This window comes from Flavobacterium sp. (assembly GCF_025352015.1).
In the GTDB taxonomy this organism is placed as follows: domain Bacteria; phylum Bacteroidota; class Bacteroidia; order Flavobacteriales; family Flavobacteriaceae; genus Flavobacterium.
Window position 1 is genome coordinate 1 of record NZ_JANXUG010000041.1, and the last position, 53,787, is coordinate 53,787.

A 53,787-nucleotide genomic window follows, 5' to 3' on the forward strand; every position below is an offset into this window, starting at 1 on the left:
CATGTTAGTATTCTTTTAAATAAATCTTTAATGATAGTTACTCCGCTTCTATTCGTGGCTAAAGTAATTATTAAAGAGTAATTTTGATTAATTATTTAAAATCTTGAGATTTAAAATACAATTAAAAAAAATTAACAATCATAACTGTTCGATAAATAATTAATGTATTAAGTTTGTATGCTAATAAATCAAATACAATGAAATCAACATTTTACATTTTATTTTTAACCGTAATTTTTTTAAATATTTTTTCTGCTGTTGCACAAAATAATAAAATTCTTTTTGATGCTACTAAAGCCGAAATGGCAAGTAATGCCGACTGGGTGATTGATGCAGACATACACAACATTTTTTTTAGCAGTACCACTCATTTGCCATACGCTAGCAGTGGATCAGGACAGTCCAATCCTCAAAGGATTCCTACTCCTGCTCAATCAGGCATTACATCTTCTACTGCAGAAACCTATTGGGAAGGTTCTCTATCTGCAATGGCTGTTGATTGTGCTAAACGCGGTTACATTGTGGAAACATTACCTTTTAACGCACAAATTACTTATGGAAATTCTACAAATGTTCAGGATTTAAGTAATTACAAAGTTTTTGTTGTTGACGAACCGAACATGTCATTTAGTGTTAATGAAAAAGCAGCAATTGTAAATTTTGTTAAAAACGGTGGAGGATTAATGATGATTTCTGATCATACCATTTCCGATAGAAATTTTGATGGTGTAGATTCTCCTGTAATATGGAATGATTTAATGACCAATAACACAGTTCAAAGCAATCCTTTTGGAATTGCTTTCGATTTACAAAACTTTTCGGGAACCTACGCCAATATGGCTCCTTCTACTAATCCTTATTATAGCAGCATTTTAAATGGCCCTTTTGGTATGGTCAATCAAATAAAATTCACCAACGGAACATCAATGTCTTTAAATACTACCGCAAATAGTTCTGTTAGAGGTTTAGTTTACAAAACATCTGCAACTACTGCAACTACAAATGTTTTAATTGCTGCCGCTACTTATCAAGCAGGTAAAGTTTTTGCAATAGGGGATAGTTCTATTCCTGATGACGGAACAGGAGATCCGGGAGATACATTATACAATGGTTATACAGGTGATGCTGGCGGTAATCACCAACGATTATTAATGAACGGCATGATTTGGTTAATAACGACAACTTTATCAACAAATGATTTTGTATCGAATAGTAATCATTTTAGTATTGCACCAAATCCTACTCAAGACAAACAAATTCATTTCACCTTTTCACTTGAGGAAATTCAAAAAACTAAAGTTTCTTTACTTGATACACTCGGAAGAACTGTAAAAGAAGTAGTGTTTCAAAATGAATTAACTACGGGTATGAACTATCAAGCTATTGATGCCTCTGATTTACAAACTGGAATATACATTTGTAAATTTACTACACCAACCAATACAAAATCTTTACAAGTAATTGTAAAATAAAGAATAAAGTAATAATTAAAAATGGAGCTTAAAAGCTCCTTTTTTATGCGTTTTGCTGAACTTACAGTAGGATTGCTCAAAAACAAAAAAGCTTGAAATTATTTTATCACTTCTAATTATGAAATTAGTTTTTGCTTCTAACAATTTGAATAAGATAAAAGAAATGCAACTCTTGCTTCCGTCATCTATTCAAATTTTGAGTTTAGAATCTATTGGATGCAATGAAGAAATTCCTGAAACCGCAACTTCTATTGAAGGAAATGCCATTTTGAAAGCCAATTATGTTACTTCCAACTATGGTTACAATTGTTTTGCTGACGACACTGGATTAGAAGTTGAAGCTTTAAATGGTGAACCCGGTGTTTATTCGGCACGTTATGCAGGTGAAAATAGCACTGCTAATGAAAATATGCATAAATTATTGAGTAAACTTAAGTATGAAACCAACAGAAAAGCCAATTTTAAAACTGTAATTTGTTTAAATCTAAAAGGAAAACAGTATCTTTTTCCAGGCATTATCAATGGAAAAATTACAAAAGAAAAATTTGGAACCAATGGTTTTGGTTACGACCCAATTTTCGTTGCTGATAGTTTTGATAAAACTTTTGCCGAGCTAACTATAGAAGAAAAATCAAGCATTAGTCATCGTGGATTGTCAGTGAAACAATTGGTTGAGTTTTGCACTAATTTATAATTAGTTGCAGTAGGATTTCATTAACCAACAACTAAAAACCAGCAACTATCTAATTATCAGTAAATAACAAATTAGTTTTTATGGTATTTAAAGTTTATCTTTGCACCAAATTTTAAAATACAATATGAATAAATTTGAACAATTAGGTCTGAATGAATCGTTACTGCTGGCGATCAAAGATCTAGGATTTGAGAATCCGTCAGAAGTGCAACAAAAAGCGATTCCAGCACTATTGGAACAAAACACCGATTTAGTAGCTTTAGCACAAACAGGTACAGGGAAAACAGCAGCATTTGGTTTTCCGCTAATACAAAAAATTGATGCTGAAGACAGAAGCACGCAAGCATTAATTTTATCCCCAACGCGTGAGCTTTGTTTACAAATCACTAATGAGATTAAACAATACTCAAAATATGTAAAAGGTTTGAATACCGTTGCGGTTTATGGTGGTGCTAGCATTACAGAACAAGCCCGAGAAATTAAACGTGGAGCCCAAATTATTGTGGCAACACCAGGAAGAATGCAAGACATGATTAATCGTGGTTTGGTTAACATCAAAAACATAAATTTCTGTATTCTTGACGAAGCCGATGAGATGTTGAACATGGGATTCTATGAAGATATCGTTTCAATATTATCAGACACTCCAGACGAGAAAAACACTTGGTTATTTTCGGCAACTATGCCTGCAGAAGTAGCGCGCATAGCCAAAAAATTTATGAACAATCCTGCCGAAGTTACTGTGGGAAGTAAAAATTCAGGTACGGCTACCGTTTCTCATGAATTTTATTGTGTGAATGCACGAGATCGTTACGAAGCTTTGAAAAGATTGGCAGATGCTAATCCGGATATTTTCTCGGTAGTTTTTTGTAGAACCAAACGCGATACGCAAGCCGTTGCTGAAAAATTAATCGAAGATGGATACAATGCAGCAGCGTTGCATGGTGATTTATCGCAAGCACAACGTGATGGCGTTATGAAATCGTTTCGTGGTCGTCAAATTCAAATGCTTGTCGCCACAGATGTTGCCGCACGTGGCATAGACGTTGATAACATTACACATGTTGTAAACTATCAGTTACCCGATGAAATAGAAACTTATACGCACCGTTCTGGACGTACAGGTCGTGCTGGGAAACTAGGAACTTCTATCGTAATTATTACCAAAAGTGAATTGCGCAAGATTTCGTCTATCGAAAGAATTATTCAACAAAAATTTCAAGAAAAAACGATTCCATCTGGAATTGAAATCTGCGAAATCCAATTATTACATTTAGCCAATAAAATTAAAGATACCGAAGTTGACCATGAGATAGACAATTATCTCCCGGCAATCAATGAAGTTTTGGATGGTTTATCGAAAGAAGAATTAATTAAGAAAATGGTTTCGGTTGAATTTAACCGATTCATCAACTACTATAAAAAGAAACGTGATTTATCAGGCGAAAAAGGCAGTGAAAGAAGCGAACGTAGTTCTGAACCAAGAGAAATCAGAGCCGGAGATCCTGTTCGTTATTTCGTAAACATCGGTTCAAGAGATGATTTTGATTGGATGCAATTAAAAGATTTCTTGAAAGACACGCTTGATTTAGGTCGCGATGATGTCTTTAAAGTAGATGTAAAAGAAGGTTTTTCATTTTTTAATACCGATGGGGAACATGCAGAAAAAGTAATGTCAGTCCTTAACGGATTTGATATGAATGGAAGAAGAATCAACGTTGAAATCTCTAAAAATGATGGTGGAAGTCGTGAAAGACGTGACCATAACGGTCGAAGTGGCGGCGGATTTGGTGGCGGTAGAAGTTCAGGTGGTTTTAGAGGAGAACGTAGCGCAGGTGGAGACAGAAGAAATTCAGGTGGCGGAAGTTTTGGACCCAGAAAAGAAACTGGTTTTAAAAGCGATAGAAATGCTGCACCAAGAGAAAATACAGACAGACCAAGAAGAGAAAGTGGTTTTAATCGTGACAGCGCTCCAAGAAGAGAGCCAGGTTCAGCACAAAGAGAAGGCCTTGCTCCAAGACGATCAGAAGGCAGCGATAGACCAGCTGGACGTTCTTTTGATGACGCTAAAACGAGAAGACCAAGAAAAAGTTAACGCTTTTAAATTATAAAAACAAAAGTTCAAAATTCAATAATTTGGGATTTCATAAAAACTCTGATTTCTTAACAAAATCAGAGTTTTTTTATTTGTTCAATAACAGGAGTTATACGATTTATAATTTTTGGATTTTGTTAATTTTGTTCTAATTCTAAAGCCAAACTGCAAAATATCTTAAAAGAGTTTCATACTTTTAAACCGTTAAAAATGGCTATGAGATATTTCACGCTTTTCTATTTATTTATTTTTTATATTGGTGCATCGGCACAAAACAATTCAATAACTCAAAAAGTTAACGGAACCATTATCAACGACAATACTTTATTACTAATACCCAACGCAAATGTAATCAACATTAATAAAGTAAAAGGAGTTATAACTGATGTTAGAGGTTTTTTTGAATTAGAAGTTAGTGTAAATGACACCTTGCATATTTCGTTGTTAGGCTACCAATCATTGCGTGTGAGAGTGACTAATGACTGGCTCAAAAACGGCACTGCCAAAATACAACTGACCGAAAAAGCAATTGCTTTAGAAGAAGTAATTGTAAAAAAATATGACTTAACAGGCTACCTCGAAATTGATTCCAAATTGATTCCTGACAAAGATAATTTTCGTTACAGTATTTCAGGTTTATCGCAAGGATATGAAACAGGCGAAACCTCTCCGGGCGCATTCTCAAGAGTTTTAGGCTCAATTTTTAATCCATCAGATATGCTATATAATTTCTTTGGCAACAAATCCAGTGAGCTTAAGAAACTTAAGAAGATGAAAAAGGATGATACGGTTAGGCATCTCTTGGAATCTAAATTTGATAGGGAAACCTTGGGTGTATTGCTGGGTGTTGACAAAAAAGAAATAGCTGAAATTCTTACCCGTTGTAGTTATTCTGAAGAGTTTATCAAAACTGCAAACGATTTACAAATCATGGATGCTATTAGTGAGTGCTACGAGCAGTACAAGGTCTTGAAGAAGAAATAATCATTATTTCGTTGCATAATACCGTTCTTCAACTTGTTTAATATCCTTAATGGTGTTTTTAGCCCATTGAATGCGCTTTTCTAACAACTCTTCTTCCGTAAGTTGCCATTTGATGTTTGTTTGACGTAACCGCGTTGTGATGTCCTGAATAATAATTGCTGCCGAAACTGATATATTCAAACTTTCAGTAAAACCAACCATCGGAATTTTCAAGAAACCATCCGCTTGACTCATAACTTCTTCTGAAAGACCTTCTTTTTCGGTGCCAAAAAACAAAGCACTTTTATTAGTTATATCAAAATCTTGTAACAAACAGGAATCATTGTGAGGCGTGGTGGCAATAATTTGATAGCCTTTGTTTTTGAGGCTTTTCATGCAATGGGAAATAGTTGAAAATTTATTAATATCAACCCATTTTTGAGCACCCATAGCTATTTCTTTGTCAATGTTTTTACCAAAACGTTGCTCTATGATATTAATTTCCTGAATTCCAAAAACCTCACAACTGCGCATGACCGCACTCGTATTATGAAACTGAAAGAGATCTTCCACCACTATCGTAAAATGATTGGTTCTATTTGCCAATATGGTTTTAAAGCGTTCTTTGCGATTGTCGGTTATGAATTCTTCTAGGTAAGTAAGAAAATCGAGGTCAATCATGATATGAGTTTTGTCAAAAATAACAAAAATGTATAATTTTACTTTAAATTTATAAAATGAAAAAGAAACTAGTTGTTTTAACAGGAGCTGGAATTTCTGCGGAAAGCGGAATTAAAACCTTTCGCGATGCTGATGGATTATGGGAAGGTCATAATGTTATGGATGTTGCGTCGCCTGAAGGTTGGCAAAGGAACACAGCATTGGTTTTGGATTTTTATAACCAACGCCGCAGACAGTTACTTCAAGTAAAACCAAATCTTGGGCATACTACTTTGGCTGAACTCGAAAATGATTTTCATGTGCATATTATCACTCAAAATGTAGACAATTTGCATGAGCAGGCGGGTAGCATTAATGTTTTGCATTTGCATGGCGAGCTATTAAAAGTACGAAGCACTAAAAACGAAGATTATATTTTAGACTGGCAGTACGATTTAATCCTTGGAGATGCTGATGATGAAGGCAATCAGTTGCGCCCACATATTGTTTGGTTTGGTGAAATGGTTCCAGCTTTAGAAGAAGCAATAAGCATCATAGAACAAGCAGACTATGTAGCTGTTATTGGTACATCACTTCAGGTTTACCCGGCCGCAAGTTTGATGCATTATGCGAATCCAAAGACTAAAGTTTTTTACATCGATCCAAGACCGGCAAGCATTAATAATTTGCAAAATCCGCTGGAAGTTATTCCGATGAACGCTACTGAAGGAGTACCATTATTACGAGCGAAGTTGTTGAAAAGATAATAGAGGACAAAAAGACAAGAGACAGTCTGTTCTCTCTTCATCGATTATTATTTTCTATCTTCTATTCTCTATATTCTAAATAGGAATACCTAAATTTGCATCCTTCAACAACACAACCACTACATATGTCATTAACACCACTAAACGCCGTTTCACCCATTGACGGAAGATATAGAAGCAAAACCAAAACGCTTTCTAACTATTTCTCCGAAGAAGCACTAATCAAATACCGAGTTTTGGTGGAAGTTGAGTATTTCATTGCGCTATGTGAGGCCGATTTGCCGCAACTAAAAGGAGTTGATTCTGCTGTTTTTGGCAGCTTGCGTAATCTATATAAAAACTTTACAACCGAAGATGCTCATTGGATAAAAGACACCGAAAAAACGACCAATCACGATGTAAAGGCAGTTGAATATTTTATCAAGGAAAAGTTTGAAGGGTTAGGATTATCAACTTACAAAGAGTTTATTCATTTTGGTTTAACCTCACAAGACATCAATAATACCGCTATTCCGCTATCAACAAAGGAAGCGTTTCAGGAAGTATATTTAAAAGCATTAATCGGATTAGTCGCAAAACTAAAGGAATTGGCAATGGAATGGAAAGACATTCCGATGTTAGCTAGAACACACGGACAACCAGCGTCGCCAACACGGTTAGGGAAAGAGATTTTAGTTTTTGTAGAACGTCTGGAAGAACAAATGCGTTTGTTGTTTAACATTCCGTTTGCGGCTAAGTTTGGTGGAGCCACAGGGAATTTCAATGCGCACCATGTTGCATATCCAAATGTAGACTGGAAACAGTTTGGTACCACTTTCGTGGAAAACACTCTCGGTTTACAACATTCATTTCCAACGACTCAAATAGAACATTATGATCATTTTGCAGCATTTTTTGATGCGCTGAAAAGAATCAACAATATCGTCATCGATTTGGATAGAGATATCTGGACGTATGTTTCGATGGAATATTTTAAACAAAAAATTAAAGAGGGCGAAATAGGTTCCTCGGCGATGCCTCACAAAGTAAACCCAATTGATTTTGAAAACTCGGAAGGTAATTTGGGAATTGCCAATTCAATATTCGAGCATCTTTCAGCAAAATTGCCCATTTCAAGATTGCAACGTGATTTGACTGACAGCACAGTGTTGCGGAATATTGGAGTTCCAATCGGACATACCTTAATTGCTTTCGATGCAACATTAAATGGGTTGAACAAATTAGTCTTAAACGAATATAAATTTGCGGAGGATTTAGAGAAAAACTGGGCTGTAGTTGCCGAAGCTATTCAAACCATTTTACGTCGCGAAAGATATCCAAATCCGTATGAAGCATTGAAAAGTCTAACCAGAACCAATTCTGTCATCGATAAAAACGCAATTCATGATTTTATAAAATCATTAGATGTTACTGATGTAATCAAAGCTGAATTAATGCTGATTACGCCTAGTAATTATACTGGAATTTAGTTTACAAGTATTCCCCATGCTGCGTAATATCCAATCCTAACGCTTCTTTATCCTCACTAACTCGTAACGGCGTAATTTTATTAACAATGTAAAAAAGCGCATAGGATGCCACAAAAGGAAACACAGAAATACAAACTAAAGCTATTAATTGGTTTGTGAACAATTTAGTTTCTCCAAATAACAATCCTTAATCTACAACAGCTGCATTTATTGCTTTTGAAGCAAATACACCTGTCAGAATCATTCCTGTCATTCCCCAAACGCCGTGACAGGCAAAAACATCAAGCGCGTCATCAATTTTTCCTTTCGGGAATTGGCTGACGGTAAAATTACTAACCACGCTAGAAATGATTCCGATGGTTATAGCGTGAGCAATACTAACATAAACTGCAGCCGGAGTTATCGCAACCAAACCCAGGACAGCTCCTATGCAAGCTCCCATTGCAGAGAGTTTGTGCCCAAGTATTTTATCCATAAATACCCAAGCCATAGATGCCGATGCAGCCGCCATAGTTGTAGTTCCTAAAGCTTGTACAGCCAAACTATTTGCTCCCATAGCTGATCCCGCATTAAAACCGAACCATCCGAACCATAGCAATCCTGTACCCAATAAAACATACGTAATTCGAGCCGGATTTGCTTTCTGAACTTTTCTTTTTCCTAAAAAAATCGCTCCAGCCAATGCTGCCCAACCTGCACTCATGTGAACTACAGTTCCACCTGCAAAATCCAGAACGCCCAATTTAAATAAAATCCCATCGGGATGCCATGTGCAATGGGCGAGAGGTGCGTATACAAACAAAATGAATAAAACCATAAACAGCATATAGGCCCAAAACCGAATCCGTTCCACAAAAGCACCAGTAATAAGAGCTGGGGTAATAATCGCAAACTTAACCTGAAAAAGGGCAAATAAGAGTAAAGGAACTGTTGGTGCCAATGACCAAGAAGAAGTCACGCCTACATTATTAAAAAATAAATTTGGAATTGGATTTCCTATAAAACCACCTAAAGATGGACCAAAGCATAAACCATAGGCAACCACAACCCATAATACACTTACGATTACCATCGCCATAAAGCTTTGAAGCATGGTACTAATTACGTTTTTATTTCCGACCTTCCGCCATAAAAAAAACTAAACCTGGCGTCATTAAGAGTATTAATGCAGTGGCAACAATCATCCAGGCAGTGTCTCCCGTGTCAAATTTTGTAATTTCTGTTGGACTGGCTTGATTTTGAAAAATAACATTTGAGAAAAAGGTTAAAATCAAAATGGTGATGAGTATAACACTTAAAACAATTTTTCTGGGTTTCATTATTATTAAATTGAATTTTGTGTAAAAATATTAAATTTATGTGCACTAACTCTAAAAAATTAAATAAACAGAATGATTTTTATTTAATAATAGATTTTACCCCCCCATTTTATTTAAGGGTACTAATATACTTAATGATAATTTACTTACGACTGTACAAATAAAAAAGGCACAAGATTCAACTTATGCCTTCTCACTTTTGTCTAATGACTAATAATTATCTCGAATAATTCGGCGACTCTTTAGTAATGGTTACATTATGAGGATGACTTTCACCAATGCCACTTTGCGTAATCCTAACAAAACTCCCTGTTTCCTGAAGTGTTGGAATATCTTTGGCGCCACAGTAACCCATTCCAGCGCGAAGTCCGCCAACAAATTGCTGCATACTTTCGTTTAATTCGCCTTTGTAAGGAACGCGCCCCACAATTCCTTCGGGAACTAATTTTTTGATATCATCTTCCACATCCTGAAAGTAGCGGTCTTTCGAACCATCTTCCATGGCTTCAATAGAACCCATTCCGCGGTAGGATTTGAATTTTCTTCCTTCAAAGATTATCGTTTCTCCTGGAGATTCTTTTGTCCCAGCTAATAATGAACCTAACATTACACTATCGGCACCAGCCGCAATCGCTTTAGGAATATCTCCTGTATAACGAATTCCGCCATCGGCAATTACTGGAACTCCCGTTCCTTTTAAAGCTGCAGCGACTTCCAAAACCGCAGAAAATTGTGGAAATCCTACCCCAGCGACAACTCGTGTTGTACAAATCGAACCCGGTCCAATACCTACTTTCACAGCATCAGCGCCATTTTGAACTAAATAAAGTGCTGCTTCGGGAGTTGCAATATTTCCAACCACCACATCAAGATTTGGGAATTTAGCTTTTACTTCTTTTAAAACTGTAACAACCCCTTGCGTATGTCCGTGTGCTGTGTCAATAATTACGGCATCAACTCCTGCATTTACCAAAGCGGTTGCTCTTTCTAATGCATCAGCGGTAACGCCGATAGCCGCAGCCACACGCAAACGTCCGAATGTGTCCTTGTTCGCAATTGGTTTTTGGGTCAACTTGGTGATATCTCTAAAAGTGATTAATCCTATCAGTTTGAAGTTATCGTCAACAACCGGAAGTTTTTCAATTTTGTTTTTCTGTAAAATACCTTCGGCTTCCTGCAAAGTTGTTCCTTCTGCAGCGGTTACCAGGTTTTCAGAAGTCATAACTTCTATTATCGAACGGGAATTTATTTTTTCGAAACGTAAATCTCTGTTAGTGGCAATTCCCTTCAATATGCCGTTTTGATCCACGACTGGAATTCCACCAATACCATATTCCTTCATCGCCATTTTAGCATCGCCAACAGTTGCGGTTAAGGGCAACGTTACAGGATCGATAATCATTCCGGCTTCTGCACGCTTTACTTTTCTCACTTTTGCTGCCTGTTGTTCAATCGACATGTTTTTGTGCAATACGCCAATGCCGCCTTCCTGTGCCATGGCAATCGCCATTGAACTTTCGGTAACGGTATCCATTGCTGCAGAAACAATAGGAACATTCAAAGTAATATTTCTCGAAAACTTCGATTGGATGCTAACTTCGCGCGGCAAAACTTCGGAATAATTTGGGATGAGCAATACATCGTCGTAAGTAAGACCTTCTCCAACGATTTTAGTTGTGTGTGCTTTCATTGCAATTTGTAGTTTATGCTGAACTTGGTTCAGTGTTGTAGTTAAATTGCATGCAAATATAAGTAAAAAGTACGATGTACGAAGTTGGAAGTACGAAATATTGGGACAAAGAGAAAGTAAAAAATTGAGAAGTCAGTAAAACTAAATGCAAACTTCGTATTTCGTACCTTGTACTTCGTATTTTCACTAATGATAGGCAGTAAAGATTTTTGTTGCTTCATTGTATGCGCTTTCAAAACTCATTGGGCTCGTGTTGGTATCCGCTTTTTGCGTAGTGAAATAGGAGAGGAGTTTTTCGGTTGGCATATTACCAGTTAAATCATCTTTTGCCATGGGGCAGCCGCCAAAACCTTGAATGGCACCATCAAACCGAATACATCCAGCTTTGTAGGCAGCATCAATCTTTTCGTGCCATTTATCTGGAGTAGTATGCAGGTGCGCACCGAATTCGATTTGAGTATATTTTGAAATTAAATTGGAAAACAAGTATGTAATTACATCTGGAGTTGAACTTCCAACAGTATCAGAAAGCGAAAGGATTTTAACGCCCATATTCGCAAGTTTTTCTGTCCATTCGCCAACAATCTCTACATTCCACGGATCTCCATATGGATTCCCGAATCCCATAGAAATATAGGTTACGACTTCTTTGTTGGAAGCATCAGCAATGTCTAAAATTTCCTGAAGTGTGACTAAACTTTCGATTATCGTTTTATGTGTATTACGCATTTGAAAATTCTCTGAAATAGAAAACGGAAAACCTAAATATTGAATCTCTTTATGAATAGAAGCTATTTGAGCACCTTGTGTGTTGGCAATAATGGCTAATAATTTACTTTGCGTTTGCGATAAATCCAATTGAGCCAAAACTTCGGCTGTGTCTTGCATTTGCGGAATTGCTTTGTGTGATACAAAACTTCCGAAATCAATCGTATCAAATCCAACACGAAGCAAAGACTGAATATAATCGACTTTCTTTTGGGTAGGAATAAAATCTTTGATCCCTTGCATGGCATCACGTGGACATTCTATGATTTTTATTTTTGGATTCAAAGACTTAATTTATTGTAATGGTGCCAAGTTACAAAGAATTTTCAAGAATTTTTCTATTGATTTCTTTCACCAACTTCGGACCTTCATAAATAAACCCAGTGTACAATTGGACTAAACTTGCCCCAGCATTCAGTTTTTCTATGGCATCTTCTGCCGAATGAATTCCGCCAACACCAATGATTGGAAACGCTTTGTTGCTTTTTTCAAAGAGAAAACGAATGACTTCAGTGGAACGTTTTGCCAAAGGTTTTCCAGATAAACCGCCGGTTTGTAACTTATTTTCTGAAATTAAATTATCTTTTGAGATTGTCGTATTTGTTGCAATTACACCTGCGATTTTGGTTTCGTTAACAATATCGATAATGTCCAACAATTGTTCGTCGGTCAAATCGGGAGCGATTTTTAAAAGAATTGGTTTTGGTTTCGGCTTTGCCAAATTTTCATTCTGAAGGGTTTGCAACAGAGCAGTCAAGGGTTCTTTATCTTGTAAAGCTCTTAAATTTGGCGTGTTAGGAGAACTTACATTCACAACAAAGTAATTAACATAATCGAATAATGTTTCAAAACAAATAAGGTAATCTGAAGTTGCATTTTCGTTTTCGGTGATTTTGTTTTTTCCAATATTTCCGCCAATGAGAATACTTTTATTTTTCTTTAATCGGATAACTGCTTCATCAACTCCTGCGTTATTGAAGCCCATTCGGTTGATGATTGCACTATCTTTTTTCAGTCGAAACAAACGTTTTTTTGGGTTTCCATCTTGTGGTTTTGGTGTCAAAGTTCCAATTTCGATAAACCCGAAACCAAAGTTGGACAGTTCCTTGTAGCATTTAGCATCTTTATCAAATCCAGCTGCTAATCCAACAGGGTTTTTAAATTTTAATCCAAAAACTTCTCTTTCTAAACGAACATCTTTTACTTCATAAATCGATTTAAAAATGCTTGGAAAAAAAGGAATTTTGCAGATAAATTTGATAAAACTAAACGAAAAGTGATGCACTTCTTCGGGATCAAACCAAAATAAAATCGGGCGAATTAGTAGTTTGTACATGAGTTGTTGTGATGTGTCGCAAATGTAATCTTTAATTTGAAAATTTGGAAATTTGAAAATGATAGTAGAATAAAACTGTAAAGCTTTAAAAATAGCAACGCAATTGATTTTATAAAATGTTAATTTCGTAACAGATTGATAAAATTTAAATTAATGTTATTATTTTCATTTCCAAATTTCCAAATTTTAAAATTTTCAAATTACTTTAGCCAATCAATAGTTGCCCAATGATTACAGAACAACAATTTCAAAATGAGCTTACTATAATTATTCAAAATGGTATTCGTGAGGATATTGGCTCGGGTGATTACAGCTCATTGGCTTGTATTCCTGCAGATGCCCGAGGAAAAGCTAAACTTTTAGTAAAAGATACCGGAATAATAGCGGGAGTGGCATTTGCAAAAATGATTTTTGAAAAAGTTGATGCCACTTTGCAAATTGAAACCTTTATAAATGATGGAGCGGAAGTCAAGTATGGGGATATTGTTTTTAATGTTTCGGGAAGTTCTCAATCTATTTTGAAAGCCGAGCGATTGGTATTGAATTCGATGCAAAGAATGTCAGCAATTGCGACCAAAACCAATCAATATGTCAAGCTTTTAGAAGGCACCAAAACCAAGATATTAGATACTCGAAAAACTACTCCGGGATTCAGAGCCTGTGAAAAATGGGCGGTCAAAATTGGTGGTGGCGAAAATCATCGTTTTGCGTTGTACGATATGATTATGTTAAAAGATAATCATAATGATTTTGCCGTAGGAATTACCAATGCCATCAACAAAACCAAAGAATTTTTGAAAATCAATCACCTTGATTTAAAAATTATTGTTGAAGCCAGGAACCTTGACGAAATCAAAGAGATTTTAGAAAATGACGGCGTTTTCCGAGTTTTAATTGACAATTTTAATTTTGAAGATACACGTAAAGCCGTGACACTTATTGGCACTAAATGTTTAACAGAAAGCTCTGGAAATATAAACGAAAAAACGATTCGACAGTACGCAGAATGCGGCGTAGATTATATTTCATCTGGAGCTTTAACGCATTCTGTTCATAATATGGATTTAAGTTTAAAAGCATTTTAAATGACTGAACTACAGACCGAAAAAAAATTCATAAAATTTCCAATCATAAAGCAAATTGTGTTTTTATTGCAAAAAATAAAATTACCTTGGCTTCATGGGATGTCTTTGTATAATTTACTTGATTTATACTTTTATGGAATTATTGAAGGTGATATTTCGTACCGGGCAACAGCCATTGCTTTTAGCTTTTTTATGGCGTTGTTTCCGTTTGCTCTTTTTATTCTGAATCTCATTCCATATATCCCAATTCAAGGTTTTCAGGAAGATTTTCTCGGATTTGTTCAGCAAAGTGTTCCACCAACAACCTACGATGCTATTTATAAAATCATCAATGATATATTGCACAACAGTCACAGCGGATTACTTTCAACAGGTTTTGTGATGGCTATTTTTTTGATGACCAACGGTGTAAATGCCATACTTGGTGGATTTGAAAGTTCGCATCATATTCATGTTTCCTTAAAACGGAAATTTTTAAAACAATATCTTGTAGCATTGGTTTTATCCATTTTACTCTCTTTTTTATTACTAATTACAGTGTCAGCAATTATAATTTTTGAGGTTTTTATTCAAAAAACAAAAATTCAGGATGTTCTGTCAGATAAAATTCATTTGATAGAAATGGGAAGATATGGATTCGTAATCCTTATGATATTAATGGCAACTTCAATACTATTTCGGTTTGGAATAAAAGGCGCTAGAAAAAGATCTTTTATATCTATAGGTTCAGTGGTAACAACCAGTTTGATAATTATCTCGTCTTACTTTTTTGGAATTTGGGTATTAAAATTTTCAAAATACAACGAGCTTTATGGCTCAATAGGAACATTGCTCATAGTAATGTTTTATATTTGGATAAATTCAATGGTTTTGCTTTTAGGCTTTGATCTGAATGCTGCTATAAATCATATTAAACGTGAAAAACAAAAAGAATTAGATACTTTATGAACCTAAAAATACACCTTATTTTCGTTTTATTTTTTTTCCAAATGAGTTTTTCACAAACCGTTTTTGGGAAGTGGAAAACCATTGACGACGAGACGGGTAAAGAAAAAGGCATTGTTGATATTTTTGAACATAAAGGAAAAGTTTACGGAAAAATAATCGAAATTTTTGAAGCAGATAAAAAGCATCTTAAATGCGAAAAGTGCGAAGGCGAAGCTAAAAGTAAGCCCATTTTAGGAATGGTTATTATCAAAGGATTAAAAAACAAAGGTGATTTTTACGATGGAGGAAAAATTGTCGATCCAAAAAATGGGAAAAGTTACCATTGCAAAATCACATTAGAAGCAAAAGATAAACTTGTCGTTCGCGGGTACATTGGCATTCCGCTTTTTGGAAGATCGCAAACTTGGATAAGAATAAAATAACGATACAAAAAATGTTTTACTTCATTGAAGTTATTATTCCGCTTTCCTTATCTAAAACTTTCACTTACAAGGTTTCAAAATTAGAGTATGCTTTTATTAAAAAAGGAATGAGAATAGCAGTTCCTTTTGGTAAAAACAAAATTTATACTGCACTTGTAATCGATGTACATCAAAACAAACCAACATTATACGAAGCCAAAGAAATCCATCAAATCCTTGATGAAAAGCCTATTGTAAACGAATTTCAAATCAATCATTGGTTTTGGATTGCGTCTTATTATATGTGTAACATTGGCGATGTGTATCGTGGAGCTTTGCCATCAGCACTATTATTAGAAAGTGAAACAATAATTTCTCGACAATCAACCACTTTTGTTGATGAGAAAGAATTATCAGATGATGAGTTTCTCATTTTTGAAGCGTTACAAAGACAATCATCGCTGAATATTCAGAATATAATTGATATTTTGGATAAAAAAACCGTTTTGCCAGTTATTCAAAAACTGATTAGTAAAAATATCATTTCGCTTCAAGAGGAAATTCAAGAGGTATACAAACCCAAACTCATTAAGTATATTCGTTTAAACGAAGATTATCTATCAGAAAAAAAACTGTTGGAACTTTTGGACAGTTTGAAATCTGAAAAGAGAAAAAATTTGGTGCTTCAATATTTTCAATTACAAGGGCAAGAAAGGAAACCAATTTCGGTAAAACAATTAACAGAAACTGCAAATTCATCAGCAACTATTTTAAAAGCTTTGGTGGATAAACAAATATTTGAAGAATATTTCATTCAGGAAGACCGTGTGAATTTTGATAAAAATAAGATTGATAATGAATTGATTTTAAGTCAGCCACAACAACAAGCCTTTAATGAAATTGAAAAATCTTTTAAAGAAAAAGAAGTTTCACTTTTGCACGGAGTAACATCAAGCGGTAAAACCGAAATTTACACTAAACTTATTGAGAATTATTTAACTCAAGGAAAACAAGTGCTGTATCTACTGCCCGAAATAGCTTTGACAACGCAGTTGGTTTCTCGATTAACAAAATATTTTGGCAACAAAGTAGCCGTTTTTCATTCTAAATATAGTAATAACGAAAGAGTGGAAGTTTGGCAAAATGTTTTACAAAATTCTGAAGCATCGCAAATAGTAATAGGAGCGAGGTCGGCTTTGTTTTTACCGTTCGATAATTTAGGTTTGGTCATTGTTGATGAAGAGCACGAATCAACATTCAAACAACAAGATCCCGCTCCACGATATCATGCTCGAGATGCTGCAATAGTTTTGTCAAATGCGCATAAAGCAAAAGTTTTATTAGGCTCGGCTACTCCAAGTATTGAAACGTTTTTTAATGCAACTTCCGGGAAGTATGGTTTGATTACTTTAAAAGAACGATTTGGAAAAGTACAAATGCCCAAAATTGAGTTAGTAGATTTAAAAGATAGTTATTTTCGAAAAAAGATGAAAGGTCATTTCAGTTTAACTTTGATTGAATACATCACCGAAGCTTTTGCAAACGGAGAACAAGTTATTTTATTTCAAAATCGAAGAGGTTTCTCGCCTGTGTTGGAATGTTTCACTTGTGGTCATGTACCTCAATGTCCACAATGTGATGTGAGTTTGACATATCATAAATTTAAAAATCAATTACGATGTCATTATTGTGGTCATAATATGTCTAAACCAATAAATTGTCATGTTTGTTTGAGCGTTGATTTGGAAACCAAAGGTTTTGGAACCGAACAAATCGAATTGGAACTCGCAGAACTATTCCCAACAAAGAATATCAAGCGGATGGATCAAGATACTACCAGAGGTAAATATAGTTTTGAAAAAATCATCGATGGATTTAAAAATCGTGAAATTGATGTTTTAGTTGGAACTCAAATGCTGGCGAAAGGACTGGATTTTGATAATGTTTCTTTGGTAGGAATAATGAATGCGGATAATATGCTGTATCATCCCGATTTTCGCGCTTTTGAAAGAAGTTATCAAATGATGACTCAAGTTGCGGGTAGGGCGGGTCGCGCAGAAAAACGTGGTAATGTGATTATTCAGACCTATAATCCGATGCATACTATTATTCAGCAAGTCACAAACAATGATTACGACGCTATGTTTAAAGAACAATTACAAGAACGGAAAATGTATTTCTATCCACCATTCTATCGTTTAATTAAGTTAACCTTAAAACATCGAGATTTCGAAAAATTAAAAGAGGGTTCTTTGTGGTTGCATAAAGTTTTGCAACAAAACTTGTCAACTCCTGTTCTTGGTCCCGAAGAGCCTGCGATTAGCAGAATTAGAAACGAATATATTCGTACTTTGATGGTCAAGATTCAAGGGGATAAAGGATTGCTAAACACAAAAAAAACTATTCAGAAAGTACTGAATAGTTTTGAATTAGTTTCACAATACAGATCAATAAAAGTTACTGTAAATGTGGATTTTTATTAATTAAAAGTTAAGAAACAGCCAAAGCTTTAATCAAATCTTCTTTTTTATTTCGGCTCAAAGGAATCTTCGTAACTCCAATTTCAGCAAATTTACTATTAAAACGTTCTACCTTGTCAATATTAATAATATAGGATTTGTGAACTCTAATAAACTTTTCTTTTGATAAATCATTTTCAAATGATTTCATAGTTGAAAGAACAAGATTGCTGTCTTCTTCTGTCACTACTTTAACATAATCTCCGTAAGCTTCTATCCACTTAATTTTATTGGTATAAATTTTAAGTTTTTTAAGATTGCTTTTAATGAAAATATGATCACCTTCTTCTTCTTGATTTTCTTTTTTAAGCAAATGGAAATCCATTGCTCTTCTAACGGAGGCATTGAAACGATCAAGAGCTATCGGTTTTTGTAGGTAATCCGTAGCGTCATAATCAAATGCTTTCATAGCATATTCTGCCTTTGACGTAATAAAAATAATTTGAGGTTTTACTTTTAATCCATCAAGAAAATCAAAACCACTAATGACTGGCATTTCGATGTCAAGGAAAATTAAGTCAACGGTATGAACCGACATGCAATTTTTTGCTTCGATTGCATTAGAAAAATCTCCCACTAAATGTAGATTGGGATGATTATTTACTAACTTCGCGATAATCATCCTTTGGATTGAACTATCGTCAACAACAACACAATTTAGTTTCATAATATTTTTTTATTATAGATTTGGTGAGGTAAAAATAGATACTTTTTTTTAATCCACCTAACGTTTTGTCGATTATTTTTACCTTTAAACGATATTTTTTACTTTTGAACGATTTAAGATAACTTGTGATTGTTAATTAAATTATCTTTTCTATATTTGCGCCCAATTTAAAATTAATCATATAATTATGAATCATTACGAAACTGTTTTCATCTTAAATCCCGTTTTATCTGAAGTTCAGGTAAAGGAAACAGTAAGCAAATTTGAAGATTTTCTTACGTCAAAAGGAGCACAGATGGTATCCAAAGAGGATTGGAGCTTAAAAAAATTAGCTTACGAAATCCAAAACAAGAAAAGTGGTTTTTACCATTTATTCGAATTTAAAGTTTCAGGAGAAATCCTAATTGCCTTTGAAACTGAATTTAGACGTGACGAGAGAGTTATGCGTTTCCTAACTGTAAGTTTAGATAAGCATGCCATTTCTTGGGCTGAACGAAGAAGAACCAAATTAAAAGAATCATCTAAAGCTTAATTATTATGGCAAATTTACAACAATCCGCTTCGGGAAAGAAAGAAGGAGATATCAGATATCTTACTCCTCTGAACATAGAAATCAATAAGACTAAAAAGTATTGTCGTTTCAAAAAATCTGGAATCAAATATATTGATTATAAAGATGCAGATTTCTTATTGAAATTTGTAAACGAGCAAGGTAAAATTCTTCCACGTCGTTTAACAGGTACTTCTTTAAAATACCAAAGAAAAGTGTCAGTAGCAGTTAAAAGAGCTCGTCATTTAGCTTTAATGCCATATGTGGCCGATTTATTAAAATAATTAATTAATTAAAGTTGTTGTCTCGTTGAGATTCAACGAGACTAACTTCTATAACAAGGACAACAACATGGAACTTATATTAAAACAAGACGTTCAAAATTTAGGATTTAAAGATGATTTAGTAACTGTAAAAAATGGTTACGGTCGTAATTTTTTAATTCCACAAGGTCATGCTCAATTAGCAACACCTTCAGCAAAAAAAATTTTAGCTGAAAATTTAAAACAAAGAGCACATAAAGAGTCTAAAGTGGTAAACGATGCAAAAGCATTAGGAGAAGCTTTAAAAGCCATCGAAATTAAAATCACAGCAAAAGCCGGTGGAGAAAAATTATTTGGTTCAATATCAAATATTGATATTGCTGCTGCATTAGAAAAAGCAGGACAAACTGTTGATAGAAAATTCATAACAAGTGGTTTGGTAAAACGAACAGGTAAATATACAGCAACTGTAAGACTTCACAGAGATGTAGTTGTAGAGTTACCCTATGAAATTGTAGCCGAAGTATAATATTTCGATTAATAAATAGTAAATCCCGACTCACATCGGGATTTTTTTTATCTGAATTTATTTCAGATTCTTTCCAAGTTAAAATAATTGCATCTGATAAAAGATGCTGAAAGAAGTTCAGCATAAATGAAATATAAAAGATTAGCCAAAGAACAATTTGAAGCTTTATATCAGGAATTTATAAATTTCCTCGCTTCACAATCTATTGATAAAGCAGAATGGGATAAAATAAAATTGGATAAACCTGAAGTAGCCGAGCAAGTACTAGACGTTTTTTCTGATTTGATATGGGAAGGTGTTTTAACAAATGCTACTTATTTAGAGCATTTTTCTAAAAACCATATTTTCCTCTTTCATTGCCAAGAAAAATTAATTCAATCTATTGTTTTAAAAGCATTAGAACCACAAGTCGATTTTATGGAAAAAGAGGGATTGCAATGGTTAAGTGATACTATATTTACAGATGCAGTTGAAATTCATTTGGGTAAAAAAGAATACGGAGTCGAACGAAATGCTGCCATTTTTGATTTGATAAAAGAAGGAGCCATCTTGAGCGATGGACAACTATACCTTCAAATGAACGGAATAATCCAGTCGTAATTTTAAGATTTTATACTATGAAATTATTATTCATTTTATTTGTTTCTTTTACTTCTGTCTCACAAACTAGTGGTTGGCACAAAGATTTAGAAATTCTTATTGATGGTACAACTCGATATTATGATATGTATGCCCCATCAAATCTGAATCAAAATCCCACTTTGGTAATTCAGCTTCACGGAGGAACACAATCAAAAGAAGAGATTTACAACGACAGAGCAGGAGCATCAAAGTATTGGGAATGATGTTGCCGAAAAAGAACATTTTTTACTAATTGTTCCTAATGGTACAAACTTAAAAACTGGAGCAACGCAAGGAAATAATTTAATTTGGAACGATTGCAGAGTTTATCCTAATGATAATAATGCTGATGATGTAGGTTTTATTTCTAAATTGATTGATTTTTCCATTGGGAAATACAATGTAAATAATAAAAAAATATTTGTTACCGGGGTTTCCAATGGTGGATTAATGTGCTATCGTCTTGGACTTGAAATTCCGAACAAAATAACCGCAATAGCTGCTTTCAATGCCAACCTATCTGAAGAAAGTGAGTGTAAAGTTTCAAACATTCCTATTCCTGTAATGATAGTAAATGGAAAAAAAGATAAGTTTATGCCTTTTTACGGCGGAAAGTCTAAATTGAAGAAAGAATATTTCTTGTCATCACAAGAAACAGTAGATTTTTGGGTCAAAAATAATTTCAAAGGAACATCTATCTCTAAAGATATAATTAAATACAATACTATTGAAATGCAGCCAATAACGAGTACTATCTACAATAAAGGAAATAAAAACAATGAAATTCAATATTATGAAATAGAAGATGGCGGGCACACAATGCCGGGCAAAAAATATGTGCTTTCTAGGTTTATCCAAAGAATTGTTGGAAAACAAAACGAGTCGATTGAAGGTGCCGAAATTACATGGGAATTTTTCAAAAATCTTTCTAAATAAAATTGTATTTTAGTGCCATATTAGTAGAATTTTATGGAATTTGGTCAAACCATTCAGTTGCTTCGTGAGGAACTCAACCAACACAATCACAATTATTATGTGTTGGATACTCCAACTATTTCTGATTTTGAATTTGACCAAAAACTAAAACAACTTCAGGATTTAGAAAAACAACATCCTGAATTCTACGATGATGATTCACCAACACAACGGGTTGGCGGAACCATTACAAAAAATTTCAATACTGTTGTTCATGATTACAGAATGTATTCACTGGACAATTCCTATTCTAAAGAAGATTTAATAGACTGGGAAAACAGAATTCAAAAAGTGCTCGGAAATGTTCCCTTGAAATATACTTGTGAATTAAAATATGATGGTGCATCAATTTCTATAACCTATGAAAACGGAAAATTAAAACGCGCTGTAACTCGTGGTGATGGTTTTCAGGGAGATGATGTAACCAGTAATATTAAAACGATAAAATCTATTCCGTTAAAATTAAATGGCGAATATCCGACCCGATTTGATATTCGTGGCGAAATAATTTTACCCTATGAAGGCTTTGCAAAAATGAATCAGGAATTAATTGAAATTGGAGAAACACCTTATTCAAATCCAAGAAACACGGCTTCAGGAAGTTTAAAATTGCAAGACAGCAGCGAAGTTGCCAAGCGACCATTGGAATGTTTACTTTATTTTATTGTTGGCAATAATTTGAATATCAAATCACAATTGGAAGGACTAGAAACTGCAAGGAACTGGGGTTTTAAAGTTCCAAAAGAAGCCAAACTCGCCAATTCTATTGAAGAAGTTTTTGAATATATTGATTATTGGGATACACATCGTCATGATTTACCTTACGAAACGGATGGTGTTGTTATAAAAGTAAATGATTTTCATCAGCAGGACGAATTGGGTTATACGGCCAAATCGCCGCGTTGGGCAATGGCATATAAATTTAAAGCGGAGCAAGTTTCTACAGTTTTAAATTCAATTTCGTATCAGGTTGGAAGAACAGGATCAATCACTCCGGTTGCGAATTTGCAACCTGTGCAATTGGCTGGAACCATTGTTAAGCGTGCATCATTGCACAATGCTGATCAAATCGAAAAATTAGATATACGTGTTGGCGATACTGTCTTTGTTGAAAAAGGAGGCGAAATAATTCCTAAAATTATTGCTGTTGATATTACCAATAGAAAACAAGATTCGCAACCAACGAAATACATTATACATTGCCCCGAATGTAATTCGGAATTAATAAGAACAGAAGGAGAAGCCAATCATTATTGCCCTAATTTTTATGGATGTCCGCCCCAAATTATAGGTAGAATTCACCATTTTATTTCGCGAAAAGCGATGGATATTGAAGGTCTGGGAGGAGAAACAGTAGCTTTACTTTATAATAATGGTTTGGTTCAAAATTACGCTGATTTATACGAGTTAACTGTCGAACAAATTCTACCATTGGAAAGAATGGCACAAAAATCAGCAGAAAATTTAGTTATTGGTGTTCATAAATCAAAGGAAGTTTCTTTTGAACGTGTCTTATTTGCTCTTGGAATTCGTTATGTTGGAGAAACTGTTGCCAAAAAATTAGCGAAACATTATAAAACTATCGATGCTTTACAAAGTGCTTCTCTTATGGATTTGATTTTGGTTGATGAAATAGGAGAGAAGATTGCGCAAAGCGTCATAGGATTTTTTGAGAATCAGGAAAATGTCAAGATTATTATTCGTTTGAAAGAATACGGAGTTCAGTTGGAACTGATTGAAAAATTTAATCCAAATGCTACCGATAAATTATTCGGTAAAACCTTTGTAGTTTCAGGTGTTTTTGAAAAATTCTCTCGCGACGATTTAAAAAAAGCAATTGAAGACAATGGCGGAAAAGTGGGAAGTTCTATTTCTGCCAAAACTGATTTTGTTTTAGCTGGCGACAATATGGGACCCGCAAAATTAGAAAAAGCAAATCAATTAAAAGTTTCTATAATTTCGGAAACAGATTTTTTAGGCATGATTAGTTAAATAAATTTTTGATTAGTATTGCTTTGATTTTTATAATCTATTTTTAGTCCTAATTTATCTTATAAATATGGATATTAAAAAATAACCTAATCATAAATTCACTAAAGATGGCTAATAAAATAAACGTAATATATAAACTAACACTATGTTATTTTGTCATAGCAATTTTTGAAATTATTGCAGAATATTTTGTTAATAAATCCATTATCTGTATACTTAAACCGTTATTACCTGTATTCCTAATTATCATTTATTATATAGATTCCGAAAGAAAAAATGTAATGTTTATTATCGTTTTACTTTTGTCCTCATTGACCAACATACTTTTTATTCCTAATACGCCGACCTATTTGTTTTATGGTATTATTGTCTTTACTATACATCGTATTATATGCATCTATCTCATACTTTCTCTTCAAAAATTTATCGATTATATTCCTATAATAATTGCAACTTCACCCTTCTTGCTAATCTTTTTTTATTTGTTTACAGAAACATCTGAAATACCCGAAAATAGTTTTTACGTCATTATTATTCAAAATATATTAATTTCAGTTCTTACGGGTATTGCACTTGCCAGCTATGTCATGAATGACTCTAAACAGAACTCTATTTTGTTGATTAGTGCACTGCTATTTGTGATGCTACAATTTGTAGTTTTTGTAGAAAAGTACTTTTTGACCAATGAATACCAAGAATTTTTTAGACCAACTGCTATGACATTGAATGCATTAGCCTTTTTCTCATTGTATAAATATGTTGTCACTTCTGAAAAATCAAACTATAATAATAGACTTTCCTGATGACACTCTGCTCTTTTCATCATCAAAATAAAAATCAATTCGACCAAGGTTTACACCATAACAACCTACTTGATTGACCAAAACTTCTTTGCCTTCAGCATTATTTAAAATAGTAGGTTTATCAAGAAAGGTGTGTGTATGACCCCCAATAATTAGATCAATATTTTTTGTCAAACCTGCTAATTTGGTATCGCAAATTTTATCGGGTTCGTCTTTGTATTTGTAACCAATATGTGATAGACAAATCACTAAATCACATTTTTCTTCATACTTCAATATGCGGCTCATATCTTGAGCAATATCAATGGAATTATTATAAACAGTTTCTTTAAAATTTCTCTTATCAACTAAACCATCAAGGTTTATTCCAAGTCCAAAAACACCTACCTTGATTCCTGCCTTATGAAAAATTTTATAAGGTTTTACATGTCCATCCATAATCGTGTTCTTGAAATCATAATTGGCGGAAACAAATTCAAAATTTGCATTCGGCAATTGCTTGTATAAACCCTCAATACCGTTGTCAAAGTCGTGATTGCCAATGGTTGCCAAATCATACTTCATCATGCTCATCAGTTTGAATTCTAATTCGCCACCATAGTAATTAAAATAAGGTGTTCCTTGGAAAATATCACCAGCATCAAGCAATAAAACATTAGAATTTTCATTTCTGATGGTTTCAATAATAGTTGCCCTTCTTGCCACGCCACCCATATTAGGATTCTTTGGATGATTTGGAGGAAAAGGATCAATATAACTGTGAACATCATTGGTGTGAAGTATCGTTAAATGCTTTGTATTTAACGTGGTAAAACTACTTAATGATAATCCTCCAAGTCCCAAAAACACTGAACTTGCTGCTGTTTTTTGGATAAAATTTCTTCTTTTCATTTATATTCAATTTTTTTCTTGTGAATTTATTTCAGAAGTTCACCACTTATAAATGCCGAAATATTGTTAACTATTCTTTTATAATTCGAATGTCTTTATTAGCCTCGATGAATTTATTTTCTTTGAAATAATCAATAATCATATTCCGAAGTTTGTATTGTAAATCATATTTATGAATCCCTTTTTTAAAAAAAAGCATATTATCATTCCCATATGATAAATAATCAGATGTTGCTACATAATATATTTTATTAAGATCTAGTGCGCTTTCGCCAACTAAAATAGCTACTGCTTGATTATTTTTATCAATCGTAAACTTCATACCTCGTAATGGATGTGGTTTTTTTTCTGAAATAACATAGTTTGCAATTTCCAAAACTTGTGCTCCCTTTAGCGCAACCACGACAGCACTATTTTCGAAAGGCATAATTTCATAAGCATTCCTTGCGGTGACGTCACCTTTGGGAATTATAGTTCGAATTCCGCCATGATTTAAAACACAAATATCAACAGCTAAATGTTCTCTCATTTGAAAAACCTTATTCGATTTGTCAAAAGTAATATCGGCTAAAAGATTACCCATTGGAGTCTGCCATACGCCTGATTTATCTATAGTTTCTGGAGCATTGGATAAAACAATGTTTAAATCGGCATCAATTTTTGTTCGATAAGGTTTTATAAAGTTTTCAATTTGCTGTACTTGTTGGCTTGCTTTCTGGGTAGAAATCTCTGTATTTTTATTGGTAATACCAATTTGTTTCCCCTCAATTTTAACTAAAGTACATTTTTTCTCGATGCAAGATGTGAACACCGCAAATGTTAATAATAAAACAAAATGCTTTACTACACCGTCATAGTTTTTTAGTTTTACCATCGCTTTAGGTACTAATTTTAGTAAATTTGTAAATCAAGTAAAAGTACTATGTTTTTAAATTACATCAAGAATTTTTCAACAAATAAAATTGTTAAAAATAGTTTATCCAATGTTAGGCATGTGCCGTCAGACAGTGTAATTAAAACCGTTGGGATTATTTTTGATGAAAGCTATTTTTATGAAAAGGAAGCTCTAGTTCATGCATTAACCGAAAATAAGATTGAGGAAAAGGATATTAAAATTCTGGTTTATAAAGACAAATTAAAAAAGAATGAAACGTTTGAATATCCAGTTTTTAGCAATAAAGATTTGAGTTGGCGCGGGACAATTGATAAGAAAGAAGTAAAAGAGTTTGTAAAAGCACCTTTTGATTTATTGATTAATTATTACGATACCGAAAAAGTTGCTTTACTTTTGGTATCTCATTTATCCAAAGCAAGTTTCAAAGTTGGTTTTGCAACTGTTGACAAGCGATTAAACCATTTTATGATTAATACAAATGCCGAAAATTATAAAGTTTTTATGGATGAATTATTCAAATATTTAAAAATTTTAAACAAAATATAATATGTTATCATTAATAGGTACAGGAGTCGCGCTTGTAACACCCTTCAAAAAAGATTTTTCTGTAGATGTAGATGCTTTAAAAGCTATAGTAAATTTTCAGATTGATAACGGAATTGATTACTTAGTTGTTCTTGGCACAACTGCCGAAAGTGCTACACTTTCCAAAATAGAAAAAGAATTAATTATAAAAACAATTGTTGATTCAAACAAAGGACGATTACCTTTAGTTCTCGGAGTTGGAAGTAATAATACACAGGAAGTAGTTCAAGAACTGAAATCAGGTAATTTTTCAGATTTTGTTGCGCTGCTTTCTGTTTCACCTTATTACAACAAACCCACACAAGAAGGTATCTACCAACATTTTAAAGCCATTTCAGAAGCATCGCCTCTACCTATAATATTGTACAATGTACCAGGAAGAACTGCTAGTAACATGTTGCCATCAACTATTATACGATTAGCAACCGATTTTAAAAATATTATTGCGGTCAAAGAAGCAGCAGGAGATATTGTGCAAGCCATGAAATTGATACAAAATAAACCAAAAGATTTTTTAGTAATATCGGGAGATGATATGATAACTTTACCAATGATTTTGGCTGGCGGCGCGGGAGTTATTTCTGTACTTGCAGAAGGTTTTCCAAAACAATTTTCAGAAATGGTTCATCTTGGTTTGAATAAAAGGGTAGAAGAAGCTTATAAATTGCATTACCTTTTAGCGGATTGTATTGACTTAATATTCGAACAAGGAAACCCCGCCGGAATCAAAGAAGTCTTTTATTCATTGGGATTATCTGAAAATACAGTTCGTTTGCCGCTCGTAAACACTGACGCAGATTTGGCAAATCGAATTCATGATTTTACCAACAAAATTTCGAAAATGTAGTTTTTTTTAAGTAAAAAAAATATTTTGTTATCAACAATTAATAACTAAATTTGCAGTTGGTTTTTTAGACACAGAAACTGTTTAAAATCATCTGAATTAAATAAAAAAATGAAGAAATTTTTAGTCTTATTTGCTGTTGTATTATTCTTAATTTCTTGCAGCGATTATCAAAGAGCATTAAAATCAGAAGATGTAGCCCTCAAGTTTGCATCAGCAACCAAAATGTATGATTCCAAAAAATATGGCAAAGCTATCAGGCTTTTTGAACAAATTGCTCCAGCAAACAAAGGAAAGGCATCAGCTGAAAAAATGTTTTACATGTATTCACAAGCATTATATATAACAAATCAATATTATTTAGCGGGCTATCAATTTGAAAGTTTTGTAGCAAGTTATCCTAAAAGTGAAAAAATAGAAGAAACTTCTTTTTTAGGAGCAAAATCATTTACTTTCTTATCACCAATATACAGTTTAGATCAAACAGATACCAACAAAGCGATTGATAAACTTCAAAATTATATTGATACCTATCCAGATGGGAAAAATATTGTAGAGGCAAATTCATTAGTTAAAATGTTGAGAGAAAAATTGGAAAAGAAAGCTTTTGAAAATGCTAAAATTTACAACACTGTTTCCAATTATAAAGCGGCGATGGTAGCTTTTGATAATTTCATGATTAATTTTCCAGGAACGCCTTATAAAGAAAAAGCACTTTATTATAAATTAGACTCTGCATATTCATTGGCGATTAATAGTGTTCCCACTAAAATGAAAGAAAGACTTGAAAATGCTAAAACAGCCTACCAAGTTTTAATGAAATTTAAAGCGGATACGGAATTTAAAAATAAAGCTGACCAAATGTTAGCCAGAATTGATAACGATTTAAAACAATTTTCTAAATAAAAAAGTCATGGATTTAAAAAAGACGAATGCACCCGTAAACACAATTACTTACAACAAAACTGTGATCGAAGAACGTACGGGCAATGTTTACGAGGCAATTACGATAATGGCTAAAAGAGCAAACCAAATAAATTCAGAAATTAAAAAAGAATTGACTGAAAAACTAGAAGAGTTTGCCACTTACAACGATAGTCTTGAGGAAATCTTTGAAAACAAAGAACAAATTGAAGTTTCTAAATACTACGAGAAATTACCAAAACCTCACGCGCTGGCTGTTCAAGAATGGCTTGACGACAAAATATACTACAGAGACACTACAAAAGACTAGTAAAAATGTCTGTTTTAAGTGGTAAAAAAATAGTGCTGGGAATTTCTGCTGGAATTGCCGCTTACAAAACAGCATCGTTAGTCCGATTATTTATAAAAGCAGGTGCACATGTACAAGTTATAATGACACCTTCTTCTAAAGACTTCGTAACACCGTTAACCTTATCTACACTTTCTAAAAATCCTGTTCATTCTACTTTTTATAACGAAGAGGACGAAAATGCACTTTGGAATAATCATGTCGAACTAGGACTTTGGGGAGATTTGATGATTATTGCGCCAGCAACTGCTGACACGTTGTCCAAAATGGCAAATGGCACTTGCGACAACCTTTTAATTGCAACTTATTTATCGGCAAAATGTCCAGTGTATTTTGCACCGGCAATGGATTTGGATATGTATAAACATCCATCAACTATTTCGAGTTTTAATTTATTAAAACAGTTTGGAAATACAATCATTCCAGCTGAAAAAGGAGAATTAGCCAGTGGATTATCGGGAGAAGGAAGAATGGCCGAACCTGAAAACATTATCATTTTTTTAGAAAAGGATTTAGAGAGTAAATTACCATTACAAGGAAAAAAAATCTTAATTACTGCGGGACCAACTCACGAAGCTATAGATCCAGTCCGGTTTATAGGCAATCATTCATCAGGACAAATGGGGTTTGATATAGCTTCGAGCGCAGCAAATCTTGGCGCCTCGGTAACTTTAATTTCGGGTCCAACACATTTATCGGTTTCAGATGCAAATATTAATTTGATACGAGTTATCTCTGCCCAAGAAATGTATGTTGCCTGTCATGAATATTTTAATTCGAGTGATGTTGTCATTTGTGCAGCAGCCGTGGCAGATTATACACCCAAATTAGTGGCAACGCAAAAGATAAAAAAAAGAGATGCAACATTGAGTATCGAACTCGAAAAAACACAAGATATACTGGCTTCGATGGGGGAAATAAAGCAAAATCAATTTTTAATTGGCTTCGCTTTAGAAACAGAAAACGAAATTGAAAACGCCAAGTTGAAAATTCATAAAAAAAACCTAGATTTGATTGTTTTAAATTCGCTTCAAGATGAAGGTGCTGGTTTTGGAAAATCAACTAACAAAATTATTTTCATAGATAAGGATTTTAATGTTGAACCCATGACTTTAAAATCTAAATTATTAGTCGCAAATGATATCATGAACAAAGTAATCTCACATTATGAAAAAAATAGTTAATATACTTTTTTTGTTTTTTATCGGAGTAATTCAAGCCCAGCAATTAAATTGTACCGTTCAAATCAATTCTGATAAAGTACCAACGACCAACAATCAGATTTTTAAAAACTTAAAAAATTCAATAAGTGATTTTGTGAATAAAACCGATTGGACAGGCGAAGATTATAAAGTAAATGAAAAAATTAATTGTTCGATGGTAGTTATTATAAATAGTTACGATTCTAATCAGTTTACAGCCACTTTACAAGTTCAATCCACCCGACCAATTTTCAATTCAACCTATGCTACGCCAGTGTTCAATTATAATGACAATGATTTCAACTTTCGCTATATTGAATTTGAAAATTTACAATTCAATCCTTCCAATTTTGATTCCAATCTCGTTTCTGTTTTAGCCTATTATAGTTATATGATTCTTGGTTTTGATGCCGATACGTATGCATTATCTAGTGGAAATAAAAATTATGAAATCGCACAACAAATAATGACGGTTGCACAACAAGGGGGCTATAAAGGATGGAGTCAATCTGATGGAAATCAAAATAGATATTATTTAGTCACTGATGTTTTATCGGGAACTTTTAATGCTTATAGAGAAGCTTTGTACCAATATCATAGAGATGGATTAGACACTATGTATTCGGATTTAAAAACGGCAAAAGAAAAGATTATAGGTTCCATTGGAACCCTTTCAAAGTTATACGCAGTGCGACCGAATGCCTTTTTAACCAGAGTTTTTTTTGATGCCAAAGTAGATGAGATTGTTTCTATTTTATCAGGAGGTCCAAAAATTGTAACACCTGAAACGATAGATACTTTGAATAAATTATCTCCACTCAATGTGAGTAAATGGGCTGCTATTAAGTTATAATTACTGCTTTACTAAACAAGTTTTTCTTGATTTCCTTTATATGATTACATCGTTATCTATAGAAAATTTTGCATTAATTGAAAAATTAAACATTGATTTTTCTAAAGGATTTTCAATTATAACAGGCGAAACTGGAGCAGGAAAATCGATACTTCTAGGTGCTTTAGGTTTAATTTTGGGAAAACGATCCGACTTGACTTCATTAAAAAATAAAGAAGAAAAATGTATCGTTGAAGCCAATTTTTCTATTGGAAAATACAATTTAAAACCGTTTTTTGTATCTAATGATTTAGATTATGAAAACGAAACTATCATTAGAAGAGAAATTTTACCTTCCGGAAAATCCAGAGCTTTTATCAATGATAGTCCTGTTAATTTACAACAATTACAAGATTTAAGTTTTTACCTCGTTGATGTTCATTCACAACATCAAACTTTGGAATTATCAGACGAAGAATTTCAGTTCAAAATTATAGATGCTATTGCCAATAATACCACGTTAATATCAGAATACCAAGCCGTTTTAAAAAAGTACCGATATACAAAATCATCTTTAGAAACCAAAAAAACGAATCTTTCAGCCATTTTAAAAGAAAAAGATTATAACGAATTTTTGTACACCGAATTGGAAACGGCAAATTTAAAATCAGGCGAATTAGAAGCATTAGAAAAAACCTATGAAGCTTTAAATAACATAGAATTCATTAAAGAAAATCTTTCAACTCTTTTGAATTTAGCCCATCAAGAGCAGTTCGGTTTGCTAAAAAATTTAAAAGAATTTAAAACAATACTTCAAAAGAACAGTAATTTTTCGCTTGATTATCATTCGCTTTTTGAACGAACTAATTCTATTGTAATTGAATTTGATGATCTAGTCAAAGAAGTGAATCGCGAATCGGAATTGGTTTTCAATGATCCAGAAAAACTAGAAGAAGTCAATCTAAAACTACAACTAATTTACAATTTGCAGAAAAAGCATCAGGTCCAAACCGTAGAGGAATTACTTGAAATTAAAAACGAGTTGGAAAGCAAAGTCATTTCGGTAGCTGTATTAGAAGAAGAAATAGAAACTTATACTGATAATGTAAAAGAATTTGAACACTTGTTAGATGCTATTGCTATTAAAATTAGCAAAAGTAGGAGTGAAACTGTGCCCGATTTAAGTCAAAAATTAATACTAATACTGCATCAATTAGGAATGCCAAACGTTCGATTTAAAATTGATATTAATGCTTCAAAAGTTTATCAACACAACGGTAAAGATACTATTCAGTTTTTATTTTCTGCCAATAAAGGAACTGATTTTGGACTTTTGAAAAAGGTAGCTTCTGGAGGTGAAATGTCCAGGATTATGCTGGCTGTGAAATCTATTTTATCACAATATTCAAGACTACCAACGATTATTTTTGATGAAATAGATACTGGTGTTTCAGGCGAAATAGCTAATAAGATGGGTGAAATTATGAACGAAATGAGCAAAACAATGCAGGTTTTTGCAATTACACATTTACCGCAAATTGCTGCCAAAGGAAATAATCATTACAAAGTTTTCAAAACTGTACACGGTGAAAATACGGTTTCTGAATTAAAATTATTAACCACTGATGAAAGAATAACGGAGATTGCCGAAATGCTTTCAGGAAAAGATATTTCCGATTCGGCAAGGAATCATGCCAAAGCTTTATTAAATTGAAACTCGAATTTAGTACTTTTGTAACTCAATAAAACTAATTTAAAATTACAAACCTTATGATTATCGAACCAAGAATGCGTGGATTTATTTGTTTGACTGCTCATCCCGATGGTTGTGCTCAAAATGTTAAAAATCAAATTGAATATGTCAAGTCAAAAGGTGTTATAGATGGTGCCAAAAAAGTATTGGTTATAGGCGCTTCAACCGGTTTTGGTTTGGCTTCAAGAATAACAAGTGCATTTGGTTCGGGTGCTGCTACCATAGGAGTTTTCTTCGAAAAGCCACCAACAGAGGGAAAAACTGCCACACCGGGTTGGTATAATTCGGCAGCATTTGAAAACGAAGCAGCAAAAGCGGGTTTGTACGCAAAAAGTATCAATGGAGATGCTTTTTCCAATGAAATTAAGCAACAAACTATTGATTTAATTAAAGCCGATTTAGGACAAATTGATATGGTAATTTATAGTTTGGCTTCGCCTGTGAGGATGCATCCCATAACTAATGTTTTACATCGCTCGATTTTGAAACCAATTGGGCAAACATTTTCAAACAAAACAGTTGATTTTCATACGGGAATTGTTTCAAAAGTGACTATTGAACCAGCAAATCAGGACGATATTGACAATACCGTTGTGGTTATGGGTGGTGAAGATTGGGCAATGTGGATGGATGCTTTAAAAACTGCGGGAGTTTTAGCCAAAGGAATAACCACAATTGCTTATTCTTATATCGGACCTGAAGTTACTGAAGCAGTGTACAGAAAAGGAACGATTGGTCGTGCGAAAGACGATTTAGAAGCTACTGCTTTCAAAATAACCGATAGTCTAAAATCATTGAACGGTAAAGGCTATGTTTCTGTAAATAAGGCATTGGTAACGCAAGCCAGTTCAGCCATTCCTGTTATACCGTTATATATTTCGTTATTATATAAAATTATGAAAGACCATGGAATTCATGAAGGATGTATCGAACAAATTCAACGATTGTTTGAACAACGACTTTATACAGGCAAAGAAATTCCTACGGACGAAAAGGGAAGGATAAGAATTGACGATTGGGAAATGAGACCAGATGTACAAGAAAAAATAAAAACCTTGTGGGAGAAAGCAACTTCTGAAAATTTAACCGAAATTGGTGATTTAGCTGGATACAAACAAGATTTTCTGAATCTCTTTGGTTTTGGGGTTCAAAAAGTTGATTATACGGCTGAAGCCAATGAATTAAAATTTATACCTAGCATAAAAAAACTAACTTGTTGATAATTTATTGCTGCAAAAACTCACTATTTATTTGTGAGTTTTTTTATTTATAGCTACTTTTATGCAATTAATTTTTAAAATATAAAAACATGAAAAAAATTACTTTATTACTATTGACACTAGTCAGTTATTCGGGTTTTGCGCAATTTCCATTGCCTTATTGTGGTCCAATGACTTATACTTCTAATGTGGAACCGATCACACTGGTTAATTTTGCTGGGATTAATAATTCAACTTCTGCGCTTGTAGGCCTAGACAACGGAACTACCATTATCGCACATGAGGATTATACCGCTATTTCTGGGAACGTTACGGCAGGAAGTTCTTATACGATTACCTTAAAGGGTAATACAGATGGAAACTTTACAACCTATTTAAGAGTTTATGTTGATTGGAATCATAACAATAATTTTACTGATGCGGGAGAATCTTATGATATTGGAACAATAGCAAATTCCACTGGAGCTGATGCAATTCAATTAGTAGGCAACATCACAGTTCCTCCAACGGCAATGACAGGAAATACTAGAATGAGAGTAATTAAACGATTTGGAGCTTATGGAACTTCTTGTCAAACAGGAACCGGTTATGGACAAGCAGAAGACTATACTTTAGTAGTTGCTGCTCTTCCTCCTGATTTACCAGATTTTGCCAATTTGCAATATCCTTTCACGGCAACCATTGCGCAAGGAGCGAGTGTTACTGTTTATGGACAAGTTTACAAAGGAGGTCTGACAGATGTAGCACCAAATATTGTTGGTCAAGCTCCAGGAATTAATGCATGGGTAGGTTACAATGCTACAGATACCAATCCAAACACATGGACAACATGGGTACCTGCTACGTGGAACTCAGGTAGTGTAGGTAACAATGATGAATATCAAGCAAATATTGGTTCTAATTTGACTCCTGGTACATATTATTATGCAACAAGATTTCAACTAAACGGAGGAGCGTATGTTTACGGTGGAACAAACGACGGTTTTTGGAATGGAACCACAAAATTAAGTGGTGTTCTAACGGTAACTCCACCACCAGTTCCTGCCAATGACACATGTTCAAGTCCAACTCCACTAACTGTAGGAGGTGTTTTTAACGACAATGCTGTTAATACGACAAATTTAGGTGCTACTTTAAGTTCTGAAACTCCAAATCCAAATTGTGGTGCTTTTAATTTCACCACTGTTGGTAAGGATGTTTGGTTTAGTGTGGTAATTCCCGCTTCTGGGTCAGTCACACTTGAAACAGCTATCTCGGGAACTTCTTTAGATACAGTTATAAATGCTTACACTGGCAACTGTTCCGCTTTAGTTGACGTAGGCTGTAATGATGAAAATATCGGACCACCATCAACACTTCCATATTCTAAATTAATCCTAACAGGACAAACTGCTGGAGCTACCATTTTAGTAAGAGCTTTTGGTTACAATGGCGCAGCAGGTACATTTAAAATTTCTGCTTATGATGCTTCATTAGGAAACAGTTCATTTGATAACACTAATTTCTCGCTCTATCCAAATCCGGTGAAAGACGTGTTGAATTTATCTTATAATCAAGAAATTTCAAATGTTGAAGTCTACAATTTATTGGGACAAAAAGTTGTTTCAAACAGATATGATAGTAATTCGGCTCAAGTTGATATGTCAAATTTATCAACGGGTGCTTATGTAGTTCGAGTAACTGCAAACGGTCAAGTAAAAACTATTAAAGTAATTAAAGAATAATTAAAACAAATTTATCATTCAAAACCATCAGTTACAGCTGATGGTTTTTTTTTGAGCAAAAACGTATCTTTGTCAAAATGAAAGTTATGTACTTTTCGATTATTATACCCGTTTACAACAGACCCGACGAAATTAAGGAGCTTTTAGAGAGCCTTTTAATTTGTGATTACCACAAAGAATACGAAATTGTTATTGTAGAAGATGGTTCTTCAATTCCTTGTAAAAATGAAGTAAACAGTTTTAAAGACAAACTTAATATTTCTTATTATTTTAAAGAGAATTCAGGTCCAGGAGATTCTCGAAATTATGGCATGAAGCGGGCAAAAGGAGATTACTTTATAATCTTTGATTCCGATTGTATTATTCCTAAACAGTATCTAACAAACGTTGAAAATGAACTTACATTAAATTACGTAGATTGTTATGGTGGTTCTGATGCGGCTTTAGAATCCTTTTCCGATGTTCAGAAAGCAATTAATTTTGCGATGACTTCGTTTTTAACCACTGGTGGCATTCGTGGTGGTTCTGAAAAAATTAGCAAATTTCAACCTAGAAGTTTCAACATGGGAATTTCAAAAAAAGCATTTGAAGCATCACATGGATTTGGAACTATTCATCCTGGTGAAGATCCAGATTTATCCATCAGGTTATGGAAATTAGGTTTTGAAACTAAACTTTTCACAAAAGCATTTGTATATCATAAACGAAGAATTGATTGGAATAAATTTTATTTGCAGGTTTCAAAATTTGGAAAAGCAAGACCCATTTTAAATAGTTGGCATCCAGAATATAGTAAATTAACATTCTTATTTCCAACTTTTTATACTGTAGCTTTTTTTATATCGGTACTTTTATTTCTATTTGGAATACAATTTCCACTGGTGTTTTTTACAATATATTATCTAGTGTTATTTATTTTAGCTAGTATTCAATTAAAGAGTTTTAAAATCGCATATCTTACTGTAATTGCGGTCAACATTCAATTCTTTGGTTACGGAATCGGTTTTTTAAAGTCCTATTTAAAAATTATTTTATTAAAGCAAAAACCTGAAGAAGCCTTTCCTGAACTATTTTTTAACGTAAAATCATGACAAAAATAATTGGTTTAACAGGCGGAATTGGTAGCGGAAAAACATTGGTTGCTAATTACATAAATTCATTAGGATTTCCAATTTACATTGCTGACAATGAGGCAAAGGATATAATGAATAACCAACGGGTTGTTCAACAAATAGCAATTGCATTTGGTAATGAAGTTTTAGAAAACAATTCTGTAGACCGAGAAAAACTCTCAAAAATTGTGTTTAATAATCCTGATAAATTACAAATTCTAAACGCTATCATTCACCCGTTAGTAAAAAAGCATTTTGACAACTGGTTAAATAGGCATGTTGATTTTCCGTTTGTTTTTAAAGAAGCGGCAATATTATTTGAAAGTGGAAGTTATAAATATTGTGATAAAATAATTACAATAATTGCCCCATTAGAAACACGTATTCAGAGAGTTGTTGAACGCGATAAAACTTCAAGAGAAAACATTTTGAAAAGAATTCAAAATCAATGGACTGATGAACAGAAAATTGCAAAAAGTGATTTTGTGATACACAACATTTCTGTTAAAGAAACATATAATCAAATAAATCAAATTCTTAAAAAATTGCAAAATCAATAATTTATGATTAAGATGTTAATATTTGGTTAATGTATTTATTGTGTAAATGTTAAAATACTAAATTTGTTTAATGAATAAATTGTTTTTCCGATTATTGGTTATTTTGATGAGTTTATCCTTAATCGGCATAATTCTAGTTCAGGTTTATTGGTTTGATAAGTCTTTCGAAAATAACGAAGAACAATTTAAATATCACGTTAAACAGGTTCTGGGTAATGTTGCTGAAAAATTACAAAATCATGAAAGGTATTCCTATTATGAAATGTATAATCACCTCAAAGATAGTACTGGTAAAACACCTCAAAAAAGTGATTTTTTAGAATTCGGATATTATCAAAGAGATTCCAGAACTAATGAAACTATAATTTATTCAAACAGCATTATTTCAGAAGATTATGGAATTTCTTCTTCGTTCTTTGATAAAAAGTTAGATAGTATTAAACTTAAAAATTTCTCCTCAAAAAGAAAAACTGAAATCTATAATGGCAATATAGATAATTCAAATAAAAAAGTTTCTCCTGATATAAAAATAGAAAAATCTGGTCGTAACGATTTACTTGAAAGCGCACAATTCGAAATGTTTTTTAAAGATATTGCGGCAACAAAACCTATACAAGAAAGAATTTCGAATGATTTACTGCAAAAATTATTATTTGATGAACTCAATGAATATGGAGTTAAAACACCATTTGAATTTAATGTGTATAGCAATGGTTTAGCTACCAAGATAAAAACGGAGCGATTCAAATATGATAGGCAATCCACGTATTCAAAACCTATTTTTATTGATAATGAAGGTAATCATAAATACGAATTACTGTTGACATTCCCTCAAAAGAAAAAGTTTTTATTTTCGGAACTATTAGGAATATGTATATTATCAATTGTTTTTACGCTCATTATTATTATTGCCTATTCAAGTGCGTTGAATCAGTTAATAAAGCAACGTCAGATTTCTGAAATCAAAACTGATTTTATTAACAATATGACCCACGAATTCAAAACGCCCATAGCTACTATCAATTTAGCCTTGGATGCTATAAAAAATCCAAAAGTCATCGATGATAAAGAAAAAGTGTTTCGTTATTTACAGATGATTAAAGATGAAAATAAGCGCATGCACGCACAAGTAGAAAACGTGCTTCGAATCTCTAAATTAGAGAAGAAAGAGTTAGATATCAATAAAGAATCGAACAATATTCATGATATTATTGATGATGCCATTGAGCATGTAAATCTGATAATAGAAGATAGAAAAGGTGTTATCACAAAACATTTTAATGCAATAAGAACTTCTGTGTTATTGAACGATGTTCATTTTACAAATGTAATTGTTAATATTTTGGACAATGCCATCAAATATTCTCCAAACGAACCAATCATAAGCATTGAAACCGAAAATATAAAAGAGTTTATCATTATTAAAATAAAAGATCAAGGTTCTGGAATGAGCAAAGTAGCGCAAAAAAGAATATTTGAAAAATTTTATCGAGAACACACAGGTGATCTGCATAATGTAAAAGGTCACGGTTTAGGATTAGCCTATGTTAAAAGAATAGTTGATGATCATAATAGTCAAGTTTTTGTAGAAAGCGAAAAAGGAAAAGGAAGCACATTTATAATTAAAGTCCCACTCATAAATTAAAATAAAAATTACTATGGAAAATAATAAAAAAATATTACTTGTTGAAGACGATCAAAACTTTGGTATAGTTTTGAGAGAATTCCTAACATTAAATGATTTTGATGTTACATTAGCCAAAAATGGCATGGAAGGTTTTGAAAAATTTAAAAAAGATAATTTCGATTTGTGTATCTTGGATGTTATGATGCCGTATAAAGACGGTTATACTCTAGCCAAAGAAATCAGAGAAAAAAATAAAGATATTCCTTTGATTTTCTTAACTGCAAAATCAATGAAAGAAGATGTATTAAAAGGTTATAAAGTTGGTGCAGATGATTACCTTAACAAGCCATTCGACTCAGATGTTTTGTTGATGAAAATCAAAGCAATCATTCAAAGAAAAGCGGCTGAAAATAAAAACGAACCTGCAAAATTTGAATTTCAAATAGGCAGATTTCTTTTGAATTCAAAATTACGTTATTTAAAACTGGATAATAATGAACCCATTAAATTGTCACCAAAAGAGTCTGAATTACTAAAAATGATGGCAACTTTTGAAAATGATTTAATGCCTAGAGAATTAGCATTAACCAAGATTTGGAGAGAAGATAATTACTTTACCTCGAGAAGTATGGATGTTTATATTGCCAAACTACGAAAATATATCAAAGAAGATCCAAATGTAGAAATCTTGAATATTCACGGCGAAGGATTTAGGTTAGTCGTAAAAAAATAAGCAAAATGGCTTCAAGAAATTGGAGCCATTTTTATTTCCAATTAAGTTGTAACGCAAAACAAACTTTATCTGAAGTATTCACAGTAAAAAGAGTTGGATTCTTGCCTATACTTCGGCTGATAGAAATAGTTTCGTTCAGTGAAACTTCCTTTAAATAATTCATTTCAAAACTTTTTAAAACTTGATTTAAAAGCAGTGTTTGCCTTACATAATCTAAACACCATTCTAAATACTTTACACTGTTTGCGTGATTTACAATGTCCAAATCAGAAAGTAAAACTATTTTATTTGTGATAAAATTTTTAGCAACGGTAGTATCAATTTTAGAAAATTGAATTTCAGTAGCTTTATGGTCTGGATACTTTTCAAAGTGTTGATGATCTAATGCTAAACTCTCTGGACGACGACTTTGCGTATTAAAAACAGCCCAAAAAGTTTCACATCCAACAATTTTTTCCTCGCCAATGTACAGTTCCATGCAGCGAATAGAACGTGAATTTTCCAAAGAATTAATCCAAGTTTTAACCGTTACAATATCTTTCCATTTTGGCAAGCGATGTATCTCGATGCGCATCCTGCTCAAAACCCAAGCTTGATGATGCATTTGCATATCACTAAAACTAATACCGCCCATTTCTGCATGAACACTGGCAGTGAGCTGCAAAATATTACATAAATCGGTGTATTTCAAAAACCCATTTGGATAACATTGCAGAAAATTTATTTCCCACTCTGTGGTCAAAACAGAGGAAAAGTTTTTTGAAATAGGCATTACTTGATTGTATTTTCAATACTATTAATAATATCATCGCTCTTGGTCAAATAATCAAACCAAAGTACTTTTTCTGTCTTTTTAAACCAAGTCATTTGTCTTTTAGAAAATCTTCGAGTGTTTTTTTTGATTTCTTGAATTGCAAAATCTAATGAAGTCTTACTCTCAAAAAAATCAAACAATTCTTTATAACCAACAGTTTGTAGCGCATTCAATTGTTTGTTTTTGAACAAGCCTTCTGCTTCTGCAAACAATCCTTTAGTAATCATCAAATCAACTCTCTGGTCAATTCTATCATACATAATTTCTCTTTTTGCCTCCAACCCGATGATAATAGGTGTGAAGTTTCGTCGATTGTTTTTTTGATTTAAAAAAGAAGAATATGGCTTTCCAGTTGCGATACAAACTTCTACAAAGCGCTTCATTCGTTGCGGATTTTGTAATGTTTGTGGGTTTTCAACTTTTATTTTATGATAATAATCTAAATCTAATTTTTTCAATTTTTGCTGTAAATAATCAATGCCAAACTGTTCAAAATCAGCATTAATTTTAATACGAACAGAATTATCAATTTCTGGAAAATCGTCTATGCCTTTGAGTATTGCATTCACATACAAACCAGAACCACCAACCATGATTTGAATAGAATTTTTCAAAAATAATTCATTTAATTTTACAATAGTTTCTTTCTCAAAATCGCCTACCGTATAATTGTCAAAAATAGATTTGTTTTCAATAAAATGATGCGTCACTATAGCTAACTCTTTATCGCTGGGAACAGCCGTTCCAATGCGCATTTCTTTATAAAACTGACGGCTATCACACGAAATAATATCACATCCAAAATGTTGCGCTAACACAATACTCAAGGAAGTTTTTCCTATAGCAGTTGGACCAATTATCGTGATTAGGTAATTCAAAACTTAATAATCTTGAGGACTTTATTTCGCCTTAAATAGCCTTGAATAATAGTTCTTGTATCACGATTATTTTGCATTGGTATAATGATATTTTTAAGGATTTCTATATTGTTCACTTGATAGTTTAAATCATAAAAACAATAGCCTTTGTAGATTCCGTTTTCAATCAAAACAGCACTGCGTTGATCAACCGTTCGTCCTCGTTCTACAATGACCATATTGTCATTTTCAAATTTCATTTCGCTCATAAATTCTTCAACACGTTCATTATATAATTTAGGAGTTTCTATGCCTACACACGCACCATAACATTCCTTTATTTTGTATTGAAAACAGCCGTTTTTGGTTTCGTATAAACCATTTAATTTTTGACACAGTTTATATTTTTCAGTAATTTTTAAAAGCGAATTTTTACCTTCCTGAATAGAAGTAAACGACGTTATTTCCTTTTTTCTACCATCAGCTTTCTGCAATTTTAAATTTAGATAACCTTTCTCATCTTTTTCACAATATAATGCCCATTGAAAAATACTTTTGCGTTGCGCTCTGTTATAAATAGGTTTGTTGATTTTTATTTCTTCGCTTTCTTTGAGTAATGCAATCAGTTCGCTACCTGTTACTTCATAAGTAACTGCAAAAACTTCGCGCTGTATTTTTTTACATTTTCTTGTTATTCCTGTAAAATGCTGATTGATTCTTTTTTTAATGTTTCGACTTTTGCCAATATATATCAAATCTCCTTTTTCGTTGTGGATATAATATATTCCAGTTTTTGAGGGTAAACTTTCTACAATGTCGAGTAGTTTTGGAGTTAAACCTTTTTTAATTTCGGCTCTAATTAAGCTGATTATTATTTCCTTTTTAACATCTTTTTCCAATAACATTTTAAATAATTTCACAGTAGCCATTGCATCTCCGCTCGCACGATGTCTATCGGCAACGGGAATTCCTAATGCACGAACTAATTTACCTAAACTATACGAAAGTTGTCCTGGAATTAATTTTTGAGATAATTCTACCGTACAAAGTGTTGGTTTTATATAATCGTAGCCTAATCGGGTGAATTCAGTTCTCAAAATTCTGTAATCAAAGGAAGCGTTGTGCGCCACTATGATACAATCGTTCGTGATTTCAATAATTCGTTTTGCAATTTCATAAAATTTCGGAGCAGATCGCAACATAGCGTTGTTTATCCCCGTCAATTTAACTACAAAGGGTTGAATAGGCTTTTCGGGATTTACCAAACTAATAAATTGATCAATAATTTCGTGACCGTCAAATTTAAAGACTGCAATTTCGGTTATGCCTTCTTCATTAAATTGTCCTCCTGTGGTTTCTATGTCGAGAATTGCGTACAATTATTATTTATAGATTTAAAAATTAAATAATTTAAAGATTAATTTACTTGATTTTTTCAATCATTCAATTTTTAAATCTTTAAATTTCTTTCACCAAAGATACTACTTCCAATCCTAACCATCGTGCTCCCACATTCCATAGCAAGTTTGTAGTCGCTTGACATTCCCATGGAAAGGATTGTGAATTGTGAATTATGAACTGTGAATTTATCAAATATTAATTTTAAATTTTGAAATTCCATTTTTATTTGTGTCTGATTATCAGTAAATGTTGCAATTCCCATTAGACCCACAATGTTAATATTTTTTAATTGTTTGAACTCTTCAGAAGTTAAAATTTGATTTAACTCGGATTCATCTAATCCAAATTTGCTTTCTTCTTCGGCAATATAAATTTGAAGTAAACAATTAATAACTCGTTGATTTTTTTTTGCTTGTTTATTGATTTCTTCTAATAATTTAAAGCTATCAACACCGTGAATCAAACTCACATATTCTGCCATATATTTGACTTTATTGGATTGAACATGACCTATCATGTGCCACTGAATATCCTTGGGCATTGATTCCCATTTTTCGGTCATTTCTTGGATTTTGTTTTCACCAAAAATTAGTTGTCCAGCATTGTAAGCTTCCATCAAATCACTAATAGGTTTGGTTTTAGAAACCGCCACAAGTGTAACATTTTCTGGTAAAGAAGATTTTATTTCAGAAAGATTTTGTTGAATAGACATTGTTACATTTTTTGCTTGAAATAAATTTCTAATGCACTCATCTCTTTTGGACCTGATTTATCTGCATTCAAAACCATAACCATTTTTTTACTCTTTAACGTTGTAATGGTTGATTTTAAAACATCACCAGCGAACAATTCTATATTTTTATTTTTCGAATTGTATTGCCATTTGCCACTTACTGTTCCGTTGGCTAAATAAGTATGATCCGCTTTAAACGAATAGGTCAAAGACTTCATTTGTCCCATTTTCTCTACCTTCAAGCCGCCCATCATGGCATAATCCGCCATCCATGTTTTACACAGATATTGATTAATTGTTTCTTTTTTCAATATGTTCTGCGAATAAACAGCGCCAGATAGAAGCAAAAATACAAGTAGTTTTTTCATTTTTAAAAGTGTTAAATTATAATTCATAAATTATCAAGCCACTACGAAACTTCGGTTCAATGTAGGTGCTTTTGGGAGGCATAATCAAATTGTTGTCCGCCAAGGCTTTGATTTCTATAATATCAGACGGGAATAACATAAATCCAACTTCAAATTCGCCTTCATCTACCAACTCCTTTATAATCGAAATGGATTGTTTTCCGGGAATGTATTCAATGCGTTCGTCGTTTCGTAAATCTTCAATGCCAAGTAGTGGTTGTAAAACTTTATCATACAAAATCTGCGCATCGAGGTTTTCAAGAATATTTTTATTATTGGGCATCTCGACTGCGCTCGATGTGACAGATTTGTTGGGTTGTTTATAAAATAAAGCATAAAAATTACCATCGAGATACATTCCGAATTCGAACTTACTTTGTGGTTTCCAGAGTTCTTGTTCTTTGTCTTTGATGATGAAATTTTCGGCTAACTTTTCGAGAAAATCTTCTTTTGAAAATCCGTTTAAATCTCTAATTATTCGGTTGTATTCATAGATTTTAACATTGTTTTCGGCAATCAAAAAGCTCATGAAATAGTTTAAATTTTGGTTACCCAAATGCTTATCTTCATCATGCAATAATTCAGCAGAAGCCGAGCGGTGATGACCATCAGCAATATACAATTCTGGAATTTGTTCAAATTGATTTTGTAACCACTGAATTTCTTCATTGGTGTCTATTTTCCAAAGTTGGTGATTTTCTTTATTGGTAGTCGAATAATTATAAATTGGCTGGCTTTTTTTCTTTTCAGAAATCCAAGTATTTAAGGTTTCATTATCAGGATAGGTAATTAAAACAGGTTCGGTATTAAAACCCGTTTGATGCAAATAATCCTTAAAATACTCTACACGATATTGCAAGGTGTCTTCGTGTCTTTTTATGACATTATTTTTGTAATCTTCAATTGAAGTTCCGGCTACAAAACCAATGAAAGACTGCACTTTAGTTTGAATTTCATAGAGAAAGAAAATAGGTTTATCTTCTTCCATAAAAACGCCTTCATCTTTAAAATCTTGATATTTATGCGTCACACCTTTAAAACGTTTATCCAAAGTAATCTTTTGCGAATGCATGTATGCAGGATTGATTATATGTAAAAACGAATACGGATTAAAACTCAACCAAGCAGCAAGTTCTGCCGAACTATAATCGTCATAGTTTCTGCAGGTTACCAAACCCACTTTGTCAGGAGTTGGACGAATGGCTTTGAAAGGGATTATTTTGCTCATTTTGTTTATCATGCAAGGTTCTTAAAACCTTGTAGGTTTGATTTAAAGATTAATTATTTGACCATTTTTTTCTATTAAAACGGACAAGTTTTTTTGGTAAGTATTATTTAAATTTATTACTATCTTAAAAATAAATACCTACTTGGCTTTGGTAACCTTTCACGAGATTCTTTTTTTTAATGTTTTGAAATTTGTCATTATTTTAAAAATTTGATACCAACAAGGTTTTGGAAACCTTGCAGGAAATTATTACTTCAAAAATTGTTTTGAAACTTTTTCTGCTTTTTTGTTTTCCCTGTAATCATAAAATCCTTCCCCGGATTTTACACCAAGTTTTCCTGCCATAACCATATTGATAAGCAGTGGGCAAGGTGCATATTTTGGATTTTTAAATCCATCGTATAGCACATTTAAAATAGAAAGACAAACATCTAAACCAATGAAATCTGCTAATTGCAAAGGTCCCATGGGATGTGCCATTCCAAGTTTCATCACAGTATCAATTTCGCTTACTCCAGCAACACCGTTGTATAAAGTTTCGATAGATTCATTAATCATTGGCATCAAAATTCTGTTGGCCACAAAGCCAGGATAATCATTAACTTCTGTTGGAGTTTTTCCAAGTTTCACAGATAAATCCATGATAATTTTTGTCACTTCGTGTGAAGTAGAGTAACCGCGAATGATTTCGACTAATTTCATAATTGGCACCGGATTCATAAAGTGCATCCCAATAACACGTTCTGGATGCATGACTTGAGCGGCAATTTGAGTTATAGAAATAGAAGAAGTATTGGTTGCCAAAATTACATTATAATCACAAATGTCACTTAACTGCTTAAAGATTTGAAGTTTTAAAGCAACATTTTCAGTTGCAGCTTCAATCACTAAATCAGTTCCCACAACGCCGTCTTTGATGTCGGTATAGGTAATTATATTTCCGATAGTTTTGTGTTTGTCCTTTTCGGTTATCGTTCCTTTAGTAACCATTCTATCCAAATTGGAAGCAATAGTTGCCATTCCTTTTTCTAATGATTTTTCGGAAACATCAATAAGTTTTACAGTAAAACCGTTTTGTGCAAAAGTGTGAGCAATCCCGTTACCCATAGTTCCTGCGCCTATTACAGCTATTATTTTCATTATGTTTATTTGGTTTAAAAGATTAAAATTGTTGAAGTGCTTTCACTAAATTCTATTTTTCGTTCATCGAATCAATAATCATATAGGCCACACGCAAAGCTTCGGTTCCGTCTTCCAAAGTTACAATAGGTGTTGTATTGTGATTAATCGCATCGGCAAATGTTTCTAATTCATCTAAAATAGCATTGTTATGGCTTACCTCTGGATTGTTAAAATAAATTTGCTTGCGATTGCCTTCAGCATTTTGGAGTATCATATCAAAATCTCCTGGAATTTCTGGCGCTTCTTTCATTTTTACCACTTCACAGGTTTTGTCTAAATAATCAACAGAGATGTACGCATCTTTTTGAAAGAAACGCGATTTGCGCATATTTTTCATAGAGATTCTACTTGAGGTAATATTGGCAACACAGCCATTTTCAAATTCAATTCGGGCGTTAGCAATATCGGGCGACTGACTCAAAACTGAAACACCACTAGCGTGCACTACTTTTACTTTCGATTTTACAACGCTCAAAATAGCATCAATATCATGAATCATCAAATCTAAAACTACAGGGACATCAGTACCTCGTGGATTAAATTCTGCCAATCGATGGGTTTCAATAAACATTGGATTTTCAATCATATCTTTCACAGCTGTAAACGCAGGATTGAAACGCTCTACGTGTCCCACTTGACCTTTGATATGATATTCTTTTGCCAAACCAATAATTTCTTCGGCTTCTTGAACTGTTGTAGAAATAGGTTTTTCAATAAAAACATGTTTACCAGATTTGATTGCTACTTTAGCACATTTATAATGCGAAAGGGTAGGAGTGACTATATCAATCACATCAACAGCATGGATTAATTTAGCAATAGTATCAAATTGTTTATATCCAAATTCAGTTTCTATTTTAGCACCATTTTCATGATTTTCGTCGTAAAAACCAACGAGTTCGTATTTGTCTGATTGTTGTAATAATCGTAAGTGTATTTTTCCGAGGTGACCAGCACCTAAAACGCCAACTTTAAGCATATAAAAGTATTTTGAACAAAAATAACAATAAAATGATTATTATTTTTATTCATTTAAAATTTAAAATTCATCATTTAAAATAGTTTTTACTTTGCTATTTTTACGCAATAAATCACTACACAAAATTGAAAAATACAAGTAAACACGAAGGTCTTCGCAATCAGTTGGCCAAACTGTTGGAAGATAAAGGAATTAAGGATAAAAAAGTCTTAGAGGCTATTAAAAAAATTCCAAGACATTTATTTTTAGATTCTAGTTTTGAAGATTTTGCTTACCTTGATAAAGCTTTTCCTATTGGTGCTGAACAAACTATTTCTCAACCCTACACAGTAGCTTTTCAAAGCCAGTTATTAGCCATAAAAAAAGGAGAAAAAATTCTTGAAATAGGAACAGGAAGTGGATATCAGACTGCGGTTTTATGTTTACTTGGTGCCACTGTTTATACCATTGAACGGCAAACGGAATTGTTTAAAAAAACAAAGCTATTGTTGCCAAAACTGGGAATAAATCCAAAACATTTATCTTTTGGTGATGGTTATAAAGGATTGCCAAATCATGCCCCTTTTGATAGTATCATTGTAACTGCCGGTGCACCAGTTATTCCGAAACCCTTGATGGCACAATTAAAAATAGGAGGAAAACTCGTTATTCCTATTGGTGAAAAAATTCAAATAATGACGATGCTTATTCGCAAAAATGAAACTCAATTTGAAAAGCATGAGTTTGGAAATTTTAAATTTGTACCTTTACTAGAGAATAAAAACTAAAACGCTTTTTTAATTCTCTCCAAATCTCTTTTGGTGTCCTGTTCCTTTAGACTTTCTCGTTTGTCGTAGGTTTTCTTTCCTCGGCAAAGCCCGATATCCAGTTTGGCCATTCCTTTTTCATTGGTAAACAATTTTAGCGGAATAATAGTCAATCCTTTGGTATCCATAGCTCTTTCGAGTTTTTTTAGTTCTCTTTTATTCAATAACAGTTTGCGCTCGCTTTTGGCTTTGTGGTTGAACTGATTTCCATAAAGATATTCTTCAATTTGAGTATTGATTGCAAACAATTCATTACTGTGAAATTCACAAAACCCTTCGGTGATATTGGCTTTTCCTAATCTTATAGATTTGATTTCAGTACCTGTTAAAACGATTCCAGCCGTATAAGTTTCAATTATTTCATAATCAAATTTGGCACGTTTGTTAAGTATGTTTATAGTTTTAAGCATAGCATGGCAAATGTAATACAAAATCAAGTGGTATAAAAAACTAAAGTATAACTAAATTATTTGTTATGTTTGTGTTGTCAAACCAATAATAACAACAACAAATTATGTCCAAAAAAGTTATAAAACTACTTTTTTTAGTAATGATCGTTATCACATCATGTTCTAAAGAAAATACGCAAGAAAAAAATTCAATTGTAATTGAAGACTCCAAAAAAGATCCCTTAACACCCGCACAAATCAACGCTAAAATAGATGAAATGTTAACCACAAATCACATTTTTAATTGGCGTGATGCTGATTCTCATCTGCTTTGGAGTGCTGTAATCCATGGTAATAACGTACTTACTATTGGTTTTGGAAATTCAAAAAATAATTTCCAAAGAGAGCAATCGTTTAATAATGCGCAAATGCAAAAAGAACTGGTAGCGATTGTTTTGAAATACGAGGGAACCACTTTAGATAAGGTTTTAATTGCTTCCGATGCTGATTTGAATTTAATAGATGTCATCATTACCAAACAGGAAACTATTATTGCTTTACGACAATCAAAGTACATTCGATATATAGAACCTGCGGATTATCGATATCTAGAGGTTCGGAATGCTCAAAACCGTTCGAGTGCAGGTACAAGTTCGGGCTGTGGTTTTGATGCTGAAATTTTGGCAACAGCCGATTATACTGCTACAACTCCAAACGCAAAAGTTCCATGGACATTTACCCAGCATAACATTCCAAGCGCATGGACAATAAGCACGGGTGCTGGAGTTACTATTGGGATTGTAGATACGGGAGTTTCGCCAAACCAATCCTTACTAGGTGCTAATTTTAATAACGGATTTTCATCAGGAAGAACCATCGAAAAAAACGGGGTTTATGTTGATTCTATTTGGCCTTGGAGCACCACAACCGACGGCATAAATGACTTGTGCGGACACGGAACAAGCATGGCTGCAACGGCTGCTGCACCAAGAAATGATAAGGGTTTGCCAGTTGGCGTAGCTTATAACGCTAACCTAATCACGTATCGTGCCGCTTACAATGTGGTTCTGGACGGTTTTCAGGAGCAGGAAGGTGTAAAAAAAGCGTTTACTGCTTTGGGAAATAATGCTAGAGTCAAAATTATTTCTATGTCAATGGGTTATATTTTTTCTGTGGGAAAAATAGAAGACGCCATCAAGTTTGCCTACGGAAAAGGAAAACTAATTTTTTGTGCTGCTGGAACTTCCACCAGTTTTACCACTTTTGTGGGTGTTATATTCCCAGCATGGATGCCCGAAACAGTTGCAGTTACTGGCGTGAAAGAAGGAACAACCTATCAGGCGTGTAGTGATTGCCATACTGGCAGCAAAGTTGATTTTACCGTAGTTATGGAAAGAGCGGTTTCTGGAAATACAGTTCCCGTAGATAGCTACTACGAAAATCAAACTGACTATATTGGTGGGTCTTCTGTTGCTACTGCAACTACAGCAGGAATTGCAGCCCTAGTTTGGTCTAAAAATCCAAGCTGGACAAGAGACCAAGTCCTCACAAAGATGAGACAATCGGCTAGTTTATATCCAAATAAGAACGCTGATTATGGTTACGGAAACATCAATGCTTTTCTGGCTGTGCAATAAGTCAACTGTTGAAATACATTAAGAACAAAAAGCTATTTCTTTAAAAATGAAATAGCTTTTTTTAGGTTTATTAAGACTTAAAAGTAATTTACCATGCGTTAAAAGTATTTTACTACGTTTTAAAAGTATTTTATTATACGTTATTATTAATTACTTATTTAATAATACTATTTTGCTATTTAGTAAAACAAATTGCACTTTAATTATAAGTAAAATGCGTTAGCACTTTACTTTTATTTTTTGGTTTTATTTTAGTAAATCTTTAAATTGTAGTTTTACTATTGCGTTGTAATAAGGTTTTCCTGCATCTCCTAATGATTTTAAGTAGACTTTTATTTCTTTGATTATTTGTATTACGTTTTTTGGATTGTTGTACAATATATCGTTTGGGTTTTTTCTAGCTGTGATTAGTACATTGCCTTCCGAGTTTACTTCGGTACTTAATGTTTTTAGGCGTTGGTGGTATGCTCTTAATTATACTATTTGTATATCTGTTTCGTTGGGTGCATATTCTGGGTGCGATGCCAATTGAGTTGTATAAGTATCTAAATTAGCAATACGGCTATCATAACTCATTTGTGAAGTAGAAATACCGTCTGTTTCTGTAATTTCAGGGTTTATTGATTTTTGTTTTTGGTCACCACGAATTTTTTTGGCTTGATTGGCTATGTTTTCTTTGTCTTTGGTTGATATGTCTAATGATTTTGCAAAATTTTAAGATTTTGTCATTAGTTTGCCAAGTGGTACAATAGCAAGTTCACGAGCAGAAATTGCATTTTTATAAATTGGTTTTTTATTTTTTAATTCTGTAATTACTGCTTGTAATGAAGTGCGTATAGGGTCGAGGTTTACTAACTAAATTTTTGCATTTGATGGATTGTAAAGAGTACCCATTTCTTCTAAAATTTGGTATGCGGTGCTAAAGTTTGCAACATTTTTATTGTGTCCTGTTTCGCTAGTTGAAGCCATATTGATGATTTTTAGATTGTTAATGAAGTGTAAAAATAGTGTATTTTTTTAGTTGGTAAATTAAAAAATGAGGTTTAAAAATTGAATTTTAAACCCCATTATACTTACTATTAAATGTTATTACTGAAAAATCACAGTTTTTGTAGATTTTGGTATTTTTACAAAGTGATATGGTCTGGTCGGCATTTGAGTAGCATCTCCACTTCCTGTTCTTGAAACTTGGATTACAATATTATCTTGATTTTCAACTGCTGAAGTTATGTTTATATCGAAACCTCCAGTTGTTCTTGGCTGGTCAAATGAAGCTATAACTTCAAATAGATTAAAATCGACGACAGCAGTAGCTGGCGCATTTGTTGTACCCCATGTATTATTTATAAAATCAGTCCAATCGGTTTGCGTATAAAATACTCTACTATGATAAGTTGGATTATAATTTCCATTAAATACTTCTCCTTTACTTATCAGTATAGGCGTTATTGTTTGCGGTGTAAAAGTATTTGCATCATTACTTTTACTACAACTCAATGACAGAACTAAAACTAAACTTAAAATTAATGTTTTCATGATATTTAATATTTAAATGATTAATAAAATTAGCCACGCTTTTGGCGTGGTTACGTTTTTTTTTATTGTTTAATTAGTGTTTTTGCATCTACTATTTGACCGTTGCAAACTAAAGCAACTGTATAAAAACCACTTTGATAATTTGAAATATCAATGTTAGTATTTGCACTATTTATATCTAAAATATAATTATTAGATGTTCCGTTTGGACTGTAGTTAGTTTGATTATTATTTCTATCAGATGCACCAACTGTTATTAAATTGGGAACACTTGCATTTCCTGGAAAACTAACATAGCCATTATTACCACTGACTCTATTTGCTGTATTACCTGCTGCAAAAACTACTTGTCGATTGTTGTTTATTGCGTTGTTTATTGCGGAAACTATTACGGGAAATAAATTTGGATTTGAACTACTATAACCCCAACTATTTGATATAATATCTGCACCATTTAGGTTAGCAAAATCAATTGCATCTGCGTAAACATTTGCAGGAATTGATCCAAATGGTATTTTTACTGGCATTATTTTACATAAAGGAGCAATTCCTGCTACACCTTCATTATTATCTTGAGTTGCTCCAACGATACCAGCGCAAGAATTACCATGATTATTTCCAACTGTTGTGGAAACAGTTGGTGATGGGTCGTTTGCATTATTTGTACCGTCGTAAGGCGAAGCAAAATTACTACCGTTTAATCTAACTTGTCTTGTATTTGGCAAATCTAGATGATTACTTGTAACACCCTCGTCAATAATAGCAACAATTACATTTGGATTTCCTTTTGTAATACTCCAAGCTTCTGGTGCATCTATATCAGCATCAATTGTTGTTGTTTTACCGTCATTTGTACCTTGACCAGTATTGTGTAAATACCATTGTTGGTTAAAATAAGGATCATTTGGAAAATAATCTAATTTTTGTGCGTTTGCTATAAAGTTAGGTGTAGAAAATTCGACTTGTCCACTTAAATAGATATTTTTCGAAACTTGTAAAGCATCACCTGTTGTTCTGTACATTTCATAAGATAATGCGGATTTTACTAAACTTAAATTATTTGAAGAAATTAGATTTGATTTATTCGATGTAGAGATTCCACTTTTGAACTTCAACAAAATATCTTTTGTATAGTTTAGTTCTTGACCATCTGCAGTTAAATAAGTTGGAGTCAAAAAATAAGTAGCATTATAACTATTTAAATTTGAAGTGTTAACAACAATAAATGTTTTGTCGGATAGTTTTATTCCTGGATAATCATTAGGATTCATTGCATTTGTTGTGCCAAAACCATTTGGAAATTCTGCTAAAAATTTACCTGAAATTTTGGTTAGGTTTATTTTGCCATTATTTGTAGTGTAATAAAAATCGTTTGCTTGAGCTTTTAGATTTAAAAATCCTAGCATTGATAAAACTATAAATAGTATGTTTAATATATTTTTCATATTTACATTATTTAATTTTAGTTAACATTTTTTTTAGTTTTGAAAAACAAATTTAATTAGATGGAGGATGAAGAGATTTTCTATTCATTAATATTGGAACATTTATATTATTAAAATTTTTCATTTTGTAAAATTTGTAAGTTAAGTTACAAATAAAAAAAAATTAGTTTAATAAGGTTGCTTTGAAAAGAAATTACGGTTTTAAGACGAACTGACGTTAGCAGAAACCCGTGAGCTACACGAAACAAAAAAAAAGATAACCGATAATAAAATTTTATAATTTCATATCAAAATAAATTCAAATGTTATGCTTTACGCTATCAGATTAAGAAAAATTAGGGAAGCTTACGGATTGACACAATATGAAGTTGCATACAAATCCGATATGACGCCAAGTGCTTATGGGCAAATAGAACGTAATGCAGGTAATTGTACAATTAAAACAATGGAAAAAATTGCAAATTCCATTGGAATTTCATTACCATTTTTATTAGATATTAATAATCAAAATTTTATTGAAAAAAACAAGTTGTGAC

Annotated in this window: 52 protein-coding genes and 1 pseudogene; 34 read left to right on the plus strand and 19 right to left on the minus strand. The window is 32.9% G+C overall.

All coding sequences use genetic code 11. From position 1 onward, the window contains the following. Positions 1-197 precede the first annotated feature (197 nt). From Q0Q96_RS04305 to Q0Q96_RS04320, 4 genes are all read left to right on the plus strand, one after another. On the plus strand, positions 198-1,472 hold the full coding sequence (locus Q0Q96_RS04305; protein WP_293872001.1) for a T9SS type A sorting domain-containing protein: 1,275 nt from the start codon (positions 198-200) through the stop codon (positions 1,470-1,472). A 118-nt stretch (positions 1,473-1,590) separates the two neighbouring features. Next, positions 1,591-2,166, plus strand: coding sequence for a non-canonical purine NTP diphosphatase (locus Q0Q96_RS04310; protein WP_293872002.1), 576 nt, complete (start codon positions 1,591-1,593; stop codon positions 2,164-2,166). A 124-nt stretch (positions 2,167-2,290) separates the two neighbouring features. Further along, a complete protein-coding gene (locus Q0Q96_RS04315; protein WP_293872003.1) occupies positions 2,291-4,261 on the plus strand; it encodes a DEAD/DEAH box helicase in 1,971 nt (656 codons plus the stop codon). A 216-nt stretch (positions 4,262-4,477) separates the two neighbouring features. Beyond that, positions 4,478-5,245 carry a carboxypeptidase-like regulatory domain-containing protein gene (locus Q0Q96_RS04320; RefSeq protein WP_293872004.1) on the plus strand — a complete coding sequence of 256 codons (768 nt, stop codon included), beginning with the start codon at positions 4,478-4,480 and terminating at the stop codon, positions 5,243-5,245. Positions 5,246-5,248: 3 nt separating this feature from the next. On the opposite strand, the gene Q0Q96_RS04325 is transcribed toward Q0Q96_RS04320, so the two are convergent. Next, positions 5,249-5,905: an RNA methyltransferase gene (locus Q0Q96_RS04325; RefSeq protein WP_293872005.1), complete on the minus strand. Its 657-nt coding sequence runs from the start codon at positions 5,903-5,905 to the stop codon at positions 5,249-5,251. Positions 5,906-5,961: 56 nt separating this feature from the next. Here Q0Q96_RS04325 and Q0Q96_RS04330 point away from each other — a divergent pair, with 56 nt between their 5' ends. After that, positions 5,962-6,651 carry an NAD-dependent deacylase gene (locus tag Q0Q96_RS04330; protein ID WP_293872006.1) on the plus strand — a complete coding sequence of 230 codons (690 nt, stop codon included), beginning with the start codon at positions 5,962-5,964 and terminating at the stop codon, positions 6,649-6,651. A 125-nt stretch (positions 6,652-6,776) separates the two neighbouring features. Next, a complete protein-coding gene (purB, locus tag Q0Q96_RS04335) occupies positions 6,777-8,120 on the plus strand; it encodes an adenylosuccinate lyase (RefSeq protein WP_293872007.1) in 1,344 nt (447 codons plus the stop codon). 1 nt (position 8,121) lies between these two features. Here the strand turns inward: purB and Q0Q96_RS04340 are convergent. The 4 genes and pseudogenes from Q0Q96_RS04340 to Q0Q96_RS04360 form a co-directional block, all read right to left on the minus strand. Further along, positions 8,122-9,439: pseudogene (locus tag Q0Q96_RS04340) on the minus strand (ammonium transporter). A 217-nt stretch (positions 9,440-9,656) separates the two neighbouring features. Next, positions 9,657-11,129, minus strand: coding sequence for an IMP dehydrogenase (guaB, locus tag Q0Q96_RS04350; RefSeq protein ID WP_293872009.1), 1,473 nt, complete (start codon positions 11,127-11,129; stop codon positions 9,657-9,659). 186 nt (positions 11,130-11,315) lie between these two features. After that, positions 11,316-12,182, minus strand: coding sequence for a hydroxymethylglutaryl-CoA lyase (locus Q0Q96_RS04355; protein ID WP_293872010.1), 867 nt, complete (start codon positions 12,180-12,182; stop codon positions 11,316-11,318). A gap of 28 nt (positions 12,183-12,210) precedes the next feature. Continuing rightward, complete coding sequence (locus Q0Q96_RS04360; RefSeq protein WP_293872011.1) at positions 12,211-13,233, minus strand: quinone-dependent dihydroorotate dehydrogenase; 1,023 nt, start codon at positions 13,231-13,233, stop codon at positions 12,211-12,213. Positions 13,234-13,460: 227 nt separating this feature from the next. On the opposite strand from Q0Q96_RS04360, the gene nadC reads away from it, so the two are divergent. The 4 genes from nadC to priA are packed head-to-tail and all read left to right on the plus strand — an operon-like array spanning position 13,461 to position 18,150. Beyond that, positions 13,461-14,318, plus strand: coding sequence for a carboxylating nicotinate-nucleotide diphosphorylase (gene nadC, locus Q0Q96_RS04365; RefSeq protein WP_293872012.1), 858 nt, complete (start codon positions 13,461-13,463; stop codon positions 14,316-14,318). Continuing rightward, a complete protein-coding gene (locus Q0Q96_RS04370) occupies positions 14,319-15,266 on the plus strand; it encodes a YihY/virulence factor BrkB family protein (protein ID WP_293872013.1) in 948 nt (315 codons plus the stop codon). Positions 15,267-15,307: 41 nt separating this feature from the next. Next, positions 15,308-15,688 carry a DUF2147 domain-containing protein gene (locus Q0Q96_RS04375; protein WP_293872014.1) on the plus strand — a complete coding sequence of 127 codons (381 nt, stop codon included), beginning with the start codon at positions 15,308-15,310 and terminating at the stop codon, positions 15,686-15,688. Positions 15,689-15,699: 11 nt separating this feature from the next. Further along, entirely contained in the window at positions 15,700-18,150 is a 2,451-nt protein-coding gene (priA, locus tag Q0Q96_RS04380; protein ID WP_293872015.1) for a primosomal protein N', read from the plus strand. 7 nt (positions 18,151-18,157) lie between these two features. Here the strand turns inward: priA and Q0Q96_RS04385 are convergent, their stop codons facing one another. Further along, a complete protein-coding gene (locus tag Q0Q96_RS04385; protein ID WP_293872016.1) occupies positions 18,158-18,853 on the minus strand; it encodes a LytTR family DNA-binding domain-containing protein in 696 nt (231 codons plus the stop codon). Positions 18,854-19,040: 187 nt separating this feature from the next. Here Q0Q96_RS04385 and rpsF point away from each other — a divergent pair, with 187 nt between their 5' ends. The 8 genes from rpsF (at position 19,041) to Q0Q96_RS04425 (ending at position 24,586) form a co-directional block, all read left to right on the plus strand. Further along, a complete protein-coding gene (gene rpsF, locus Q0Q96_RS04390) occupies positions 19,041-19,385 on the plus strand; it encodes a 30S ribosomal protein S6 (protein ID WP_293872017.1) in 345 nt (114 codons plus the stop codon). Positions 19,386-19,390: 5 nt separating this feature from the next. Beyond that, a complete protein-coding gene (gene rpsR / locus Q0Q96_RS04395; RefSeq protein WP_293872018.1) occupies positions 19,391-19,687 on the plus strand; it encodes a 30S ribosomal protein S18 in 297 nt (98 codons plus the stop codon). Between the two features lie 67 nt (positions 19,688-19,754). Further along, positions 19,755-20,195, plus strand: coding sequence for a 50S ribosomal protein L9 (rplI, locus tag Q0Q96_RS04400; protein WP_293872019.1), 441 nt, complete (start codon positions 19,755-19,757; stop codon positions 20,193-20,195). A 126-nt stretch (positions 20,196-20,321) separates the two neighbouring features. Beyond that, the gene (locus Q0Q96_RS04405) at positions 20,322-20,795 is read left to right on the plus strand and encodes a DUF6495 family protein (protein WP_293872020.1); all 474 of its coding nucleotides are present in this window, start codon (positions 20,322-20,324) and stop codon (positions 20,793-20,795) included. A gap of 17 nt (positions 20,796-20,812) precedes the next feature. Continuing rightward, a complete protein-coding gene (locus Q0Q96_RS04410; protein ID WP_293872021.1) occupies positions 20,813-21,040 on the plus strand; it encodes a hypothetical protein in 228 nt (75 codons plus the stop codon). Between the two features lie 28 nt (positions 21,041-21,068). Then, positions 21,069-21,752, plus strand: a complete 684-nt coding sequence (locus Q0Q96_RS04415) for a hypothetical protein (protein WP_293872052.1) — start codon at positions 21,069-21,071, stop codon at positions 21,750-21,752. A gap of 33 nt (positions 21,753-21,785) precedes the next feature. Then, positions 21,786-23,783: an NAD-dependent DNA ligase LigA gene (ligA, locus tag Q0Q96_RS04420; protein ID WP_293872022.1), complete on the plus strand. Its 1,998-nt coding sequence runs from the start codon at positions 21,786-21,788 to the stop codon at positions 23,781-23,783. Positions 23,784-23,890: 107 nt separating this feature from the next. Next, positions 23,891-24,586 (plus strand): lysoplasmalogenase family protein, encoded by a 696-nt coding sequence (locus tag Q0Q96_RS04425; protein WP_293872023.1) that lies wholly within the window; start codon positions 23,891-23,893, stop codon positions 24,584-24,586. Here the strand turns inward: Q0Q96_RS04425 and Q0Q96_RS04430 are convergent. Then, positions 24,560-25,477, minus strand: a complete 918-nt coding sequence (locus tag Q0Q96_RS04430) for a metallophosphatase (RefSeq protein WP_293872024.1) — start codon at positions 25,475-25,477, stop codon at positions 24,560-24,562. The genes Q0Q96_RS04425 and Q0Q96_RS04430 overlap by 27 nt on opposite strands. 70 nt (positions 25,478-25,547) lie before the next feature. Then, positions 25,548-26,351 (minus strand): 5'-nucleotidase, encoded by an 804-nt coding sequence (locus tag Q0Q96_RS04435; protein ID WP_293872025.1) that lies wholly within the window; start codon positions 26,349-26,351, stop codon positions 25,548-25,550. A 48-nt stretch (positions 26,352-26,399) separates the two neighbouring features. Here Q0Q96_RS04435 and Q0Q96_RS04440 point away from each other — a divergent pair, with 48 nt between their 5' ends. The 13 genes from Q0Q96_RS04440 (at position 26,400) to Q0Q96_RS04500 (ending at position 39,837) form a co-directional block, all read left to right on the plus strand. Further along, positions 26,400-26,918, plus strand: a complete 519-nt coding sequence (locus tag Q0Q96_RS04440) for a hypothetical protein (protein WP_293872026.1) — start codon at positions 26,400-26,402, stop codon at positions 26,916-26,918. 1 nt (position 26,919) lies between these two features. Next, the gene (gene dapA / locus Q0Q96_RS04445) at positions 26,920-27,804 is read left to right on the plus strand and encodes a 4-hydroxy-tetrahydrodipicolinate synthase (protein ID WP_293872027.1); all 885 of its coding nucleotides are present in this window, start codon (positions 26,920-26,922) and stop codon (positions 27,802-27,804) included. A 108-nt stretch (positions 27,805-27,912) separates the two neighbouring features. After that, positions 27,913-28,707 (plus strand): outer membrane protein assembly factor BamD, encoded by a 795-nt coding sequence (bamD, locus tag Q0Q96_RS04450; protein WP_293872028.1) that lies wholly within the window; start codon positions 27,913-27,915, stop codon positions 28,705-28,707. 7 nt (positions 28,708-28,714) lie between these two features. Next, a complete protein-coding gene (locus tag Q0Q96_RS04455; RefSeq protein WP_121313610.1) occupies positions 28,715-29,035 on the plus strand; it encodes a DNA-directed RNA polymerase subunit omega in 321 nt (106 codons plus the stop codon). A gap of 5 nt (positions 29,036-29,040) precedes the next feature. After that, positions 29,041-30,258 (plus strand): bifunctional phosphopantothenoylcysteine decarboxylase/phosphopantothenate--cysteine ligase CoaBC, encoded by a 1,218-nt coding sequence (coaBC, locus tag Q0Q96_RS04460; protein ID WP_293872029.1) that lies wholly within the window; start codon positions 29,041-29,043, stop codon positions 30,256-30,258. Then, the gene (locus Q0Q96_RS04465) at positions 30,242-31,129 is read left to right on the plus strand and encodes a DUF4835 family protein (protein WP_293872030.1); all 888 of its coding nucleotides are present in this window, start codon (positions 30,242-30,244) and stop codon (positions 31,127-31,129) included. The genes coaBC and Q0Q96_RS04465 overlap by 17 nt, the downstream gene beginning before the upstream one ends. Before the next feature lie 40 nt (positions 31,130-31,169). After that, complete coding sequence (gene recN / locus Q0Q96_RS04470) at positions 31,170-32,822, plus strand: DNA repair protein RecN (protein ID WP_293872031.1); 1,653 nt, start codon at positions 31,170-31,172, stop codon at positions 32,820-32,822. Between the two features lie 56 nt (positions 32,823-32,878). Beyond that, the gene (gene fabV, locus Q0Q96_RS04475; RefSeq protein ID WP_293872032.1) at positions 32,879-34,081 is read left to right on the plus strand and encodes an enoyl-ACP reductase FabV; all 1,203 of its coding nucleotides are present in this window, start codon (positions 32,879-32,881) and stop codon (positions 34,079-34,081) included. Between the two features lie 89 nt (positions 34,082-34,170). Continuing rightward, a complete protein-coding gene (locus tag Q0Q96_RS04480; RefSeq protein ID WP_293872033.1) occupies positions 34,171-35,805 on the plus strand; it encodes a T9SS type A sorting domain-containing protein in 1,635 nt (544 codons plus the stop codon). Positions 35,806-35,891: 86 nt separating this feature from the next. Beyond that, a complete protein-coding gene (locus Q0Q96_RS04485) occupies positions 35,892-36,896 on the plus strand; it encodes a glycosyltransferase (protein ID WP_293872034.1) in 1,005 nt (334 codons plus the stop codon). Beyond that, positions 36,893-37,477, plus strand: coding sequence for a dephospho-CoA kinase (gene coaE / locus Q0Q96_RS04490; RefSeq protein WP_293872035.1), 585 nt, complete (start codon positions 36,893-36,895; stop codon positions 37,475-37,477). Before Q0Q96_RS04485 ends, coaE begins: the two co-directional genes overlap by 4 nt. Positions 37,478-37,547: 70 nt before the next feature. Continuing rightward, the gene (locus Q0Q96_RS04495) at positions 37,548-39,122 is read left to right on the plus strand and encodes a HAMP domain-containing sensor histidine kinase (RefSeq protein WP_293872036.1); all 1,575 of its coding nucleotides are present in this window, start codon (positions 37,548-37,550) and stop codon (positions 39,120-39,122) included. A gap of 13 nt (positions 39,123-39,135) precedes the next feature. Next, on the plus strand, positions 39,136-39,837 hold the full coding sequence (locus tag Q0Q96_RS04500) for a response regulator transcription factor (RefSeq protein WP_293872037.1): 702 nt from the start codon (positions 39,136-39,138) through the stop codon (positions 39,835-39,837). A 31-nt stretch (positions 39,838-39,868) separates the two neighbouring features. On the opposite strand, the gene Q0Q96_RS04505 is transcribed toward Q0Q96_RS04500, so the two are convergent. The 8 genes from Q0Q96_RS04505 to Q0Q96_RS04540 all read right to left on the minus strand — a co-directional run bounded on the left by Q0Q96_RS04505 (position 39,869) and on the right by Q0Q96_RS04540 (position 47,438). Next, positions 39,869-40,609, minus strand: coding sequence for an acyl-ACP thioesterase domain-containing protein (locus Q0Q96_RS04505; protein WP_293872038.1), 741 nt, complete (start codon positions 40,607-40,609; stop codon positions 39,869-39,871). Then, positions 40,609-41,529, minus strand: coding sequence for a tRNA (adenosine(37)-N6)-dimethylallyltransferase MiaA (gene miaA / locus Q0Q96_RS04510; RefSeq protein WP_293872039.1), 921 nt, complete (start codon positions 41,527-41,529; stop codon positions 40,609-40,611). The genes Q0Q96_RS04505 and miaA overlap by 1 nt, the downstream gene beginning before the upstream one ends. Then, positions 41,526-42,887 (minus strand): exonuclease domain-containing protein, encoded by a 1,362-nt coding sequence (locus Q0Q96_RS04515; protein WP_293872040.1) that lies wholly within the window; start codon positions 42,885-42,887, stop codon positions 41,526-41,528. The genes miaA and Q0Q96_RS04515 overlap by 4 nt, the downstream gene beginning before the upstream one ends. A gap of 71 nt (positions 42,888-42,958) precedes the next feature. Beyond that, positions 42,959-43,621 (minus strand): YggS family pyridoxal phosphate-dependent enzyme, encoded by a 663-nt coding sequence (locus Q0Q96_RS04520; protein WP_293872041.1) that lies wholly within the window; start codon positions 43,619-43,621, stop codon positions 42,959-42,961. 2 nt (positions 43,622-43,623) lie between these two features. Further along, on the minus strand, positions 43,624-44,010 hold the full coding sequence (locus Q0Q96_RS04525; RefSeq protein WP_293872042.1) for a hypothetical protein: 387 nt from the start codon (positions 44,008-44,010) through the stop codon (positions 43,624-43,626). Between the two features lie 16 nt (positions 44,011-44,026). Beyond that, positions 44,027-45,277 carry a DUF1015 domain-containing protein gene (locus tag Q0Q96_RS04530; protein ID WP_293872043.1) on the minus strand — a complete coding sequence of 417 codons (1,251 nt, stop codon included), beginning with the start codon at positions 45,275-45,277 and terminating at the stop codon, positions 44,027-44,029. Between the two features lie 249 nt (positions 45,278-45,526). Continuing rightward, positions 45,527-46,417, minus strand: a complete 891-nt coding sequence (locus Q0Q96_RS04535; RefSeq protein ID WP_293872044.1) for a 3-hydroxyacyl-CoA dehydrogenase NAD-binding domain-containing protein — start codon at positions 46,415-46,417, stop codon at positions 45,527-45,529. Positions 46,418-46,469: 52 nt separating this feature from the next. Next, positions 46,470-47,438 (minus strand): Gfo/Idh/MocA family oxidoreductase, encoded by a 969-nt coding sequence (locus Q0Q96_RS04540; RefSeq protein WP_293872045.1) that lies wholly within the window; start codon positions 47,436-47,438, stop codon positions 46,470-46,472. Between the two features lie 125 nt (positions 47,439-47,563). Here Q0Q96_RS04540 and Q0Q96_RS04545 point away from each other — a divergent pair, with 125 nt between their 5' ends. Beyond that, positions 47,564-48,205: a protein-L-isoaspartate(D-aspartate) O-methyltransferase gene (locus Q0Q96_RS04545; protein WP_293872046.1), complete on the plus strand. Its 642-nt coding sequence runs from the start codon at positions 47,564-47,566 to the stop codon at positions 48,203-48,205. Here the strand turns inward: Q0Q96_RS04545 and smpB are convergent. Next, entirely contained in the window at positions 48,202-48,654 is a 453-nt protein-coding gene (gene smpB, locus Q0Q96_RS04550; protein WP_293872047.1) for an SsrA-binding protein SmpB, read from the minus strand. The genes Q0Q96_RS04545 and smpB overlap by 4 nt on opposite strands. 104 nt (positions 48,655-48,758) lie before the next feature. On the opposite strand from smpB, the gene Q0Q96_RS04555 reads away from it, so the two are divergent. Continuing rightward, positions 48,759-50,270 carry a S8/S53 family peptidase gene (locus Q0Q96_RS04555; protein ID WP_293872048.1) on the plus strand — a complete coding sequence of 504 codons (1,512 nt, stop codon included), beginning with the start codon at positions 48,759-48,761 and terminating at the stop codon, positions 50,268-50,270. A gap of 1,089 nt (positions 50,271-51,359) precedes the next feature. Here the strand turns inward: Q0Q96_RS04555 and Q0Q96_RS04560 are convergent. Next, entirely contained in the window at positions 51,360-51,806 is a 447-nt protein-coding gene (locus tag Q0Q96_RS04560; protein WP_293872049.1) for a protease complex subunit PrcB family protein, read from the minus strand. 62 nt (positions 51,807-51,868) lie between these two features. Beyond that, complete coding sequence (locus tag Q0Q96_RS04565) at positions 51,869-53,251, minus strand: S8 family serine peptidase (protein WP_293872050.1); 1,383 nt, start codon at positions 53,249-53,251, stop codon at positions 51,869-51,871. Between the two features lie 307 nt (positions 53,252-53,558). Between Q0Q96_RS04565 and Q0Q96_RS04570 the strand changes: the two genes are divergently transcribed. Further along, complete coding sequence (locus Q0Q96_RS04570; RefSeq protein ID WP_293872051.1) at positions 53,559-53,786, plus strand: helix-turn-helix transcriptional regulator; 228 nt, start codon at positions 53,559-53,561, stop codon at positions 53,784-53,786. Position 53,787: the final 1 nt, after the last annotated feature.

Excerpts from the sequence above, each read along its gene's own strand:
- Q0Q96_RS04305 (WP_293872001.1), top strand. The coding sequence starts at position 198 with ATGAAATCAACATTTTACATTTTATTTTTAACCGTAATTTTTTTAAAT.
- Q0Q96_RS04310 (WP_293872002.1), top strand. The coding sequence starts at position 1,591 with ATGAAATTAGTTTTTGCTTCTAACAATTTGAATAAGATAAAAGAAATG.
- Q0Q96_RS04315 (WP_293872003.1), top strand. The coding sequence starts at position 2,291 with ATGAATAAATTTGAACAATTAGGTCTGAATGAATCGTTACTGCTGGCG.
- Q0Q96_RS04320 (WP_293872004.1), top strand. The coding sequence starts at position 4,478 with ATGAGATATTTCACGCTTTTCTATTTATTTATTTTTTATATTGGTGCA.
- Q0Q96_RS04325 (WP_293872005.1), bottom strand. The coding sequence starts at position 5,905 with ATGATTGACCTCGATTTTCTTACTTACCTAGAAGAATTCATAACCGAC.
- Q0Q96_RS04330 (WP_293872006.1), top strand. The coding sequence starts at position 5,962 with ATGAAAAAGAAACTAGTTGTTTTAACAGGAGCTGGAATTTCTGCGGAA.
- purB (WP_293872007.1), top strand. The coding sequence starts at position 6,777 with ATGTCATTAACACCACTAAACGCCGTTTCACCCATTGACGGAAGATAT.
- guaB (WP_293872009.1), bottom strand. The coding sequence starts at position 11,129 with ATGAAAGCACACACAACTAAAATCGTTGGAGAAGGTCTTACTTACGAC.
- Q0Q96_RS04360 (WP_293872011.1), bottom strand. The coding sequence starts at position 13,233 with ATGTACAAACTACTAATTCGCCCGATTTTATTTTGGTTTGATCCCGAA.
- nadC (WP_293872012.1), top strand. The coding sequence starts at position 13,461 with ATGATTACAGAACAACAATTTCAAAATGAGCTTACTATAATTATTCAA.
- Q0Q96_RS04370 (WP_293872013.1), top strand. The coding sequence starts at position 14,319 with ATGACTGAACTACAGACCGAAAAAAAATTCATAAAATTTCCAATCATA.
- Q0Q96_RS04375 (WP_293872014.1), top strand. The coding sequence starts at position 15,308 with ATGAGTTTTTCACAAACCGTTTTTGGGAAGTGGAAAACCATTGACGAC.
- priA (WP_293872015.1), top strand. The coding sequence starts at position 15,700 with ATGTTTTACTTCATTGAAGTTATTATTCCGCTTTCCTTATCTAAAACT.
- Q0Q96_RS04385 (WP_293872016.1), bottom strand. The coding sequence starts at position 18,853 with ATGAAACTAAATTGTGTTGTTGTTGACGATAGTTCAATCCAAAGGATG.
- rpsF (WP_293872017.1), top strand. The coding sequence starts at position 19,041 with ATGAATCATTACGAAACTGTTTTCATCTTAAATCCCGTTTTATCTGAA.
- rpsR (WP_293872018.1), top strand. The coding sequence starts at position 19,391 with ATGGCAAATTTACAACAATCCGCTTCGGGAAAGAAAGAAGGAGATATC.
- rplI (WP_293872019.1), top strand. The coding sequence starts at position 19,755 with ATGGAACTTATATTAAAACAAGACGTTCAAAATTTAGGATTTAAAGAT.
- Q0Q96_RS04405 (WP_293872020.1), top strand. The coding sequence starts at position 20,322 with ATGAAATATAAAAGATTAGCCAAAGAACAATTTGAAGCTTTATATCAG.
- Q0Q96_RS04410 (WP_293872021.1), top strand. The coding sequence starts at position 20,813 with ATGAAATTATTATTCATTTTATTTGTTTCTTTTACTTCTGTCTCACAA.
- ligA (WP_293872022.1), top strand. The coding sequence starts at position 21,786 with ATGGAATTTGGTCAAACCATTCAGTTGCTTCGTGAGGAACTCAACCAA.
- Q0Q96_RS04425 (WP_293872023.1), top strand. The coding sequence starts at position 23,891 with ATGGCTAATAAAATAAACGTAATATATAAACTAACACTATGTTATTTT.
- Q0Q96_RS04430 (WP_293872024.1), bottom strand. The coding sequence starts at position 25,477 with ATGAAAAGAAGAAATTTTATCCAAAAAACAGCAGCAAGTTCAGTGTTT.
- Q0Q96_RS04435 (WP_293872025.1), bottom strand. The coding sequence starts at position 26,351 with ATGGTAAAACTAAAAAACTATGACGGTGTAGTAAAGCATTTTGTTTTA.
- Q0Q96_RS04440 (WP_293872026.1), top strand. The coding sequence starts at position 26,400 with ATGTTTTTAAATTACATCAAGAATTTTTCAACAAATAAAATTGTTAAA.
- dapA (WP_293872027.1), top strand. The coding sequence starts at position 26,920 with ATGTTATCATTAATAGGTACAGGAGTCGCGCTTGTAACACCCTTCAAA.
- bamD (WP_293872028.1), top strand. The coding sequence starts at position 27,913 with ATGAAGAAATTTTTAGTCTTATTTGCTGTTGTATTATTCTTAATTTCT.
- Q0Q96_RS04455 (WP_121313610.1), top strand. The coding sequence starts at position 28,715 with ATGGATTTAAAAAAGACGAATGCACCCGTAAACACAATTACTTACAAC.
- coaBC (WP_293872029.1), top strand. The coding sequence starts at position 29,041 with ATGTCTGTTTTAAGTGGTAAAAAAATAGTGCTGGGAATTTCTGCTGGA.
- Q0Q96_RS04465 (WP_293872030.1), top strand. The coding sequence starts at position 30,242 with ATGAAAAAAATAGTTAATATACTTTTTTTGTTTTTTATCGGAGTAATT.
- recN (WP_293872031.1), top strand. The coding sequence starts at position 31,170 with ATGATTACATCGTTATCTATAGAAAATTTTGCATTAATTGAAAAATTA.
- fabV (WP_293872032.1), top strand. The coding sequence starts at position 32,879 with ATGATTATCGAACCAAGAATGCGTGGATTTATTTGTTTGACTGCTCAT.
- Q0Q96_RS04480 (WP_293872033.1), top strand. The coding sequence starts at position 34,171 with ATGAAAAAAATTACTTTATTACTATTGACACTAGTCAGTTATTCGGGT.
- Q0Q96_RS04485 (WP_293872034.1), top strand. The coding sequence starts at position 35,892 with ATGTACTTTTCGATTATTATACCCGTTTACAACAGACCCGACGAAATT.
- coaE (WP_293872035.1), top strand. The coding sequence starts at position 36,893 with ATGACAAAAATAATTGGTTTAACAGGCGGAATTGGTAGCGGAAAAACA.
- Q0Q96_RS04495 (WP_293872036.1), top strand. The coding sequence starts at position 37,548 with ATGAATAAATTGTTTTTCCGATTATTGGTTATTTTGATGAGTTTATCC.
- Q0Q96_RS04500 (WP_293872037.1), top strand. The coding sequence starts at position 39,136 with ATGGAAAATAATAAAAAAATATTACTTGTTGAAGACGATCAAAACTTT.
- Q0Q96_RS04505 (WP_293872038.1), bottom strand. The coding sequence starts at position 40,609 with ATGCCTATTTCAAAAAACTTTTCCTCTGTTTTGACCACAGAGTGGGAA.
- Q0Q96_RS04520 (WP_293872041.1), bottom strand. The coding sequence starts at position 43,621 with ATGTCTATTCAACAAAATCTTTCTGAAATAAAATCTTCTTTACCAGAA.
- Q0Q96_RS04525 (WP_293872042.1), bottom strand. The coding sequence starts at position 44,010 with ATGAAAAAACTACTTGTATTTTTGCTTCTATCTGGCGCTGTTTATTCG.
- Q0Q96_RS04530 (WP_293872043.1), bottom strand. The coding sequence starts at position 45,277 with ATGAGCAAAATAATCCCTTTCAAAGCCATTCGTCCAACTCCTGACAAA.
- Q0Q96_RS04535 (WP_293872044.1), bottom strand. The coding sequence starts at position 46,417 with ATGAAAATAATAGCTGTAATAGGCGCAGGAACTATGGGTAACGGGATT.
- Q0Q96_RS04540 (WP_293872045.1), bottom strand. The coding sequence starts at position 47,438 with ATGCTTAAAGTTGGCGTTTTAGGTGCTGGTCACCTCGGAAAAATACAC.
- smpB (WP_293872047.1), bottom strand. The coding sequence starts at position 48,654 with ATGCTTAAAACTATAAACATACTTAACAAACGTGCCAAATTTGATTAT.
- Q0Q96_RS04555 (WP_293872048.1), top strand. The coding sequence starts at position 48,759 with ATGTCCAAAAAAGTTATAAAACTACTTTTTTTAGTAATGATCGTTATC.
- Q0Q96_RS04560 (WP_293872049.1), bottom strand. The coding sequence starts at position 51,806 with ATGAAAACATTAATTTTAAGTTTAGTTTTAGTTCTGTCATTGAGTTGT.
- Q0Q96_RS04565 (WP_293872050.1), bottom strand. The coding sequence starts at position 53,251 with ATGAAAAATATATTAAACATACTATTTATAGTTTTATCAATGCTAGGA.
- Q0Q96_RS04570 (WP_293872051.1), top strand. The coding sequence starts at position 53,559 with ATGCTTTACGCTATCAGATTAAGAAAAATTAGGGAAGCTTACGGATTG.